The sequence below is a fragment of the Bacillus sp. ISL-77 genome, from assembly GCF_018613105.1.
Genome location: NZ_JAGGQY010000049.1, coordinates 1 through 56,439, shown reverse-complemented (window position 1 = coordinate 56,439; position 56,439 = coordinate 1). Strand labels below are relative to the sequence as shown.

General features: G+C 40.6%; 70 protein-coding genes, 1 rRNA gene, 1 pseudogene and 2 other annotated features (1 of these 74 only partly in view). Of the genes and pseudogenes, 3 read left to right on the top strand and 69 right to left on the bottom strand.

Annotation, left to right across the window (positions count from 1 at the left end; genetic code table 11):
* Positions 1-1,022, top strand: partial view of a GAF domain-containing sensor histidine kinase gene (locus J7E77_RS20285; protein WP_214716683.1) — the 3' portion only. 91 nt of this gene lie to the left of the window's left edge; only the last 1,022 of its 1,113 coding nucleotides appear in the window; its start codon lies off the left edge, out of view; the stop codon is at positions 1,020-1,022.
* Positions 1,023-1,035: 13 nt separating this feature from the next.
* Positions 1,036-1,677: a response regulator gene (locus J7E77_RS20280; RefSeq protein ID WP_308160715.1), complete on the top strand. Its 642-nt coding sequence runs from the start codon at positions 1,036-1,038 to the stop codon at positions 1,675-1,677.
* 10 nt (positions 1,678-1,687) lie between these two features.
* On the opposite strand, the pseudogene J7E77_RS20275 reads toward J7E77_RS20280, so the two are convergent.
* Positions 1,688-1,819 (bottom strand): annotated as a pseudogene (locus J7E77_RS20275) (lyase family protein); the annotation flags it as partial.
* Between the two features lie 77 nt (positions 1,820-1,896).
* Here J7E77_RS20275 and J7E77_RS20270 point away from each other — a divergent pair.
* Complete coding sequence (locus J7E77_RS20270; protein ID WP_214716682.1) at positions 1,897-2,331, top strand: CBS domain-containing protein; 435 nt, start codon at positions 1,897-1,899, stop codon at positions 2,329-2,331.
* A gap of 432 nt (positions 2,332-2,763) precedes the next feature.
* On the opposite strand, the gene rpsI is transcribed toward J7E77_RS20270, so the two are convergent.
* The 68 genes from rpsI to rrf all read right to left on the bottom strand — a co-directional run.
* Positions 2,764-3,156: a 30S ribosomal protein S9 gene (gene rpsI, locus J7E77_RS20265; protein ID WP_088085009.1), complete on the bottom strand. Its 393-nt coding sequence runs from the start codon at positions 3,154-3,156 to the stop codon at positions 2,764-2,766.
* 20 nt (positions 3,157-3,176) lie between these two features.
* The gene (gene rplM, locus J7E77_RS20260; RefSeq protein WP_088085008.1) at positions 3,177-3,614 is read right to left on the bottom strand and encodes a 50S ribosomal protein L13; all 438 of its coding nucleotides are present in this window, start codon (positions 3,612-3,614) and stop codon (positions 3,177-3,179) included.
* A 254-nt stretch (positions 3,615-3,868) separates the two neighbouring features.
* Positions 3,869-4,609: a tRNA pseudouridine(38-40) synthase TruA gene (gene truA, locus J7E77_RS20255; protein WP_214716681.1), complete on the bottom strand. Its 741-nt coding sequence runs from the start codon at positions 4,607-4,609 to the stop codon at positions 3,869-3,871.
* Positions 4,610-4,621: 12 nt separating this feature from the next.
* Positions 4,622-5,419: an energy-coupling factor transporter transmembrane component T family protein gene (locus J7E77_RS20250; RefSeq protein ID WP_214716680.1), complete on the bottom strand. Its 798-nt coding sequence runs from the start codon at positions 5,417-5,419 to the stop codon at positions 4,622-4,624.
* Complete coding sequence (locus J7E77_RS20245) at positions 5,416-6,285, bottom strand: energy-coupling factor ABC transporter ATP-binding protein (RefSeq protein ID WP_214716679.1); 870 nt, start codon at positions 6,283-6,285, stop codon at positions 5,416-5,418. The genes J7E77_RS20250 and J7E77_RS20245 overlap by 4 nt, the downstream gene beginning before the upstream one ends.
* The gene (locus J7E77_RS20240; RefSeq protein WP_214716678.1) at positions 6,261-7,100 is read right to left on the bottom strand and encodes an energy-coupling factor ABC transporter ATP-binding protein; all 840 of its coding nucleotides are present in this window, start codon (positions 7,098-7,100) and stop codon (positions 6,261-6,263) included. Before J7E77_RS20240 ends, J7E77_RS20245 begins: the two co-directional genes overlap by 25 nt.
* A 401-nt stretch (positions 7,101-7,501) precedes the next feature.
* The gene (gene rplQ / locus J7E77_RS20235) at positions 7,502-7,864 is read right to left on the bottom strand and encodes a 50S ribosomal protein L17 (protein WP_088085003.1); all 363 of its coding nucleotides are present in this window, start codon (positions 7,862-7,864) and stop codon (positions 7,502-7,504) included.
* 64 nt (positions 7,865-7,928) lie between these two features.
* On the bottom strand, positions 7,929-8,873 hold the full coding sequence (locus J7E77_RS20230) for a DNA-directed RNA polymerase subunit alpha (protein ID WP_214716677.1): 945 nt from the start codon (positions 8,871-8,873) through the stop codon (positions 7,929-7,931).
* 176 nt (positions 8,874-9,049) lie between these two features.
* On the bottom strand, positions 9,050-9,439 hold the full coding sequence (gene rpsK, locus J7E77_RS20225) for a 30S ribosomal protein S11 (RefSeq protein WP_075689916.1): 390 nt from the start codon (positions 9,437-9,439) through the stop codon (positions 9,050-9,052).
* 22 nt (positions 9,440-9,461) lie between these two features.
* A complete protein-coding gene (gene rpsM / locus J7E77_RS20220) occupies positions 9,462-9,827 on the bottom strand; it encodes a 30S ribosomal protein S13 (RefSeq protein WP_214716676.1) in 366 nt (121 codons plus the stop codon).
* Between the two features lie 24 nt (positions 9,828-9,851).
* Positions 9,852-9,965 carry a 50S ribosomal protein L36 gene (gene rpmJ, locus J7E77_RS20215; RefSeq protein WP_000868344.1) on the bottom strand — a complete coding sequence of 38 codons (114 nt, stop codon included), beginning with the start codon at positions 9,963-9,965 and terminating at the stop codon, positions 9,852-9,854.
* 38 nt (positions 9,966-10,003) lie between these two features.
* Positions 10,004-10,222, bottom strand: a complete 219-nt coding sequence (infA, locus tag J7E77_RS20210) for a translation initiation factor IF-1 (protein ID WP_007085268.1) — start codon at positions 10,220-10,222, stop codon at positions 10,004-10,006.
* A gap of 193 nt (positions 10,223-10,415) precedes the next feature.
* Positions 10,416-11,162 carry a type I methionyl aminopeptidase gene (gene map / locus J7E77_RS20205; protein ID WP_214716675.1) on the bottom strand — a complete coding sequence of 249 codons (747 nt, stop codon included), beginning with the start codon at positions 11,160-11,162 and terminating at the stop codon, positions 10,416-10,418.
* On the bottom strand, positions 11,162-11,809 hold the full coding sequence (locus J7E77_RS20200) for an adenylate kinase (protein WP_214716674.1): 648 nt from the start codon (positions 11,807-11,809) through the stop codon (positions 11,162-11,164). The genes map and J7E77_RS20200 overlap by 1 nt, the downstream gene beginning before the upstream one ends.
* 57 nt (positions 11,810-11,866) lie before the next feature.
* The gene (gene secY / locus J7E77_RS20195; protein WP_214716673.1) at positions 11,867-13,162 is read right to left on the bottom strand and encodes a preprotein translocase subunit SecY; all 1,296 of its coding nucleotides are present in this window, start codon (positions 13,160-13,162) and stop codon (positions 11,867-11,869) included.
* Positions 13,162-13,602, bottom strand: coding sequence for a 50S ribosomal protein L15 (gene rplO, locus J7E77_RS20190; RefSeq protein ID WP_168241509.1), 441 nt, complete (start codon positions 13,600-13,602; stop codon positions 13,162-13,164). The genes secY and rplO overlap by 1 nt, the downstream gene beginning before the upstream one ends.
* Positions 13,603-13,634: 32 nt before the next feature.
* The gene (rpmD, locus tag J7E77_RS20185) at positions 13,635-13,817 is read right to left on the bottom strand and encodes a 50S ribosomal protein L30 (RefSeq protein WP_088084997.1); all 183 of its coding nucleotides are present in this window, start codon (positions 13,815-13,817) and stop codon (positions 13,635-13,637) included.
* 1 nt (position 13,818) lies between these two features.
* The gene (gene rpsE / locus J7E77_RS20180) at positions 13,819-14,331 is read right to left on the bottom strand and encodes a 30S ribosomal protein S5 (RefSeq protein ID WP_088084996.1); all 513 of its coding nucleotides are present in this window, start codon (positions 14,329-14,331) and stop codon (positions 13,819-13,821) included.
* A gap of 24 nt (positions 14,332-14,355) precedes the next feature.
* Positions 14,356-14,718 carry a 50S ribosomal protein L18 gene (rplR, locus tag J7E77_RS20175; RefSeq protein ID WP_088084995.1) on the bottom strand — a complete coding sequence of 121 codons (363 nt, stop codon included), beginning with the start codon at positions 14,716-14,718 and terminating at the stop codon, positions 14,356-14,358.
* Positions 14,719-14,750: 32 nt separating this feature from the next.
* A complete protein-coding gene (gene rplF, locus J7E77_RS20170; protein ID WP_088084994.1) occupies positions 14,751-15,287 on the bottom strand; it encodes a 50S ribosomal protein L6 in 537 nt (178 codons plus the stop codon).
* Between the two features lie 31 nt (positions 15,288-15,318).
* On the bottom strand, positions 15,319-15,717 hold the full coding sequence (gene rpsH, locus J7E77_RS20165; RefSeq protein ID WP_168241507.1) for a 30S ribosomal protein S8: 399 nt from the start codon (positions 15,715-15,717) through the stop codon (positions 15,319-15,321).
* A gap of 29 nt (positions 15,718-15,746) precedes the next feature.
* Positions 15,747-15,932 (bottom strand): type Z 30S ribosomal protein S14, encoded by a 186-nt coding sequence (locus tag J7E77_RS20160; RefSeq protein ID WP_034676107.1) that lies wholly within the window; start codon positions 15,930-15,932, stop codon positions 15,747-15,749.
* Between the two features lie 24 nt (positions 15,933-15,956).
* Positions 15,957-16,496, bottom strand: a complete 540-nt coding sequence (rplE, locus tag J7E77_RS20155; protein ID WP_088084992.1) for a 50S ribosomal protein L5 — start codon at positions 16,494-16,496, stop codon at positions 15,957-15,959.
* A gap of 28 nt (positions 16,497-16,524) precedes the next feature.
* Positions 16,525-16,833: a 50S ribosomal protein L24 gene (gene rplX, locus J7E77_RS20150; protein ID WP_168245868.1), complete on the bottom strand. Its 309-nt coding sequence runs from the start codon at positions 16,831-16,833 to the stop codon at positions 16,525-16,527.
* Positions 16,834-16,868: 35 nt separating this feature from the next.
* Positions 16,869-17,237, bottom strand: a complete 369-nt coding sequence (gene rplN / locus J7E77_RS20145; RefSeq protein ID WP_026565532.1) for a 50S ribosomal protein L14 — start codon at positions 17,235-17,237, stop codon at positions 16,869-16,871.
* Positions 17,238-17,277: 40 nt separating this feature from the next.
* Positions 17,278-17,541 carry a 30S ribosomal protein S17 gene (gene rpsQ, locus J7E77_RS20140; protein ID WP_088084990.1) on the bottom strand — a complete coding sequence of 88 codons (264 nt, stop codon included), beginning with the start codon at positions 17,539-17,541 and terminating at the stop codon, positions 17,278-17,280.
* Between the two features lie 22 nt (positions 17,542-17,563).
* Positions 17,564-17,764, bottom strand: a complete 201-nt coding sequence (rpmC, locus tag J7E77_RS20135; protein ID WP_007085282.1) for a 50S ribosomal protein L29 — start codon at positions 17,762-17,764, stop codon at positions 17,564-17,566.
* Complete coding sequence (rplP, locus tag J7E77_RS20130) at positions 17,754-18,188, bottom strand: 50S ribosomal protein L16 (RefSeq protein WP_026565529.1); 435 nt, start codon at positions 18,186-18,188, stop codon at positions 17,754-17,756. The genes rpmC and rplP overlap by 11 nt, the downstream gene beginning before the upstream one ends.
* Positions 18,189-18,190: 2 nt before the next feature.
* Complete coding sequence (gene rpsC / locus J7E77_RS20125) at positions 18,191-18,847, bottom strand: 30S ribosomal protein S3 (RefSeq protein ID WP_214716672.1); 657 nt, start codon at positions 18,845-18,847, stop codon at positions 18,191-18,193.
* A gap of 3 nt (positions 18,848-18,850) precedes the next feature.
* A complete protein-coding gene (rplV, locus tag J7E77_RS20120) occupies positions 18,851-19,192 on the bottom strand; it encodes a 50S ribosomal protein L22 (RefSeq protein ID WP_088084987.1) in 342 nt (113 codons plus the stop codon).
* Between the two features lie 17 nt (positions 19,193-19,209).
* The gene (gene rpsS, locus J7E77_RS20115; RefSeq protein WP_026565526.1) at positions 19,210-19,488 is read right to left on the bottom strand and encodes a 30S ribosomal protein S19; all 279 of its coding nucleotides are present in this window, start codon (positions 19,486-19,488) and stop codon (positions 19,210-19,212) included.
* Between the two features lie 60 nt (positions 19,489-19,548).
* A complete protein-coding gene (gene rplB, locus J7E77_RS20110) occupies positions 19,549-20,379 on the bottom strand; it encodes a 50S ribosomal protein L2 (protein WP_088084986.1) in 831 nt (276 codons plus the stop codon).
* 29 nt (positions 20,380-20,408) lie between these two features.
* Positions 20,409-20,696, bottom strand: coding sequence for a 50S ribosomal protein L23 (gene rplW / locus J7E77_RS20105; protein ID WP_174523456.1), 288 nt, complete (start codon positions 20,694-20,696; stop codon positions 20,409-20,411).
* Positions 20,693-21,316: a 50S ribosomal protein L4 gene (gene rplD / locus J7E77_RS20100; RefSeq protein WP_168241503.1), complete on the bottom strand. Its 624-nt coding sequence runs from the start codon at positions 21,314-21,316 to the stop codon at positions 20,693-20,695. Before rplD ends, rplW begins: the two co-directional genes overlap by 4 nt.
* 29 nt (positions 21,317-21,345) lie before the next feature.
* Positions 21,346-21,972 carry a 50S ribosomal protein L3 gene (gene rplC, locus J7E77_RS20095; protein ID WP_098933839.1) on the bottom strand — a complete coding sequence of 209 codons (627 nt, stop codon included), beginning with the start codon at positions 21,970-21,972 and terminating at the stop codon, positions 21,346-21,348.
* 39 nt (positions 21,973-22,011) lie between these two features.
* Positions 22,012-22,320 carry a 30S ribosomal protein S10 gene (gene rpsJ / locus J7E77_RS20090; protein ID WP_066094693.1) on the bottom strand — a complete coding sequence of 103 codons (309 nt, stop codon included), beginning with the start codon at positions 22,318-22,320 and terminating at the stop codon, positions 22,012-22,014.
* A 568-nt stretch (positions 22,321-22,888) separates the two neighbouring features.
* On the bottom strand, positions 22,889-24,076 hold the full coding sequence (gene tuf, locus J7E77_RS20085; RefSeq protein ID WP_088084983.1) for an elongation factor Tu: 1,188 nt from the start codon (positions 24,074-24,076) through the stop codon (positions 22,889-22,891).
* A 130-nt stretch (positions 24,077-24,206) separates the two neighbouring features.
* Positions 24,207-26,285 carry an elongation factor G gene (gene fusA, locus J7E77_RS20080; RefSeq protein WP_214716671.1) on the bottom strand — a complete coding sequence of 693 codons (2,079 nt, stop codon included), beginning with the start codon at positions 26,283-26,285 and terminating at the stop codon, positions 24,207-24,209.
* 48 nt (positions 26,286-26,333) lie between these two features.
* A complete protein-coding gene (rpsG, locus tag J7E77_RS20075; protein ID WP_098933842.1) occupies positions 26,334-26,804 on the bottom strand; it encodes a 30S ribosomal protein S7 in 471 nt (156 codons plus the stop codon).
* A gap of 40 nt (positions 26,805-26,844) precedes the next feature.
* The gene (gene rpsL / locus J7E77_RS20070; protein WP_026565517.1) at positions 26,845-27,267 is read right to left on the bottom strand and encodes a 30S ribosomal protein S12; all 423 of its coding nucleotides are present in this window, start codon (positions 27,265-27,267) and stop codon (positions 26,845-26,847) included.
* 101 nt (positions 27,268-27,368) lie between these two features.
* On the bottom strand, positions 27,369-27,617 hold the full coding sequence (locus J7E77_RS20065; RefSeq protein ID WP_214716670.1) for a 50S ribosomal protein L7ae-like protein: 249 nt from the start codon (positions 27,615-27,617) through the stop codon (positions 27,369-27,371).
* 246 nt (positions 27,618-27,863) lie between these two features.
* Positions 27,864-31,463: a DNA-directed RNA polymerase subunit beta' gene (rpoC, locus tag J7E77_RS20060; RefSeq protein ID WP_214716669.1), complete on the bottom strand. Its 3,600-nt coding sequence runs from the start codon at positions 31,461-31,463 to the stop codon at positions 27,864-27,866.
* 90 nt (positions 31,464-31,553) lie between these two features.
* The gene (rpoB, locus tag J7E77_RS20055) at positions 31,554-35,111 is read right to left on the bottom strand and encodes a DNA-directed RNA polymerase subunit beta (protein ID WP_214716668.1); all 3,558 of its coding nucleotides are present in this window, start codon (positions 35,109-35,111) and stop codon (positions 31,554-31,556) included.
* A 252-nt stretch (positions 35,112-35,363) separates the two neighbouring features.
* Positions 35,364-35,966 (bottom strand): class I SAM-dependent methyltransferase, encoded by a 603-nt coding sequence (locus tag J7E77_RS20050; RefSeq protein ID WP_214716667.1) that lies wholly within the window; start codon positions 35,964-35,966, stop codon positions 35,364-35,366.
* Between the two features lie 105 nt (positions 35,967-36,071).
* Positions 36,072-36,431: a 50S ribosomal protein L7/L12 gene (gene rplL / locus J7E77_RS20045; RefSeq protein ID WP_214716666.1), complete on the bottom strand. Its 360-nt coding sequence runs from the start codon at positions 36,429-36,431 to the stop codon at positions 36,072-36,074.
* 58 nt (positions 36,432-36,489) lie between these two features.
* Complete coding sequence (gene rplJ, locus J7E77_RS20040; protein ID WP_088084975.1) at positions 36,490-36,990, bottom strand: 50S ribosomal protein L10; 501 nt, start codon at positions 36,988-36,990, stop codon at positions 36,490-36,492.
* A gap of 33 nt (positions 36,991-37,023) precedes the next feature.
* Positions 37,024-37,169 (bottom strand) — a sequence feature (ribosomal protein L10 leader region).
* 53 nt (positions 37,170-37,222) lie between these two features.
* A complete protein-coding gene (gene rplA / locus J7E77_RS20035; RefSeq protein WP_168241499.1) occupies positions 37,223-37,921 on the bottom strand; it encodes a 50S ribosomal protein L1 in 699 nt (232 codons plus the stop codon).
* Positions 37,922-38,023: 102 nt separating this feature from the next.
* On the bottom strand, positions 38,024-38,449 hold the full coding sequence (gene rplK, locus J7E77_RS20030; protein ID WP_007085303.1) for a 50S ribosomal protein L11: 426 nt from the start codon (positions 38,447-38,449) through the stop codon (positions 38,024-38,026).
* A 234-nt stretch (positions 38,450-38,683) separates the two neighbouring features.
* The gene (nusG, locus tag J7E77_RS20025; RefSeq protein ID WP_214716665.1) at positions 38,684-39,220 is read right to left on the bottom strand and encodes a transcription termination/antitermination protein NusG; all 537 of its coding nucleotides are present in this window, start codon (positions 39,218-39,220) and stop codon (positions 38,684-38,686) included.
* Positions 39,221-39,355: 135 nt separating this feature from the next.
* On the bottom strand, positions 39,356-39,538 hold the full coding sequence (secE, locus tag J7E77_RS20020) for a preprotein translocase subunit SecE (protein ID WP_088084972.1): 183 nt from the start codon (positions 39,536-39,538) through the stop codon (positions 39,356-39,358).
* Between the two features lie 47 nt (positions 39,539-39,585).
* The gene (rpmG, locus tag J7E77_RS20015; protein ID WP_214716664.1) at positions 39,586-39,732 is read right to left on the bottom strand and encodes a 50S ribosomal protein L33; all 147 of its coding nucleotides are present in this window, start codon (positions 39,730-39,732) and stop codon (positions 39,586-39,588) included.
* A 109-nt stretch (positions 39,733-39,841) separates the two neighbouring features.
* On the bottom strand, positions 39,842-40,519 hold the full coding sequence (sigH, locus tag J7E77_RS20010) for an RNA polymerase sporulation sigma factor SigH (protein ID WP_214716693.1): 678 nt from the start codon (positions 40,517-40,519) through the stop codon (positions 39,842-39,844).
* Positions 40,520-40,561: 42 nt separating this feature from the next.
* Positions 40,562-41,071 (bottom strand): NYN domain-containing protein, encoded by a 510-nt coding sequence (locus tag J7E77_RS20005; RefSeq protein ID WP_214716663.1) that lies wholly within the window; start codon positions 41,069-41,071, stop codon positions 40,562-40,564.
* 2 nt (positions 41,072-41,073) lie between these two features.
* Positions 41,074-41,820 carry a 23S rRNA (guanosine(2251)-2'-O)-methyltransferase RlmB gene (gene rlmB / locus J7E77_RS20000; RefSeq protein ID WP_088084968.1) on the bottom strand — a complete coding sequence of 249 codons (747 nt, stop codon included), beginning with the start codon at positions 41,818-41,820 and terminating at the stop codon, positions 41,074-41,076.
* 1 nt (position 41,821) lies between these two features.
* Complete coding sequence (locus J7E77_RS19995) at positions 41,822-42,241, bottom strand: Mini-ribonuclease 3 (RefSeq protein WP_214716662.1); 420 nt, start codon at positions 42,239-42,241, stop codon at positions 41,822-41,824.
* A gap of 3 nt (positions 42,242-42,244) precedes the next feature.
* On the bottom strand, positions 42,245-43,642 hold the full coding sequence (cysS, locus tag J7E77_RS19990) for a cysteine--tRNA ligase (protein ID WP_214716661.1): 1,398 nt from the start codon (positions 43,640-43,642) through the stop codon (positions 42,245-42,247).
* A complete protein-coding gene (gene cysE / locus J7E77_RS19985; protein WP_214716660.1) occupies positions 43,623-44,291 on the bottom strand; it encodes a serine O-acetyltransferase in 669 nt (222 codons plus the stop codon). Before cysE ends, cysS begins: the two co-directional genes overlap by 20 nt.
* Positions 44,292-44,519: 228 nt before the next feature.
* Positions 44,520-44,769 (bottom strand) — a binding site (T-box leader).
* A 46-nt stretch (positions 44,770-44,815) separates the two neighbouring features.
* Entirely contained in the window at positions 44,816-46,273 is a 1,458-nt protein-coding gene (gene gltX / locus J7E77_RS19980) for a glutamate--tRNA ligase (RefSeq protein WP_214716659.1), read from the bottom strand.
* A gap of 114 nt (positions 46,274-46,387) precedes the next feature.
* Positions 46,388-46,870: a 2-C-methyl-D-erythritol 2,4-cyclodiphosphate synthase gene (gene ispF / locus J7E77_RS19975; protein ID WP_214716692.1), complete on the bottom strand. Its 483-nt coding sequence runs from the start codon at positions 46,868-46,870 to the stop codon at positions 46,388-46,390.
* Between the two features lie 114 nt (positions 46,871-46,984).
* Positions 46,985-47,686: a 2-C-methyl-D-erythritol 4-phosphate cytidylyltransferase gene (gene ispD / locus J7E77_RS19970; protein WP_214716658.1), complete on the bottom strand. Its 702-nt coding sequence runs from the start codon at positions 47,684-47,686 to the stop codon at positions 46,985-46,987.
* Between the two features lie 25 nt (positions 47,687-47,711).
* Positions 47,712-48,800 (bottom strand): PIN/TRAM domain-containing protein, encoded by a 1,089-nt coding sequence (locus J7E77_RS19965; protein ID WP_214716657.1) that lies wholly within the window; start codon positions 48,798-48,800, stop codon positions 47,712-47,714.
* Between the two features lie 206 nt (positions 48,801-49,006).
* Positions 49,007-50,080 carry a DNA integrity scanning diadenylate cyclase DisA gene (gene disA, locus J7E77_RS19960; protein ID WP_214716656.1) on the bottom strand — a complete coding sequence of 358 codons (1,074 nt, stop codon included), beginning with the start codon at positions 50,078-50,080 and terminating at the stop codon, positions 49,007-49,009.
* A gap of 3 nt (positions 50,081-50,083) precedes the next feature.
* On the bottom strand, positions 50,084-51,466 hold the full coding sequence (gene radA, locus J7E77_RS19955) for a DNA repair protein RadA (RefSeq protein ID WP_214716655.1): 1,383 nt from the start codon (positions 51,464-51,466) through the stop codon (positions 50,084-50,086).
* Between the two features lie 107 nt (positions 51,467-51,573).
* Positions 51,574-54,015 (bottom strand): ATP-dependent Clp protease ATP-binding subunit, encoded by a 2,442-nt coding sequence (gene clpC / locus J7E77_RS19950; protein ID WP_214716654.1) that lies wholly within the window; start codon positions 54,013-54,015, stop codon positions 51,574-51,576.
* A gap of 17 nt (positions 54,016-54,032) precedes the next feature.
* Complete coding sequence (mcsB, locus tag J7E77_RS19945) at positions 54,033-55,103, bottom strand: protein-arginine kinase McsB (RefSeq protein ID WP_214716653.1); 1,071 nt, start codon at positions 55,101-55,103, stop codon at positions 54,033-54,035.
* Between the two features lies 1 nt (position 55,104).
* Complete coding sequence (gene mcsA / locus J7E77_RS19940) at positions 55,105-55,653, bottom strand: protein-arginine kinase activator protein McsA (protein WP_168241486.1); 549 nt, start codon at positions 55,651-55,653, stop codon at positions 55,105-55,107.
* A 27-nt stretch (positions 55,654-55,680) separates the two neighbouring features.
* The gene (locus tag J7E77_RS19935; protein WP_214716652.1) at positions 55,681-56,142 is read right to left on the bottom strand and encodes a CtsR family transcriptional regulator; all 462 of its coding nucleotides are present in this window, start codon (positions 56,140-56,142) and stop codon (positions 55,681-55,683) included.
* Between the two features lie 189 nt (positions 56,143-56,331).
* A 5S ribosomal RNA gene (gene rrf, locus J7E77_RS19930) occupies positions 56,332-56,439 on the bottom strand; the annotation flags it as partial.

Below are 56,439 nucleotides of genomic sequence, written 5' to 3'. Positions count from 1 at the left end.
TGTTGAAAAGGCTTCTTCAAGTGACGGGACTTCAAACAGGCTGGATATTTTTATTGGATGAACATGGAACGCATCATCTTGCAGCCGACGAAGCCCTGCCGCCTGCTTTGGCGAATAACGATAATCAGAGGATGTGTCAGGGTGGATGCTGGTGCGTCAATAAATACAACACTAAGAGATTGAACAAAGCCACCAATATTATGGAATGTAAACGGATTGAAGATGCCCTAGAAGATCAGGCTGGTGAAACATGCGGTCTCACCCATCATGCCACTGTCCCGCTCGGAGCTGGAAATGAACGATTCGGGATCTTAAATGTAGGTTCGCCCTACAAAACCCATTTTCAAAAGAAGGAACTCGCATTACTGGAAGCCGTTGCGTATCAAATCGGCACGGCGCTGAAACGGATCAAACTTACCCAGCGGGAACAAGTAACAGCACTGGTCGCTGAGCGGAATCGGCTTGCAAGAGATCTTCATGATTCTGTTAATCAGCTGTTATTTTCCTTAAGCCTTACAGCGAGGGCTGGAGTGGAAATGACAGAGCAGGATGAAGTGAAACAAACGTTTGGCTATATACAGGATTTAGCGCAGGAAGCGCTTGGCGAAATGAGAGCATTAATCTGGCAGCTGCGACCGCTTGGATTGGAGAATGGAGTAGTAAGTGCCCTGAAAAGTTATGCAGAAATGCTCGGACTGTCCATTGAAGCAAACATCACAGGAGCTGCTAGCATTCCAGGAACGGTCGAGGAAGCATTGTGGCGCATCGGCCAAGAGGCTCTGGCCAATTGTAAAAAGCACTCCCAGACCACAGAAACCAGCCTCACCTTTCATGCTGCCAAAGATGAGGTTGTCATGTCCATCAAGGATCACGGCTGCGGCTTCCACTTTGGAGAAAATCTCGAGATCCCCTCATTGGGATTACAAAGCATGAGAACACGGACAGAGGCATTAAATGGCCAATTTCATTTAAAAAGCAAACCAGGAAGCGGGACAGAAATAGAAATTCATATACCGTATTAAGGAGGAGAACTCAGTGAGTATCCGCGTACTAATCGCCGATGACCATCACGTCGTCAGAAGAGGTCTAGTCTTTTTTCTTCGGACCCAAAAAGAACTTGAAATTATCGGGGAAGCCGCCAATGGCAAGGAAGCGGTTGATCAGGCAAAATTACTGAAGCCAGATATTATTTTAATGGATCTGGTGATGCCGGAAATGGACGGAATCCAAGCCACAAAGATTATTAAAAAAGAACAGCCAGACATCAAAATCATGATGTTGACGAGCTTTTCCGACCAGGATCATGTCATTCCAGCGCTCGAAGCCGGTGCTTCAGGGTTCCAGTTAAAAGATATCCAGCCCGATGAACTGGTCACATCCATTAAAAAAATCATTGGCGGAGAAAACCAGCTCCACCCAAAGGCTACCTCTCATTTACTTGCCAATTTGTCCAATAAAAACAAGCAAGAAAAGAATTTACTAGCGGAATTAACGAAAAGAGAGTTGGATGTTTTAAAAGAAATTGCCAACGGAAAAAGCAATAAAGAAATTGCAGCCTCGTTATTCATCACCGAAAAAACAGTAAAAACCCATGTATCAAACCTTTTGGCGAAACTCGAATTGGCTGACCGGACACAAGCCGCCTTATATGCAGTAAAAAACCAATTAGTAGACTAAAACCCCGTCATAATGAAGAACCAGGCTGACGTGCAGGTAATGTTATCTCGCCGAGTCCTATGCGAGGACCGGAAGCCATCAATCTCAAATCATTGGCAATCTTGGACATGTCCATTATTCATATTTTAAGTGCAGCTGATATATAGAAAAAAGTTACCATTAATAATATCGCCAATGTTACCCATCCTATAAAGGAAAAACATATTTGGAGGTAATTTCATGGCACAATTAAGAGATATCATGACATCAAATGTTCTTACAGTTAACGAAACACAGACCGTACAGGAAGCTGCAGCATTAATGAGCGAATATAATATCGGAGCTATCCCAGTAATCAATAACAGCAGACAAATGGTTGGAATTGTAACGGATCGTGATATTACCCTTCGTACTACAGCACAAGGAGAAGATCCACAAACACCAGTATCTCAAGTCATGACTGCACAGCAGATCGTACAAGGTACACCTGATATGGATGTCCATCAAGCAGCAAATTTGATGGCACAGCAGCAAATTCGCCGATTGCCGGTAATCGAAAATGGACAAATAGTAGGAATGGTTGCTTTAGGTGATCTAGCAGTACAAAATCAATATGCAAACGAGGCAGAACAGGCATTACAAAGTATTTCAACTCCTTCCGCACCTCAACAATAGTAAGGGGTTACCTTTATTGTCATAAAATAATTATTAGCACAGATCAGCCCTTGATCTGTGCTAACATTTTTTTAAGTAAATAAATTAGATGTAGCCGTTAATAACGCTGCACTAACTCCAGATGACAAACCGGCTGCTGAATTTGATGAAAATTATTAGAATCGTTTAATCTCAGTTGATTTAACTGGCACAGCACTTTGCTTAAAATATGAATTGCAGCAAATGTTAAAACAAGGACATAGTGGAAAAAAACGAAGATTTACCTCTTCGTTTTTTTAATTTGTTACTCACCGCTTAAAAGTTTCAAAAGTATATTGAGCCATGATATGTGGTCAAAAAAATTTTTCGTGATCAAAATGTGGTCAAAAGCACTTTTTAGGCATAAAAAAGACCCCCAACCAAATTGGTTGAGAGCCTTTGAAACGCCAAAAATTAACGTTTTGAGAACTGAGGCGCACGACGAGCACCTTTAAGACCGTATTTTTTACGTTCTTTCATACGTGCATCACGAGTTAATAATCCAGCGCGCTTTAATGTTGGACGGAATTCAGGGTCAGCTTGAAGTAATGCGCGAGCAATACCGTGGCGGATTGCGCCAGCTTGACCAGTGTATCCACCGCCGCTTACGTTTACAAGAACATCATAGCTTCCAACTGTTTCAGTAGCTACTAATGGTTGTCTTACAACAACACGTAATGCTTCAAATGGGATATAATCTTCAATTTCACGACTATTTACAATAATTTTACCTGTGCCTGGTACTAAACGTACGCGTGCAACAGAACTTTTACGGCGACCTGTACCGATATATTGAACTTGTGCCAAGTTAATTCCCTCCCTCTTTATTAACCGCGAAGTTCGTAAACTTCAGGTTGTTGTGCTTGGTGCGGATGTTCGCTGCCAGCATATACATGTAATTTTTTAAACATTTGACGGCCAAGAGAATTCTTTGGAAGCATACCTTTAACAGCAAGCTCGATCATTTTCTCAGCATAGTTAGTACGCATTTCTAGAGCAGTTCTTGTTTTTAAACCACCTGGATGCATTGTGTGACGGTAGTAAATCTTGTCAGTTAATTTCTTTCCAGTAAGTTCTACTTTTGAAGCATTAAGAATAATTACATTATCACCAGTGTCAACATGTGGTGTAAAAGTTGGTTTGTTTTTACCACGTAAAATTGATGCTACTTCAGAAGCAAGACGTCCAAGAGTTTTGCCCTCAGCATCAATTACGTACCATTTACGCTCGATAGTGTTGGCATTTGCCATAAACGTTGTACGCATGAGTTTCCCTCCTAATTTAAATCCATAAAAGATTATTGTTTTCGCACTTTCAAAGCAATTAGAGTTCGATTCTGTTCCGGGAATCAACTTCTAATACCCTTGTGCGGTTAAGTTTGTATTCATATATTTTCAATCACGATGAAGACTTTCCGGGGCTTTATCGTGGGATTAAAAACACGCACATCTAATATAATAAAACCTGCAGGTCAATATGTCAAGAAAATGTTACACCAGGTGAAGTTGTTTAGCTCATTTTATTCATAAAAGACTTCCCAAAGATATAAACCATGACCTGGAGCTGTCTTTCCCGATAGCCTCCGGTCTTTATGGGCTAATATTATCGGAATATCCTCAGGGCTGCGTTCACCCGATCCGACCTCTAATAAAGTTCCAACCAAAATACGCACCATATTATACAAAAAGCCATTTCCAACAAAACGGATTGTCAGTGACTCATCCTTACGTGTAAAGTCAATCGATTCAATCGTTCGAACTTTATCAACTACTTCCGTCTTTGCCGCACAAAAACTAGTAAAGTCATGTGTACCAAGGAAAAGTTTACTTGCCTGCTCCATCGCCTGTAAATTTAAACGGTATGGATATTGATAAGCAAATTTCCGCTGAAAGGGATCTCTTTTTTGAGATAAATGAAGAACATAGCGATATTCCTTCCCTTTCGCGTCGAAGCGGGCATGAAAGGACTCGGTGACAGGAACAACCTTTAGAACGGAAATATCTTCAGGCAGCATGGAATTCAATGCTTTCTCCCACTTGTCAGCTGGAATTAGTAGTGGTGAATCAAAATGAATGACTTGTCCTTTTGCGTGAACACCGGCATCCGTTCGACCTGAGCCGACGACTTTCACCATATCACCCTTATGCATTTTTGATAAAACATCTTCTAATACAGACTGTACGGTTCGCTTATTTGGTTGGACCTGGTAGCCGGAAAAGCCCGACCCGTCATAGGAAATAATACATTTATACCTTGCCATGGTTTCGCTCCATTATGAACGTAATAAAAATAGTAGGATCGATAGAAGGACTAATAGCCCCATCTGTAAGGAATCAGCAATTTTCCAGGATAATTCCCGGTATTTTGTTCTTCCTTCCCCGCCTTGATATCCTCTAGCCTCCATCGCGATCGCTAATTCCTCCGCTCGTTTAAAGGAACTGACAAACAATGGGATAAGCAGTGGAATGACGGCTTTGATGCGTTCCTTAAAAGGACCGCTAGCAAACTCAACGCCACGGGCTATTTGCGCCTTCATTATTTTATCCGTTTCCTGCATAAGTGTTGGAATGAACCTTAAGGAAATAGACATCATTAATGCCATTTCGTGAACAGGGAAACGGACCTTTTTTAAAGGATCTAACAGCGTTTCAAGGCCATCGGTAATCTCAATTGGGGTGGTGGTTAACGTCAACAGTGACGTCATTAATATTAAGAAAAAGAATCGTAAGGAAATAAAAATCCCCTGCCTGACCCCTTCCTCATAAATTTTTACAGGACCTAGTTCAAATAAAAGGGTACCCTCTTTTGTGAAAAACAGTTGCAGCACTAAGGTAAAAAGAACGAGCCAGATGACTGGTTTAAGACCGCCATATAAAAAGCGAACCGGGACCCGCGACAATCCAAGCATTAAAAAAGTATAGATTCCAATAAGTGCATAGGTTACGACATTGTTTGCTAAAAAAATAACACAAACAAAAAGAAAGATGATCATTAATTTTGAACGAGGGTCCATTTTATGAATAATAGAATCTGACGGGACATAGCGTCCAAAAATCATTTTTTCCATCATGAGTGAACACCTCTACTTATTACCTTAGTAACAGCAGTAGACAACTCATCAATGGTTAGAAAAATTTTCTCTAATTTCATGCCAAGTTTCTCCTCAAGCTTAAGTTGAAACCGAACCACTTCAGGAACATCAAGTCCCATTTCAACCAGCTCAGTCGGCGCAGAGAATATCTCCTCTGGTGTTCCTTTTTTGACAACCTTCCCTTGCTGCATAATCACAATTTGGTCTGCGTATCTAGCAGCATCCTCCATACTATGTGTAACAAGAATGGTAGAGAGCTTTCTTTCCTTATGGAGAGAAAAGAACATATCCATAACTTCTTTTCGGCCTCTTGGGTCTAATCCAGCAGTAGGCTCGTCCAGGACAATAACATCGGGCTCCATTGCAAGTACTCCTGCAATTGCGACGCGGCGCATTTGTCCACCAGAGAGGTCAAACGGTGATTTATTTAGTATATCTTCCTCTAGACCCACTTGTTTTAAAGCAACCCGTGCCCTTTCCTTTGCTGCTGTTTCAGAAACCCCAAAATTCAACGGCCCAAAAATAATATCTTTTTCCACCGTCTCTTCAAATAATTGGTGTTCAGGAAATTGAAAGACGATGCCAACTTTTTGCCGGACTTTTTTTAAGTTCTTATTTTTTTGCAAAGCTTTAATTTCATGTTCACCAATTGCTACTGTTCCTTTTGTTGGTTGAAGGAGAGCGTTTAAATGCTGCAGGACTGTTGATTTCCCTGAACCGGTATGACCAATAATCGCCATATACACACCTGAAGGAATATCAATAGACACATCCTCAATGGCCAGTCGTTCAAAAGGAGTATTGACTTGATAACGATAATCTACATGTTTGAGCGAGATGTCCATAACTCTTTCACCAACTCTTCTTCCGATAAATAGTGCCTAGATAGATCGATTCCATGATTCCTTAATGCTTTCGTCATTTTCACTGAAAAAGGAATATCTAACCCTAACTGAACCAATTGTTCATCCATAGAGAAAATCTCTTCAGGTGTACCCTCCCGGAAGACCTCCCCTTTGTTCATGACGATGATTCGATCCGCCTTAGCCGCCTCTTCTAAATCATGTGTAATCGAGATAACGGTCAATGATTTCTCTTCTTTTAATAATCGGACGGTCTCTAATACCTCTTCGCGTCCTCTTGGATCAAGCATGGAAGTTGCCTCATCAAGTATGATGATCGATGGCCGTAAAGCTAGCACACCAGCTATTGCCACACGTTGCTTTTGTCCGCCTGATAGATGGTGGGGCTCTTGATATAGAAACTTATCCATCTTAACTCTCTTTAACGAATCCGCGACTCTTTGAACCATTTCGTCTCTAGGAATGCCGTTATTTTCTAGACCAAAAGCCACATCATCCTGTACTGTCGTTCCAACAAACTGATTGTCAGGGTTTTGAAAGACCATCCCTAATTTTTTACGGATATCCCAAATTGACTCTTCATCCAACTTTATACCGCAAACTGTAATCTCACCAGTTTGTGGAAATTGCAGCCCATTTAGGAGTTTTGCCATCGTGGATTTGCCTGACCCATTATGACCGACAATCGCAAGCCATTCCCCCTCATATATATCAAAAGAGACATTATTTAGTGCATAACGATCTTGTGCGTCATATTGAAAAGATACTCCATTAAGAGATACAATTGAATTTTTCACAGATAATTCCTCCTCTCAGCTAAACTATTCTCCGCTCATTATTTCTTTTACATATAAAAAAAAGCCTGCACCTCGTCCCTATGCAGTTTCTCTGTAAACTGCAGTTTAAGGAATTTCTATAAAAGAAATGAGAGGAGGTGCATGAGCTAGACGAGACGTATTTAATTCAATCTGCACAACAATAGCGCGAGATGATAAAAGATACAAGAAATCAAGTCACATAAAAAGTTACAAGATATCAAGTAGGACTTTTAGATTTTCTCCAATGAATTGGAGTTACGCTCATCGTAACACTCTTTTTGGCTTGGGTCATCTTGATATAAGATTCACTTACAGAAAAAGGGCAAAGAACAAGTTTGTTTGTAAACTGTCCAGCGCCCTTGTTGTCTGTTAAAGATATATTAAACTAACTCGATAATAACCATTGGTGCACCGTCACCGCGGCGTGGTCCAAGTTTCATAATACGAGTGTATCCACCTTGACGCTCTTGATAACGCGGAGCGATATCAGCGAAAAGTTTTTGTACTGCACTTGTATTATTTTCAGCATCAGCAACTTCGTTACGAACATATGAAGCAGCTTGACGACGAGCGTGTAAATCACCACGTTTACCTAAAGTGATCATTTTTTCAACAGTCACACGAATTTCCTTCGCACGAGTTTCTGTTGTTTCAATGCGCTCATTGATAATTAAATCTGTAGTTAAATCACGTAGCATAGCTTTACGCTGTGCACTTGTGCGTCCTAACTTTCTGTATGCCATGAAGGGTTCCCTCCTTTGTTGAAGTCATTAAACGGATTAACGCATGTGTATTACGATATACAAATCAGTCGTCTTTACGCAAGCCTAATCCAAGCTCTTCTAGTTTTGCCTTCACTTCTTCAAGTGATTTACGGCCTAAGTTACGAACTTTCATCATATCTTCTTCAGTCTTATTCGCTAATTCCTGAACAGTGTTGATTCCAGCACGCTTTAAGCAATTATAAGAACGAACAGAAAGATCTAGTTCTTCAATAGTCATTTCAAGGACTTTTTCTTTTTGGTCTTCTTCTTTTTCAATCATGATTTCAGCATTTTGAGCTTCATCAGTTAAACCAACGAAGATATTCAAATGCTCGGTCAAAATTTTGGATCCAAGAGCGATCGCTTCTTTTGGCCCAGTGCTTCCATCTGTCCAAACATCAAGTGTGAGCTTGTCGAAATTAGACATTTGACCAACACGTGTGTTTTCTACTTGAAATTGTACGCGAGAAACTGGCGTGAAAATAGAATCAATTGGAATAACACCTATCGGTTGATCTTCTCTTTTGTTTTGAACAGCCGGTGTATATCCACGTCCACGTCTAGCAGACAAACGCATGCGAAGATGACCATTTGCAGCTAATGTTGCAATATGAAGCTCAGGATTTAAAACCTCAACATCACTATCATGAGTAATATTGCCAGCTAAAACTGGACCCTCACCTTGTACATCAAACTCAAGCGTCTTCTCTTCATCAGAGTAGATTTTTAAAGCTAATTTTTTAATGTTTAAAATGATGGATGTTACATCCTCTACGACGCCTTCAATTGTTGAGAACTCATGAAGTACCCCATCGATTTGAATCGATGTAACCGCGGCACCTGGGAGTGAAGATAATAGGATACGACGTAAGGAGTTACCCAAAGTGGTACCATATCCACGCTCAAGTGGCTCTACGATGAATTTGCCATACTTAGCATCATCGTTGATCTCAATCGTTTCGATTTTTGGTTTTTCTATTTCGATCATCAAATAACCCTCCTTCAAAACGTCGAAACTCTAAATCAGCATATTTGCTAATTAAAAGTCCCCATGTATACGTTCCCGTTTTGTGCACAACAACTGGAATAAATCTTCTGTAAGAGTGCAAAAAATTAGTATCATATCCCATTATAGACGCATGATACAAAATCTATACAGAAAAATTAAACACGACGACGTTTTGGTGGACGGCATCCATTATGAGGAACAGGTGTAACGTCTTTAATTGCAGTTACTTCTAGACCAGCAGCTTGAAGAGCACGGATTGCAGCTTCACGTCCTGCACCAGGTCCTTTAACAGTAACTTCTAAAGTTTTCATACCATGTTCAATGGAAGTCTTAGCTGCTGTTTCAGCCGCCATTTGTGCAGCAAATGGTGTAGATTTACGAGAACCTCTAAATCCAAGAGCACCAGCACTTGACCATGAAATTGCATTACCATGTACATCAGTAATTGTTACAATCGTATTGTTAAATGTTGAACGGATATGAGCGATACCAGCTTCAATATTCTTTTTAACACGACGTTTACGTGTATTCGTTTTACGTGCCATTTAAATTAACCTCCTTTACCGATTACTTCTTCTTGTTCGCTACAGTCTTACGAGGACCTTTGCGTGTACGAGCGTTGTTTTTCGTATTTTGTCCACGAACTGGTAAACCACGACGATGACGTAATCCGCGGTAGCAGCCGATTTCCATTAAACGCTTAATGTTAAGAGAAATTTCACGGCGAAGGTCACCTTCAACTTTTAATTTGTCGATGATGTCACGGATTTTGTTTAATTCGTCTTCTGTTAAATCACGTACACGTGTATCTACAGAAACACCAGCTTCTGCTAGTACTTTTTGTGCAGTATTTTTACCAATTCCATAAATGTAAGTTAAAGAGATAACTACACGTTTTTCACGTGGAATATCTACACCAGCAATACGTGCCATAGAAAATGCGCACCTCCTTCAAAATTAACCTTGTTTTTGTTTATGTTTAGGGTTTTCACAGATAACCATAACTTTTCCGCGTCTACGGATAACTTTACATTTTTCGCAGATCGGTTTAACAGATGGTCTTACTTTCATTATTATCCTAACCTCCTTAGTAGTACGGAGTGCAAGCATTATTTAAAGCGGTAAGTAATTCTTCCGCGTGTTAAGTCATATGGAGAAAGCTCAACAGTCACTTTGTCACCCGGAAGGATCCGAATGAAATGCATTCGTATTTTACCAGAAACATGCGCTAGCACGGTATGACCGTTTTCTAATTCTACCTTAAACATTGCATTTGGCAATGTTTCAATGACTTTACCTTCAATTTCAATTACATCATCCTTGGCCATCGATCTCGTCTCCCTTCTATTTTCAGGATTGCGTTTATTCAAACTAGGTAGAGCAAGCAAAGCTATTCGCTCGTATGTCGTCCTGCAACCTTTCAATTCTAACATATTGAGCAGCATTCTGTCCTCAGTAAATATTACAAATTACCTAAAAACGGATCAGAATTGATAACAACTATTGAAATCCACACAAAACTTATAATTTGGTTAGGATTTCAAATCCTGCATCAGTGATCGCAACCGTATGCTCGAAATGCGCACAACGCCTGCCGTCAACAGTTACAACTGTCCAATTGTCAGTCAATGTTCTCACATATCGGCTTCCGGCATTTACCATCGGTTCAATAGCAAGTACCATTCCAGGCATAAGACGCGGACCATTGTTTGGTGGACCAAAATGTGGAATATGAGGTTCCTCATGTAAGTCTTGCCCTACTCCGTGTCCTACATACTCGCGTACAATAGAAAAGCCATTTGCTTCCACATACGTTTGAATCGCATGGGAGATGTTCGAGAGTCGCTCGCCCGGTTTTGCTTCGTTTATGCCTAGATAAAGAGATTCCTCTGTTACCTTCAGCAAATGCTGGGAATTATCATCAATCTCTCCTACAGCATAGGTCCAAGCTGAATCACCATGATAACCTTCATACTTAGCACCGATATCGATGCTAATAATGTCTCCTTCATTGAGAACACGATTACCAGGAATTCCATGAACAAGTTCTTCGTTCACACTTGTACAAATGCTGCCGCGAAAACCATTATACCCTTTAAACGAAGGAAATGCATCTTGTGAGAGAATAAATTCTTCAGCAATCATGTCTAATTCCTTTGTGGTAATCCCAGGAGCTACATGTTTTTGTAACTCTTGGTGGGTAAGGGCCACAATCCGCCCGGCCGCGCGCATGATTTCAATTTCCCTAGGGGTTTTGCAAATGATCATTATAAGCCCCCAAGTAATTGCTCGATATCAGCGAATACCTTGTTAATATCCTGCTGACCATCAATCGTGCGAAGATAACCTTTTGTTTCATAAAAAGTTAATAATGGTTCTTGTTGTTTGATATTTACGTCTAAACGATTTTGAACAGTTTCTACATTATCATCCGCTCTTTGGTATAACTCACCGCCGCAACGATCGCATACGTCCTCTTGTTTTGGAGGATTAAAAACTAAATGATACGTAGAACCACATTCTTTACAAATACGACGCCCTGTCAAACGTTCCATTAATAAATCCTTATCCACATTAATATTAATTACATAGTTAATTTTTTTATTTAAATCAACTAAAAGATTTTCCAACGCCTCTGCTTGAGGTACAGTTCTAGGAAAGCCATCTAAAAGGAATCCTTTTTGACAATCTTCCTTGCTTAATCGTTCACGAACAATTCCGATTGTTACTTCATCAGGAACAAGTTCGCCCTTATCCATGAATGATTTCGCTTGTAAACCTAGTTCTGTTCCTTCTTTCATCGCTGCACGGAACATATCTCCAGTAGAGATATGAGGGATGCCGTAATTTTCGACGATTCTTTCAGCTTGAGTACCTTTTCCGGCACCTGGAAGCCCCATTAATACTAAATTCACACGTGTTCCCCCCTCGTGCTATAAATTGGTTTTAGGGAGCAGTGGCCCCCAAAACCTTTACTTTATAAACCCTTTATAGTGACGTTTAACTAATTGTGCTTCAAGTTGTTTCATCGTATCTAATGCTACACCGACAACGATTAGCAAACTTGTTCCACCAATTTGAGCCGATTGCGGCAGATTGGCTAAATTAATAAATAACATAGGCAATACAGCAATCACTGCTAGGAAGAGTGCACCAACGAAAGTTAAACGATATAAGACGCGTGTTAAGTATTCTTGCGTACTCTTTCCTGGACGGATCCCTGGAATATAGCCGCTTTGCTTTTGCAAGTTTTCCGCTGCTTGTTCAGGGTTAACTTGGATAAATGCATAGAAATAAGTAAACGCGATAATTAACGCAGCATATAACGTCATCCCGATTGGATGAGAATAATCAAATACTTTTGTAATCCAAAGTGTTACATCATTAGTTGGGAAAAATGATGCGACCGTTCTTGGTGTTACAATGAATGAAACCGCAAAGATTACAGGAATTACACCCGCCGCATTAACTTTTAATGGCATGTGGGTGGATTGTCCTCCAACAGGATTACGTCCAGCAACCACACGTTTAGCATATTGAATAGGTATCTTACGATTTGCTTGTTGGATAAAAATAACTCCAACTACAATTGCCACAACAGCAAGTGCTATTAAAACTACAGTAACAATACGTAAGAATAATGCCTCTCCTGCATTCTCAAATTGCTGTACATAAATTTGATTAATAGTTGATGGCATTCCAGCAACGATACCGGCAAAGATGATAATTGAAATTCCATTACCAACACCTTTTTCAGTAATTTGCTCCCCTAACCACATTAAAAATGCTGTACCTGCAGTTAAGACAACTGCAATAAGAAGATACGTAGCAATTCCAGGATTTTCAATCAATTGACCGCTGGCTAAATTATTAAAGCCATAGGACATACCTAATGCTTGGATAAAACCAAGCACTATTGTGAAATATCGGGTGATTTGAGCAATCTTACGACGACCTGATTCCCCTTGCTTAGACCATTCCGTAAATTTAGGAACAACATCCATTTGCAGGAGCTGTATAATGATCGAAGCAGTGATATATGGCATAATCCCCATTGCAAAGATGGAGAATTGTTTTAAAGCTCCACCGCCAAAAGTATTTAAAATACCGAAAACACTAAGCTTATCTTGATTTGCAAGTACATCTGCATTTACATTGGGTACTGGGATAAATGTACCTAATCGAAATACGACTAACATTAAAAGGGTGAATATGATCTTCTGTCTTATCTCACCCACGCGCATAAAATTGGAGATTGTCTGGAACATTAGATCACCTCAGTGTTTCCACCAGCAGCTTCGATCGCTTCCTTAGCAGCAGAGGAGAATTTGTGAGCTTTGACAGTCAACTTTTTCTCTACGTTCCCTTTTGCAAGAATTTTGATTCCTGCTTTTTCGTTACTTACTACACCTGATTCGATAAGAAGTTCTGGAGTAACTTCTGTACCTTCAGCAAAGCGGTTTAAAGCATCAAGATTTACAACTGCATATTCCTTACGGCTGAAGTTTGTAAATCCGCGTTTTGGTAAACGACGGTATAAAGGTGTTTGACCACCTTCAAAACCTAGACGTACACCGCCACCCGAACGAGCGTTTTGACCTTTATGACCTTTACCGGCAGTTTTTCCTTGACCAGAACCGATACCGCGTCCTAGACGCTTACGATCTTTACGAGAACCCTCAGCAGGTTTTAGTTCATGAAGTTTCATATTGGCACCTCCTTATGAAAGAAAACAATAAATTATTGTTCTTTAACTGTTACAAGGTGAGCAACTTTGGTAATCATACCGCGAATAGCAGCGTTATCTTGATGCTCAACCGTTTGATTCAATTTACGTAATCCTAAAGCTTTAACTGTTTCACGTTGATCGCCAGGACGGCCAATTACGCTGCGAGTGAGGGTAACTAATAGTTTATTCGCCATTTTATTTCCCCCCGTATCCTAACAGTTCTTCTACTGATTTACCACGTAGTTTAGCTACGTCTTCAGCACGTTTTAATTGTTTTAAACCATCAATTGTTGCACGAACCATGTTAATAGGAGTATTTGTTCCTAATGACTTAGAAAGGATATCAGCTACTCCGCCTAACTCTAGTACAGCACGAACTGGTCCACCAGCGATAACTCCTGTACCTTCTGAAGCAGGTTTTAGAAGAATTTCACCAGCACCAAAACGTCCGATTACTTGGTGAGGAATGGTTGTTCCAACCATAGCTACTTCTATTAAGTTTTTCTTTGCATCTTCGATGGCTTTACGAATAGCATCAGGTACTTCTTGAGCTTTACCAGTACCGAAACCAACGTGACCGTTTTTGTCGCCTACAACAACAAGGGCTGTGAAGCGGAAACGACGTCCACCTTTAACAACTTTCGCAACACGGTTAACCGTGACTACGCGTTCTTCTAGTTCAAGTTTGTTTGGATCAATACGACGCATCTTTTTGTGTCCCTCCTTTGTCTTTTAGAATTGTAAGCCGTTTTCACGGGCAGCATCAGCTAATACTTGAATACGTCCATGGTATAGGTATCCGCCACGATCAAAGACAATAGAAGTGATACCTTTTTCTACCGCACGTTTAGCAACTAACTCACCGATCATTTTAGCAGCTTCAACATTATTAGTTGATTCTAAAGTAAAGTCTTTATCTAAAGTAGAAGCACTTGCTAAAGTTACTCCATTAATGTCATCAATTATTTGAGCATAAATATGTTTGTTAGAACGAAACACATTTAGACGTGGACGAGCTGAAGTTCCGCTAAGTTTCGCACGAACACGAGCATGTCTTTTCTTGCGAGTAGCGTTTTTATCAAGCTTCGTAATCATTTACGTCACTCCTTTCGTTTACCTATGAGGCATTACTTACCAGTTTTACCTTCTTTACGACGAACAAATTCACCTTCGTAACGAATTCCTTTACCTTTATAAGGCTCAGGAGGACGAACTCCGCGAATATTCGCTGCTAATGCACCAACACGTTCTTTGTCAGTACCTTTGATAACGATTTTTGTATTAGCAGGCACCTCGATTTCAAGGCCCTCTTCAGGTTCGATCTCAACTGGATGAGAGTATCCAACGTTTAATACAAGCTTGGTACCTTGCTTTTGAGCACGATAACCAACCCCGATTAACTCTAAGCCTCTAGTGAAGCCAGTGGATACACCTTCAATCATGTTCGCAAGCACGGCACGAGTAGTTCCGTGTAATGCGCGGTGTTCTTTTACATCAGAAGGACGAGTGATTGTTACAAGATTCTCTTCCACGTTGATAGTAATATCAGGATGGAAAGTACGAGTAAGTTCACCTTTAGGTCCTTTAACTGTAGCAGTACTATTATTTAAAGTAACTGTAACTCCTGCTGGAATAACAATTGGTTTTTTTCCTACGCGAGACATTTAGTGCACCTCCATTCATTCAAAAGCTCAATTACCAAACGTAAGCTAATACTTCTCCGCCGACTTGTTTTGCACGAGCTTCTTTATCTGTAATAACACCTTGTGATGTTGATACTAATGCGATACCAAGACCGTTAAGAACGCGTGGTACCTCAGTTGATTTTGCGTAAACTCTAAGTCCAGGCTTGCTTATGCGCTTAAGACCAGTAATAACACGTTCATTACTAGCACCGTATTTTAGGAAGATACGGATGATACCTTGTTTGTTGTCTTCGATAAATTCGACGTCACGTACGAAACCTTCGCGCTTTAAAATTTCAGCAATTTCTTTTTTCATATTAGAAGCAGGCACTTCTAACTTTTCGTGACGCACCATATTCGCATTACGAATGCGAGTAAGCATATCAGCAATTGGATCTGTCATGACCATTATTTTTACCTCCTTCCCAGACTTGGGTTTTACCAGCTAGCTTTTTTAACACCAGGAATTTGTCCTTTGTACGCTAATTCGCGGAAACAAATACGACAAAGCTTAAATTTACGGTATACAGAGTGTGGACGGCCACAACGTTCGCAGCGTGTATACTCTTGTACTGCATATTTAGGCGTGCGCTTTTGTTTCGCAATCATTGACTTTTTAGCCACGTTTTCGCCTCCATTATTTAACGATTACTTTTGGAATGGCATTCCAAATTGAGTTAAAAGTTCACGAGATTCTTCATCAGTTTTAGCAGTCGTTACGATAACGATATCCATACCACGAACCTTGCTTACTTTATCGTAATCAATTTCAGGGAAAATTAATTGTTCTTTAATTCCCAATGTATAGTTACCGCGACCGTCGAATGCTTTTTTAGAAATACCACGGAAGTCACGTACACGAGGTAAAGAAACAGAAACTAATTTATCCAAGAATTCGTACATGCGCTCACCGCGAAGTGTAACTTTTGCACCGATTGGCATACCTTCACGAAGGCGGAAGCCAGCGATAGATTTTTTCGCACGTGTCACGACTGGTTTTTGACCTGTGATCGTTGAAAGTTCTTCAACTGCATTATCAAGTGCCTTTGCATTTGCAACTGCGTCACCAACGCCCATATTCACGACGATTTTATCAAGTTTAGGAACTTCCATAACTGATTTATAGTTGAACTTGCTCATAAGAGCAGGAGTAACTTCTTTAACAAATTTTTCTTTTAGGCGGTTCACTTATTGTACCTCCCTTCTTAATTTTGAACTATTTATCTAAAATTTCACCGGATTTTGCTACGCGTACTTTTTTGCCATCTACCGTAGTGGAACCTACACGAGTCGGGTTACCAGACTTAGGATCGATAGGCATTACGTTCGATACATGAATTGGAGCCTCAAAGCTGATGATACCGCCTTGTGGATTCACTTGAGAAGGTTTTGAGTGTTTCTTTGCAATGTTCACACCTTCTACTAGTACACGGCTATCTTTAGGATAAGCAGCAAGGACTACTCCTGTTTTGCCTTTATCCTTTCCAGAGATGACTCTTACGTTGTCACCTTTTTTCACATGCATCATTAAGCACCTCCTTAAAGGCATTTGAATTTAAATTATAGTACTTCTGGAGCTAGAGAAACGATTTTCATAAAGTTGTTGTCGCGAAGTTCACGGGCAACTGGTCCGAAGATACGAGTACCGCGTGGGCTCTTATCATCTTTGATAATTACACATGCGTTTTCATCAAAACGAATGTATGAACCGTCAGGTCGACGAGCACCGCTCTTTGTACGAACAATAACTGCTTTAACAACGTCACCTTTTTTAACAACGCCACCTGGTGTTGCTTGTTTTACTGTACAGACGATAACATCACCAATACCAGCAAACTTGCGACCTGAACCACCAAGAACTTTAATCGTTAGTACCTCACGAGCACCAGAGTTGTCAGCAACTTTTAAACGTGATTCTTGTTGAATCATGTGTGTAACCTCCCTTCGGAATGAAGCTTAATCCGAACAATTAAATAATAACTGCTTTTTCTACAACTTCAACTAAACGGAAACGCTTAGTAGCTGAAAGCGGACGAGTTTCCATGATACGTACTACATCGCCGATTTTTGCTTCGTTTTGCTCATCATGAGCTTTATACTTTTTAGAGTACTTAACGCGTTTACCATATAAAGGATGCTTTTTTTGTGTTTCAACAAGAACCGTTACTGTTTTATCCATCTTGTCAGAAACAACGCGTCCTGTGTAAACTTTACGTTGGTTACGTTCACTCATTGTGTGAACCTCCCTTCAATAATCACTTGTTAACGCTGATTTCTCTTTCACGAACAACTGTTTTCATACGAGCAATCGCTTTGCGTACTTCACGAATGCGAGCAGTGTTTTCAAGTTGTCCTGTCGCCAATTGAAAGCGAAGGTTGAAAAGTTCTTCTTTTAAAGATTTTACTTTTTGTTCAATTTCAGCAGTGGTTAGGTCACGAAGTTCATTAGCTTTCATTTGATTCACCACCAATTTCTTCTCGTTTAACAAACTTACACTTAACAGGAAGTTTGTGCATTGCAAGTCGAAGTGCTTCACGAGCGATCTCTTCAGAAACGCCAGCAATTTCGAACATGATTTTTCCAGGCTTAACAACAGCTACCCAGCCTTCAGGTGCACCTTTACCGGAACCCATCCGTACTTCTAGAGGTTTAGCAGTGTAAGGCTTGTGTGGGAAGATTTTAATCCAAACTTTACCGCCACGTTTCATGTAACGTGTCATCGCAATACGTGCTGCTTCGATTTGGCGATTCGTGATCCATGAAGCTTCTAATGCTTGTAGGCCGAATTCACCGAATGTTACTTCAGTACCGCCTTTTGCGTTACCACGCATGTTACCACGGTGTTGACGGCGATATTTTACGCGTTTTGGCAATAACATGATTATTTGCCTCCTTCCGCATTTTTCTTCTTAGTAGGAAGGACTTCTCCCTTATAGATCCATACTTTTACGCCTAGCTTACCATAAGTAGTATCGGCTTCTGCAGTAGCATAGTCGATATCTGCACGAAGTGTATGAAGTGGAACAGTTCCTTCGCTGTAATGTTCAGCACGAGCGATATCTGCACCGCCAAGACGACCAGATACTTGTGTTTTAATACCTTTCGAACCAGCACGCATAGCACGTTGAATAGCTTGCTTTTGTGCACGACGGAAAGATACACGGTTTTCTAATTGACGAGCAATATTTTCAGCAACAAGTTTCGCATCAAGGTCAGCTCTCTTGATTTCAAGGATATTGATGTGAACACGTTTGCCAGTTAATTGATTTAGTGCTTTACGAAGTGCTTCAACTTCCGTACCGCCTTTACCAATAACCATACCAGGCTTAGCTGTATGCACTGTTACGTTTACACGGTTTGCAGCACGTTCGATTTCTACTTTGGAAACAGAAGCATCTTTTAAACGCTTCGTGATGTATTCACGAATTTTAAGGTCTTCGTGTAAAAGAGTAGCGAAGTCTTTGCCTGCGTACCATTTAGATTCCCAATCACGGATGATTCCAATACGCAAACCGACAGGATTTACTTTTTGACCCACAGCTTATCCCTCCTTCTTTTCTGATAATACGATTGTGATGTGGCTAGTGCGCTTTAAGATCTGGCTTGCACGGCCCATTGCGCGAGGACGGAAACGTTTCAACGTTGGTCCTTCGTCAACAAATGCTTGTGCAACAACTAGGTTGTTAACGTCCATCTCATAGTTGTGCTCAGCGTTTGCCATAGCTGATTTTAATACTTTTTCAACAATTGGAGAAGCAGCCTTAGGTGTGAGATTTAAAATCGCCACAGCTTCACCAATTTGCTTTCCTCGAATTAAATCTACGACTAAACGTGCTTTACGAGGAGCAATACGAACTGTTCTTGCAACAGCTTTAGCTTGCATTTGGATGCCCTCCTCTCTTAACGTCTTGTTTTCTTGTCATCATTACCATGGCCCTTGTAAGCACGAGTTGGAGCAAATTCTCCAAGCTTGTGTCCTACCATGTCTTCAGTAACATATACAGGCACGTGTTTGCGACCATCATATACAGCGATAGTGTGGCCAATAAATTGTGGGAAGATTGTAGAACGGCGTGACCAAGTTTTAATAACTTGTTTGCTTTCAGTCTCGTTCAACTTTTCTACCTTAACCATTAAATGATCATCAACAAATGGTCCTTTTTTTAAGCTGCGACCCATGAAGGAACCTCCCTTCGTGACTGTTCTACGGTTCTTTCTTTGAACCGTAGGATAATCACGTTATTTTTTACGACGACGTACGATAAACTTATCTGATTTGTTTTTCTTTTTACGAGTTTTGTAACCAAGAGTTGGTTTACCCCATGGAGACATTGGTGACTTACGTCCGATTGGTGAACGTCCTTCACCACCACCGTGTGGGTGATCGTTAGGGTTCATAACAGATCCACGTACAGTTGGGCGCTTGCCTAACCAACGATTACGTCCTGCTTTACCAATGTTAATTAATTCGTGTTGTTCGTTACCTACTTGACCGATTGTTGCACGGCATTCAGCAAGAATCATACGAACTTCACCAGAATTTAAACGTACTAGTACGTATTTTCCTTCTTTACCAAGTACTTGTGCGCTTGTTCCAGCAGAACGAACTAACTGGCCGCCTTTTCCTGGTTTTAACTCGATGTTGTGTACTACTGTACCAACAGGAATGTTTGTTAGTGGAAGTGCGTTACCCACTTTAATATCAGCCTCAGGGCCAGACATTACTTCCAATCCAACTACTAGGTTTTTAGGAGCTAAGATATAACGCTTTTCTCCATCCACATAGTTGATTAACGCGATATTTGCAGAACGGTTTGGATCGTATTCGATCGTAGCAACGCGTCCAGGTATGCCATCTTTGTTACGTTTAAAGTCAATTAAACGGTATTGACGTTTATGACCGCCACCTTGATGACGAACAGTTAACTTACCTTGGTTATTACGGCCGCCTTTTCTCTTTACAGGTGCTAATAGAGATTTTTCTGGAGTGCTAGTTGTGATTTCTGCGAAATCAGAAGTAGTCATTCCGCGACGACCATTGGAGGTAGGTTTGTACTTTTTAATCGCCATTTTTTTTCCCTCCTCTTCTTGATAGGTTCTTATGCTTCAAAGAATTCGATTTCTTTGCTATCAGTAGTTAATTTTACAATTGCTTTACGACGTTTATTTGTGTAACCACCGAATTTTCCCATACGCTTAAATTTACCTTTGTAGTTCATGATGTTTACTTTCTCAACATCAACGCTAAAGATTTCTTCGATTGCATCTTTAACTTGTGTTTTGTTAGCTCTCACATCAACTTCAAATGTATATTTCTTTTCAGCCATTAGGTCAGTAGTACGTTCAGTGATAACGGGGCGCTTAATGATATCGCGTGCATCCATTATGCAAGCACCTCCTCTACTTTTTCAACCGCTGCTTTAGTCATGATTAACTTCTCATGATTAACAACATCTAATACGTTAATTCCATCTGCTGTTACTACTGTGATACCAGGAATGTTACGAGCAGAAAGTGCTACATTTTCATCAAGGTCAGCTGTAACGATTAATGCTTTTTTCTCAACAGAAAGACCGTTTAATACTGTTTTGAAATCTTTCGTTTTCGGAGTATCGATAGCTAAGATATCTAACACTAAAATGTTTTCTTCTAACACTTTAGAAGAAAGCGCAGATTTGATTGCTAAACGACGAACCTTTTTCGGTAATTTATAGCTGTAGCTGCGTGGTGTTGGACCGAATACAGTACCACCTCCGCGCCATTGTGGAGAACGGATTGACCCTTGACGAGCGCGTCCAGTTCCTTTTTGACGCCATGGCTTACGACCACCGCCGCGTACTTCAGAACGAATTTTAGTTTTATGAGTTCCTTGACGTAATGAAGCTCTTTGCATAACAATTGCTTCAAATAATACGTGCTGGTTAGGCTCAATACCAAATACAGAATCATTAAGTTCGATATCACCAACTTGTGATCCAGTTTGGTTTAATAATGCTACTTTAGGCATTCCTTTGTTCCTCCTTTCTTAAAAAGTGACTATGCTTTAATCGCACCTTTAATTTTTAATAAAGCTTTTTTAGCGCCAGGTACATTACCTTTGATTAAAAGTAAGTTACGCTCTGTATCAACCTTTACGATTTCAAGATTTTGTACAGTGATTTGTTCTCCACCCATACGGCCAGGTAATAATTTACCTTTGAATACGCGGTTTGGAGCAACTGGTCCCATTGAACCAGGACGACGGTGGTAACGTGAACCGTGAGCCATTGGGCCGCGTGATTGTCCGTGGCGCTTAATTACACCTTGGAAACCTTTACCCTTTGAGATTCCTGTTACATCTACGATATCGCCAGCAGCGAAAATATCAACCTTGACTTCTTGACCAACTTCATAGCTTGCTAAGTCATCTCCGCGGAATTCGCGAACGAAGCGCTTAGGAGCAGTGTTTGCTTTAGCAACATGGCCTTTTTCTGGTTTGTTAGCTAACTTTTCACGTTTATCTTCAAAACCAACTTGAACTGCAACATATCCATCGCTGTCAACTGATTTCTTTTGAAGAACTACGTTTGGAGCTACCTCAACTACAGTTACAGGAATTAAGTTACCGTTACTAGCAAATACTTGAGTCATACCAATCTTTCTTCCTAAGATTCCTTTGGTCATTTAAGTCACACCTCCTAGATTATTTATCATTTATTTTGATTAAAGTTTAATTTCGATATCAACACCAGATGGTAAATCTAAACGCATTAACGCATCAACTGTTTGTGGAGTTGGGTTAACGATGTCGATTAGACGCTTATGTGTCCGTTGTTCGAATTGCTCACGTGAATCTTTGTACTTATGAACCGCACGCAGAATCGTGTAAATAGTTTTTTCAGTCGGTAGCGGAATTGGACCAGATACAGCCGCACCAGAACGTTTTGCTGTTTCAACGATTTTTTCTGCAGATTGATCAAGGATTCTGTGATCATACGCTTTTAAACGGATACGAATTTTTTGTTTTGCCATTATTTTCCCTCCTTTATTCGCCTATTTTCTAAATAGACATTCTCAGTGAAAATTTCCCTCACACACTCGCCATGGCAAAGCGGCCGGGTGTGTCAGCAACCTTCCACATCATCGCAGTCAAAGACCAACATTGTCTATTATACATAAAACATAAAACAAACGCAACACTTATTACGATTTTTTTTTATGCTTCTGTTTCGAACACTTTTCCTATTATAGCGGCTGATATACACTTTATCAACTATTATTATCAATCTCCAGAAATATCCTAATTAGAAAAGCGGAAGCGACCGTTTAGCGGCGTATGGACTGGAGCGCTTCGACTGAGATAAAGGAAACACGAAGTGCGTTAGCGATTCGATGTTGACTTATCGTAGGGAGAAGAGCGAAGTCCACTAGCCGCTGGGAGCTGAAGCTAGACAATTAAGAAAGTTCATATATTTATATAGAAGAAACTCGATCTAAAACCCTTTTTAAAACAACAAAAAAAGCAGATGGATCGTCATCCATCTGCTCTTTATATGTTTAATAATTATCCACTCAGCACCAAAGGAGCTGCAGTTTCTAATTACTCAGTGATTGTAGTGATTGAACCTGAACCTACTGTACGTCCACCTTCACGAATAGAGAACTTAGTTCCTTCTTCGATAGCGATTGGAGCGATAAGTTCAACAGTCATTTCGATGTGGTCGCCAGGCATAACCATTTCAGTACCTTCTGGAAGCATACAGATACCTGTAATATCAGAAGTACGGAAATAGAATTGTGGACGGTAGTTTGAGAAGAATGGAGTGTGACGTCCACCTTCTTCTTTTGATAATACATAAACTTGTGCTTTGAACTTTGTGTGTGGAGTGATTGACTTTGGTTTAGCCAATACTTGACCACGTTCGATATCTTCACGTGCTACACCACGAAGAAGGGCACCGATGTTGTCACCAGCTTCAGCGAAATCAAGAAGCTTACGGAACATTTCTACACCTGTTACAGTAGTAGATTTTGGCTCTTCAGTGAAACCTACGATTTCAACTACATCCCCAACTTTAACTACTCCACGCTCAACACGTCCAGTAGCAACTGTTCCACGACCAGTGATTGAGAATACATCCTCAACTGGCATCATGAAAGGTTTGTCAGTGTCACGAGTTGGTGTTGGAATCCACTCATCAACCGCAGTCATAAGTTCATTGATTTTTTCTTCCCACGCAGCTTCGCCTTCTAATGCTTTAAGTGCAGAACCTTTGATAACTGGAGTGTCATCGCCAGGGAAGTCGTATTCTGATAATAGATCACGAATTTCCATTTCTACTAATTCAAGAAGCTCTTCATCGTCAACCATGTCACACTTGTTCATGAATACAACAAGGTATGGTACACCTACTTGACGTGAAAGAAGGATGTGTTCACGAGTTTGTGGCATTGGGCCGTCAGTTGCAGATACAACTAGGATACCGCCGTCCATTTGCGCAGCACCAGTGATCATGTTTTTAACATAGTCAGCGTGTCCTGGGCAGTCTACGTGTGCATAGTGACGAGCATCTGTTTCATATTCTACGTGTGCAGTAGAGATTGTGATACCACGTTCTTTTTCTTCTGGTGCACCATCGATTTGATCGTATGCACGTGCTTCTGCTTTACCTGATTTAGCAAGAACAGAAGTGATTGCAGCTGTTAAAGTTGTTTTACCATGGTCAACGTGTCCGATTGTACCAATGTTAACGTGTGGCTTTGAACGGTCGAATTTAGCTTTACCCATTAGGAAATCCTCCTCTAAATTATAAAAATTTAAGTTTAGTTTTTTATGTAAGCCGTGAATAGGGTTGCCCAAATTCACGGCTTCCACTGCTTACAATTGTAGTTATACTTTATCAAAAGGTGAAAATCAATTATTCACCTTTACTTTTTTTAATAATTTCTTCCGAAATTGATTTTGGTACTTCTTCATAGTGATCAAAGTGCATAGAGAATACTCCACGACCTTGTGTACTTGAACGAAGAGATGTAGCATAACCAAACATTTCAGATAGCGGAACCATTGAACGAACTACTTGAGCGTTACCTCGTGCGTCCATTCCTTCAACACGACCACGACGGGCTGTGATTTGCCCCATGATATCACCTAAATATTCTTCAGGGATAATAACTTCAACCTTCATGATAGGTTCAAGTATTACTGGACTACATTTAGAAGCAGCATTTTTTAATGCCATTGAAGCAGCAATTTTAAAAGCCATTTCAGATGAGTCAACATCATGGTATGATCCATCAAATAGTCTTGCTTTAATATCCACTAAAGGATATCCAGCAAGAACACCGCGATCAAGTGAATCTTCAAGACCAGCTTGTACTGCAGGGATGTATTCACGAGGAACAACACCACCAACAATACCGTTTACAAACTCGAATCCTTTACCTTCATCATTAGGTGAGAATTCAATCCAAACGTGTCCATACTGTCCACGTCCACCAGATTGACGTGCGAACTTGCCTTCAACTGATGCAGAAGAACGGAAAGTTTCACGATATGCAACCTGCGGAGCACCTACATTAGCTTCAACCTTAAATTCACGACGCATACGGTCAACGATAATATCTAGGTGAAGTTCACCCATACCAGCAATAATGGTTTGTCCAGTTTCCTGGTCAGTATGTGCACGGAAAGATGGGTCTTCTTCTTGTAGTTTTTGCAGTGCATTAGACATTTTATCTTGGTCTGCTTTTGATTTTGGTTCAACTGAAAGTTGGATTACAGGCTCTGGGAATACCATTGACTCAAGGATAACAAGGTTTTTGTCATCACAAAGTGTATCACCAGTAGTCGTATCTTTCAAACCAACAGCAGCAGCAATATCTCCAGCATAAACTTTTGAAATTTCCTGACGGCTGTTTGCATGCATTTGTAGGATACGTCCAACACGCTCACGCTTGCCTTTAGTCGAGTTTTGAACATATGATCCAGACTCTAAAGTACCAGAGTAAACACGGAAGAATGTTAATTTACCAACATAAGGATCAGTCATAACTTTAAATGCAAGTGCAGAGAATGGCTCTTCGTCACTTGAGTGACGCTCAATTTCTTCATCCGTATCTGGTAGAGTACCCTTAATAGCTGGTACATCTAATGGAGATGGAAGATAATCAATTACTGCATCAAGCATTAACTGAACACCCTTGTTTTTGAAAGCTGACCCGCAAATGACTGGGTAGAATTCAACATTAACAGTACCTTTACGAATCGCTGCTTTTAGCTCTTCTTTAGTGATTTCTTCGCCACCAAGGTATTTTTCCATTAATTCTTCATCTAACTCTGCCACAGCTTCAACTAACTTTTCACGGTATTCATCAGCTTGAGCACGATATTCTTCAGGAATTTCACGTACTTCAATGTTTTCACCTAAGTCGTCTGCGTAGAATACAGCATTCATTTCCACAAGGTCAATGATTGCTTCAAACTGATCTTCAGCGCCGATAGGTAATTGTACCGGATGTGCATTTGCACCAAGACGTTCATGTAATGTCTTTACAGAATATAAGAAATCTGCTCCGATTTTGTCCATCTTGTTAACAAAAACTACACGTGGTACACCGTAAGTGGTTGCTTGACGCCAAACTGTTTCAGTTTGCGGTTCAACACCTGATTGTGCATCTAGTACAGCTACCGCACCATCGAGTACACGAAGTGAACGTTCAACTTCGATGGTGAAGTCTACGTGTCCTGGTGTATCGATAATGTTTACACGATGGCCATGCCATTGTGCTGTTGTTGCAGCGGAAGTGATTGTAATTCCGCGTTCTTGTTCTTGCTCCATCCAGTCCATCTGAGATGCACCTTCATGTGTTTCACCAATCTTATGGATACGACCAGTGTAATAAAGAACACGCTCAGTGGTAGTCGTTTTACCGGCATCAATGTGAGCCATGATACCGATATTACGAGTGTTTGCTAAGGAGAACTCTCTTGCCATTGGGTCTTTCTCCTTCCTAGTTTGAAAGTTTTTATATTGAAGGTTAGATTACCAACGATAGTGAGCAAACGCTTTGTTTGCTTCTGCCATTTTGTGTGTATCTTCACGCTTTTTAACAGATGCACCTGTGTTGTTTGCTGCATCCATGATTTCATTAGCTAAACGCTCTTCCATCGTTTTTTCTCCACGGTTACGTGAATAATTCACTAACCAACGAAGACCTAGAGTTGAACGGCGGTCAGGACGCACCTCAACTGGAACTTGGTAGTTAGCACCACCTACACGGCGAGCTTTTACTTCAAGTACAGGCATGATGTTTTTAAGAGCTGCTTCAAAAACTTCCATCGGCTCTTTGCCAGTACGTTCGCGAATTGTATCGAACGCTGAGTAAAGAATTTCTTGTGACTTACCTCTTTTACCGTCAACCATCATTTTGTTGATTAAACGAGTAACTAATTTAGAGTTATAAAGTGGATCTGGTAACACGTCTCTTTTTGCTACAGGACCTTTACGTGGCATTATATTTCCTCCTTTCAAAGAAGCTTCTATTTAAGTTGTTTTATTTCTTAGCTGCTTTTGGTCTCTTAGTACCGTATTTAGAACGTCCTTGCATACGGTTGTTTACACCAGCTGTATCAAGTGCTCCACGTACGATGTGATAACGTACCCCTGGTAAATCCTTTACACGTCCTCCACGGATAAGAACAACGCTGTGCTCTTGAAGATTGTGTCCAATACCAGGAATGTATGCTGTCACCTCAATACCATTAGTCAAACGTACACGCGCATATTTACGTAACGCTGAGTTTGGTTTCTTTGGAGTCATTGTACCAACACGAGTACATACACCGCGTTTTTGTGGTGATGATACATTCGTTTGTGATTTTTTGAAGCTGTTATAACCTTTATTTAACGCAGGTGATTTTGACTTTTCCTCTTTAGATTGACGAGGCTTGCGCACTAATTGGTTAATAGTAGGCATTTGTGTTTCCTCCCTTCATTAATTGTAAGCCCACACATCCAGGTGGTTCATTTTTTCGCAAAAACAAAGTTTTTGCAGACTTGCTATCTACAAAAACGCTTTTAGCTGATAATTGCAACAGTTGAAGCACCAACTTCAATCCCACATGCCTTCCCGAGTTTTTTCATCGAGTCAACATAGAGGATAGGAACATTTATATCAAGAGCTTCTTTAACAACTGCTGCTGTTACTTTCGCATCAGCATCACTTGCTATAATCAACTCTCGCACATTACCATCTTTAAGTGCTTTGACTGTTTGTTTTGTTCCTATAACGAACTTTCGTGCCTGCAATACTTTTTCATAAGACATAATTCATATCCTCCAAAGTATCAGGTGAATAGGAGCACCTTTGATATAGTACCATCTTTGCAAATGGATGTCAACACGACTTTAGATAATTTCTTAAAATAAGGAATATCGAAAAGCGCAAGCGCCTTGATCAGGGGCGACAAGCATAAGACGAGCCGACGGGAAGGTTGCTTTATAACCTTCCCGACGGATTGGCTTATGACCTCGAGCCCCTAGGCGCTGGAGCTAGACATTAACCATATTTTATTAATCAATAGTAACTGTTTCTTCAGAAGTGGTATCACGGAGTACAGGCTCAGCTTTACGATAACGCGGCATCCCTGTTCCAGCCGGAATCAGCTTTCCTATAATAACATTTTCTTTTAGACCTAGTAATTCATCACGTTTACCTTTGATAGCTGCATCGGTAAGAACTCTTGTTGTTTCTTGGAACGATGCTGCAGATAGGAATGAATCAGTTTCAAGCGACGCTTTGGTAATACCAAGTAATACTGGACGACCTGTAGCCGGTAATTTGCCAGCTAACAATGCCTTTTCATTCGCATCAGTAAACTGATGGATATCAAGAAGCGTTCCTGGAAGAACATCTGTTTCACCAGCATCCCCCACACGAACCTTGCGCAGCATTTGACGGACCATTACTTCAACGTGCTTATCACCAATTTCTACCCCTTGCATACGGTAAACCTTTTGTACTTCTTTTAATAGGTACTCTTGAACAGAGGTAACATCTTTTACTCTGATTAACTCTTTCGGATCAATCGAACCTTCAGTTAGTTCTTCACCACGAGCGACATGATCATTTACTGCCACTTTCAAGCGTGCTGTATATGGAGCATTGTAGGTGCGTGATTCAACTTCACCTTGAACAACAATTTCATGTTGGCGATCACGGCCTTCATTAATTCCAACAACAACACCTTCAATTTCAGTGATAACTGCTTGACCTTTAGGGTTACGAGCTTCAAAAATCTCTTGGATACGCGGTAAACCTTGAGTAATATCGTCTCCCGCAACACCACCTGTATGGAAAGTACGCATTGTTAACTGTGTACCCGGCTCACCGATGGATTGCGCTGCAATAATACCTACAGATTCACCAACCTCAACCTCTTGACCAGTTGCCAAGTTGCGGCCATAACACTTCTTACATACACCATGACGGGTATTACATGTAAACGCAGACCGGATTTTTACTTGTTCAATACCTGATTCGACAATAATTTCTGCTAAATCCTCAGTAATCAAGCCATTTTCAGGAACAAGTACTTCCTTGGTTTCTGGATGTCTAATCGCAGTTCGTGCATGACGGCCAATTAGACGTTCATCCAATCCTTCGATAATTTCAGTTCCATCTTTTAATGCACTGATTATAAAGCCACGGTCTGTTCCACAATCATCATCACGGACAATAACATCCTGTGCAACGTCAACAAGACGACGTGTTAAGTAACCAGAGTCAGCCGTTTTAAGGGCAGTATCAGCAAGACCTTTACGCGCACCATGAGTGGAGATAAAGTACTCTAATACGGTTAATCCTTCACGGAAACTTGATTTAATCGGTAATTCAATAATTCGCCCAGCCGGGTTGGCCATTAGACCACGCATACCAGCTAACTGGGTAAAGTTAGATGCGTTACCACGGGCACCGGAATCACTCATCATAAAGATTGGATTCGATTTATTCAGGGATTTCATTAGTTTACCTTGAATGGTGTCTTTTGCGGCACTCCAGATCGCAATAACACGATCGTAACGCTCATCTTCAGTAATTAGACCACGTCTGAACTGCTTCAAAACGTTATCTACTTTACCTTGTGCTTCTTTAAGAATTTCCTGCTTTTCAGGAAGTACGACAATGTCAGCTACACCAACCGTAAGTCCTGCTTTCGTTGAATGCTTAAAGCCCAAGTCCTTCATGCGGTCAAGCATTTTTGACGTTTCGGTAATTTTGAAACGCTTGAATACTTCAGCAATGATATTTCCAAGGATTTTCTTTTTGAACGGATCAATTAATGGCATTTCTTGAATTTTCGCCCTAATGTCTTCGCCTTTTTCAACAAAATATTTTACAGGTGTTTCTACTTCCAAATTCTGTCTAGTTGGTTCATTAATATACGGGAATGATTTTGGCAGAATTTCATTGAAAATAAGTTTACCAACCGTTGTGATTAATAACTTATTATTTTGTTCTTCTGTGAATGTTTCATTTCCTAATGAGCCCGCATGGACAGCTACACGTGTATGCATGTGAACATAGCCGTTTTGATAAGCAAGTACTGCTTCGTTCGTGTCTTTAAAAATCATTCCCTCACCGACAGCGCCATCTCTTTCCAAGGTTAAGTAATAGTTACCTAAAACCATGTCTTGAGAAGGAGTAACAACAGGCTTACCATCTTTAGGGTTTAAGATATTTTGTGCTGCAAGCATTAATAATCGTGCTTCTGCTTGTGCCTCTGATGAAAGCGGCACGTGAACAGCCATTTGGTCACCATCAAAATCCGCATTGTATGCTGTACATACAAGAGGATGAAGACGAATCGCACGGCCTTCAACAAGTGTTGGTTCAAATGCTTGAATCCCTAATCTATGCAATGTAGGGGCACGGTTTAATAATACCGGATGCTCTCTGATTACATCTTCAAGTACATCCCACACATCTGGAGATACTCTTTCTATTTTACGTTTTGCAGATTTGATGTTATGCGCTAAGCCCTTTTCAACGAGTTCCTTCATAACAAATGGCTTAAATAGTTCTAACGCCATTTCTTTAGGAAGTCCGCACTGATACATTTTTAAGTTCGGTCCTACAACGATAACGGAACGTCCAGAATAATCTACACGTTTTCCAAGCAAGTTTTGACGGAAACGGCCTTGCTTTCCTTTTAGCATATGGGAAAGTGACTTCAATGGACGGTTACCTGGTCCTGTAACTGGACGCCCGCGGCGGCCGTTATCAATCAAGGCATCAACAGCTTCTTGAAGCATCCGTTTTTCATTCTGAACAATAATGCTTGGAGCACCTAAATCTAACAAACGCTTTAAGCGGTTATTACGGTTTATTACACGACGATAAAGATCGTTTAAGTCAGATGTCGCAAATCTCCCCCCATCCAATTGAACCATTGGACGAAGTTCAGGAGGTATAACTGGAAGAACGTCAAGAATCATCCATGAAGGCTCATTTCCAGAACCACGGAATGCTTCCAGCACTTCAAGGCGTTTAATCGCACGCGTACGACGCTGACCTTGCGCACTTTTTAATTCCTCTTTTAAGGCGTCTACTTCCTTGTTTAAATCGATATCAAAAAGAAGTTTTTTAATTGCTTCTGCACCCATGGCAGCTTGGAATTTGTTTCCGTACTTTTCACGGTATGCCCGATATTCTTTTTCAGATAATAGCTGCTTTTTATCAAGAGCTGTATCACCGGATTCCGTCACTACATAAGAAGCAAAGTAGATGATTTCCTCCAAAGCCCTTGGTGACATGTCTAAAACAAGTCCCATTCGGCTTGGAATTCCTTTAAAGTACCATATATGTGAAACTGGTGCAGCAAGCTCGATGTGCCCCATTCGTTCACGACGAACTTTAGCACGAGTTACTTCCACACCACAGCGGTCACATACAACGCCTTTATAACGGACACGCTTGTACTTCCCGCAATGACATTCCCAGTCCTTCGTTGGACCGAAAATTCGTTCACAGAATAAACCATCCTTTTCAGGCTTTAATGTACGATAGTTAATCGTTTCTGGTTTTTTGACTTCTCCGAAAGACCATGAACGGATTTTGTCCGGTGAAGCAAGACCAATCTTCATATACTCAAAATTATTAACATCCAGCAAGGGGCCTACCTCCCTTTTGATATCTCCAGGTTTTACCCTTATTGCCCAATAAAGTTGGAGTGCAGATTGCACTCCAACTAGCATATATTATTACTCTTTTGAACCGACTTTTTCAGATTCAAATGCTTGCTCAGGAACGATGTTTAACGTATCGACTTGTTGTAAGTCATCATCATCTTCCGTATCGCGCATTTCGATTTCTTCTTCATCACCAGAAAGAATTTTTACATCCATTCCAAGACTCTGAAGTTCTTTAATTAATACTTTGAATGATTCAGGAACACCAGGTTCTGGAACATTTTCGCCTTTAACAATCGCTTCATATGTTTTCACACGACCAACAACGTCATCTGATTTAACAGTAAGAATTTCTTGAAGTGTGTATGCTGCTCCGTATGCTTCTAGTGCCCAAACTTCCATCTCACCAAAGCGCTGTCCGCCAAATTGAGCTTTACCGCCCAATGGCTGCTGCGTAACAAGTGAGTAAGGACCAGTTGAACGGGCATGGAGTTTATCATCGACCATGTGTGCGAGTTTAATCATATACATGACACCCACAGAGACACGGTTATCAAATGGTTCCCCAGAACGGCCATCATAAAGGACCGTTTTCGCATCACGAGCCATTCCTGCTTCTTCAATCGTTCCCCAAACATCTTCTTCACGCGCTCCATCAAATACAGGAGAAGCGACATGAATACCTAGGTAGCGAGCTGCCATCCCAAGGTGAAGTTCAAGCACCTGTCCAATGTTCATACGTGAAGGTACGCCCAGTGGATTCAACATGATATCAACAGGTGTACCATCTGGTAAAAACGGCATATCTTCTTCCGGTAAAATACGAGAGATTACCCCTTTGTTACCATGACGTCCCGCCATTTTATCTCCCTCAGAAATCTTACGCTTCTGAACGATATAAACACGGACCAGTTGATTCACACCTGGTGGCAGTTCATCGCCATCTTCACGATTAAAGACTTTTACATCAAGAACAATTCCGCCGCCGCCATGTGGAACTCGTAGTGACGTATCACGAACTTCACGTGCCTTTTCACCAAAGATCGCGTGTAAAAGACGTTCTTCTGCCGTTAATTCTGTAACTCCTTTTGGCGTAACTTTACCAACTAGGAGATCTCCGTCTTTAACTTCAGCACCGGTACGGATAATTCCACGCTCATCCAAGTTGCGAAGGGCATCTTCACCCACGTTTGGAATATCACGTGTAATTTCTTCAGGTCCAAGCTTTGTATCCCGAGATTCTGACTCGTATTCTTCGATATGGATAGATGTGTATACATCATCTTTAACAAGACGTTGACTCATAATAATCGCATCTTCATAGTTATAGCCATCCCATGTCATAAAGGCAACAAGGACGTTGCGTCCAAGAGCTAATTCACCAAGTTCCATTGATGGACCATCAGCAAGAATCTCGCCTTTTGTTACGCGGTTGCCCACAGCAACGATTGGACGTTGGTTATAACATGTTCCTTGATTGGAACGGATGAATTTTAACATACGGTACTTATCAAGATTACCTTTAACCTCTTGACCATCAACAACATTAATGCGACGCACCCATACTTCACGTGCTTCTACATGCTCAACAATACCTTCGTGCTTACAGATAACCGCAGCACCTGAGTCTTTACCGGATACGTATTCCATACCCGTTCCAACTCTAGGAGCTTCTGGCTGCATAAGCGGTACTGCTTGACGCTGCATGTTCGCACCCATAAGGGCACGGTTGGAGTCATCGTTTTCAAGGAATGGGATACACGCTGTTGCCGCAGACACAACCTGCTTTGGCGATACATCCATATAATCAATTCGTTCACGTTTAACTACCGTGTTTTCACCACGGAAACGAGCAACAACATCTTCATCGACGAATGAACCATCATCACTTAGACGAGAATTCGCTTGGGCTGTAACATAGTTATCTTCTTCATCAGCAGTTAAGTAATCAATCCGACTCGTTACTTTCCCTGTATCAGGGTCGACACGACGGTAAGGTGTTTCAATAAACCCAAAACGGTTTACTTTTGCATAAGATGATAACGAGTTTATTAGACCAATGTTCGGACCCTCTGGTGTCTCAATCGGACACATACGGCCATAGTGAGAGTAGTGAACGTCACGAACTTCGAATCCAGCACGCTCACGCGTTAAACCACCTGGTCCTAATGCAGATAGACGACGCTTGTGTGTTAATTCAGCAAGCGGGTTGGTTTGATCCATGAACTGCGATAATTGCGAGCTTCCGAAGAACTCTTTAATCGAAGCAATAACCGGACGAATATTAATTAATTGCTGTGGTGTGATTGTTGCTGTATCTTGGATTGACATTCTTTCGCGAACTACACGTTCCATACGGGATAATCCGATTCGGAACTGATTTTGTAGGAGTTCTCCTACAGAGCGAAGACGTCTGTTTCCTAGATGGTCAATATCATCTGTATCGCCTACTCCATGCAATAAATTGAAGAAGTAGCTAATCGACGCAATGATATCAGCTGGTGTAATATTTTTAATTGGTTCGGCCACATAGGCGTTACCTAAGACATTAATTACTTTTTCATTCTCATCGCCAGGAGCATAAATCTTAATGTCCTGAAGAGTAATTTCCTCATCGACTACGCCGCCATAAGGATTGAAGCCTTTGAAATTAATATTCTTTTCCAAGGCTGGTAAGACTCTATCCAGGTTTCTCCTGTCTAGAACTGTTCCCTTTTCAGCGATAATTTCGCCCGTTTCAGGATCCGCAAGGGATTCTGCTAAGCGCTGGTTGAATAAGCGGTTTTTAATATGAAGCTTTTTATTAATTTTATAACGACCTACATTCGCAAGATCATATCGCTTTGGATCGAAGAAACGCGAAATTAATAGACTCTTTGCGTTTTCAACAGTAGGGGGTTCACCCGGACGAAGTCGCTCGTAAATTTCTAGAAGCGCTTTGTCAACACCTTCTGTATTGTCCTTCTCTAATGTGTTACGGATGTACTCGTTATCACCGATCAATTCGATGATTTCTTGATCAGAACCGAAGCCAAGTGCACGCAAAAGAACCGTAACGGGCAGTTTCCGAGTACGATCTATTCTCACATATACGACATCTTTGGCGTCTGTTTCATATTCCAGCCAAGCGCCGCGGTTCGGAATGACAGTAGCCGAGTAGCCACGTTTTCCATTTTTATCGAGTTTCCCACTAAAGTAAACGCTCGGAGAACGCACTAATTGTGAAACGATAACACGTTCTGCCCCGTTAATGACAAACGTACCCGTTTCAGTCATAAGTGGAAAATCACCCATAAAAACATCTTGATCTTTTACTTCGCCTGTTTCTTTGTTTACAAGACGTACTTTTACACGTAATGGAGCAGAATATGTAACGTCCCGTTCTTTTGATTCTTCAACAGAATACTTTGGATCGCCAAGGCTGTAATCAATAAATTCTAGTGATAGGTTACCAGTAAAATCTTCTATTGGTGAAATATCCTGGAACATTTCACGCAAACCCTCATCAAGAAACCATTGATAGGAAGTGGTTTGGATTTCAATAAGATTTGGTAATTCTAAAACTTCACTGATTCGTGCGTAACTTCTTCGTTGGCGGTGTCGTCCATACTGAACTAGTTGACCTGTCAACTGATTCACCCCTCAAATCAAGCGTTATTATTAAAATCTATAAGCGTTTATGGATCAGAACTTTACTTCCTTTCCAATAAACAAAAAGAAAAAGGGTTTTTTACTAAAAACCACATTTTCACATTTTGACTATTATTTTGTCATCATTTCCTTAATATCCCTTTTTTATACGCTGAAATTAAGTATTTAAAGGAATAATTCGGAAATTATTATGATGGCATTTTATAATGCTATCATAGTGACATTTTCAAGTCAACTTTTTTGTGCCTTTATGACAAAATAACCTTTGGATTTGTCAATAGTTTCGACGTGGTTAAATAAATTATTTAATTTTTCAATTGCGGATGGTGCTCCTTGTTTCTTTTGAATGACAACCCAGAGCTCACCCTGAGATGTAAGATGCTCGAAGCTTTGTTCAAAAATATCATGAACCGTTTTTTTCCCCGCTCTAATCGGTGGATTTGTTAAAATAGCAGCAAACGTGTTTTCTTTTACATTCAGCAAACGATCACTTTCATATATCTCAACGTTCTGTATCTCATTAAGTTCTGCATTTTCCTTCGCCAAAGCAATTGCCCGTTCATTAACATCAATCATATGTATCATACGATCATGGTAAGATTTCGCAATCGAAAGACCAATTGGTCCATAGCCGCAGCCTACATCCAGGAGTAATCCATCTGCATTCGGCATTTCAAAAGACTCAATTAATAAACGTGAGCCGAAATCTACTTCTCTTTTTGAAAAAACACCGTTATCCGTTTTAAAACGGAACTGGTTATCTTTTAAAGTGTAATCCCAAAATTTTGGGTCACTTTCAACCTTCTGCATTCGAGAATAGTAGTGTTCAGACAACTGACTCACCTCCGAGGAATATTAATAATTGAAGATAAACGAGGACTAAAAATTTAGTTAAGGCAAAAAAAGCCCGCTTATACAGCGAGCTTTTTTATAAGATTATTACTTAACTTCAACGTTTGCTCCAACTTCAGCAAGTTTAGCTTTAACTTCTTCAGCTTCTTCTTTAGAAACGCCTTCTTTAACAGCTTTTGGTGTGTTGTCAACAAGGTCTTTTGCTTCTTTAAGTCCAAGACCAGTGATTTCACGAACAGCTTTGATAACCTTGATTTTTTGATCGCCAGCGCTAGCTAGGATAACATCAAATTCAGTTTGTTCTTCAACAGCCGCTACAGCTGCGCCACCCATTGCAACAGGAGCTGCAGCAGTTACGCCGAATTCTTCTTCGATTGCTTTTACTAGATCGTTAAGTTCTAAAACAGTCATAGTTTTAACTGCTTCAATGATTTGTTCTTTAGTCATGATAAATTTCCTCCTTAGTTTTCGTTCAAATTTATTTGATGTGCGTATTCAGGCTAACTTACGCGCCTTGTTCTTCTTTTTGTTCTGCAACTGCTTTTGTAACAAGAGCAAGGTTGCGGATTGGAGCTTGTAGTACGCTGAGTAACATAGATAGTAAACCTTCGCGTGATGGTAGGTCAGCAAGAGCTTTAATTTCTTCAGCTGTTGCAACGTTTCCTTCAATTACACCTGCTTTAAGTTCAAGTGCTTCATGTTTTTTCGCAAAGTCATTCAAGATTTTAGCTGGTGCTACTACATCTTCAGTACTGAACGCGATTGCGTTAGGACCTGTTAATGCAGCGTTTAAACCAGCAAGTTCAGCAGCTTCAGCCGCACGGCGAACCATTGAGTTTTTGTAAACTTTAAATTCAACGCCTGCTTCGCGAAGTTGTTTACGAAGTTCAGTTACTTCTGCAACTGAAAGACCACGATAATCAACAACAACTGTTGATACACTGTTCTTTAACTTATCAGTAATTTCGTTAACGATTAGTTGCTTTTGTTCGATTACACTGCTCATCTTTACACCTCCTGTAGATTGTCTACATTCATACTAGGCAAATAAAAGCCTCCATATCAATCGGTGACATGGAGGCAGCATACAACAGCTGAATAATTCAGCCAATTCTATCGCATTACCTCGGCAGGAAATTAAGCTGCTAGAGCACCTGCTGTCTTCAGTACAAATGTTATTATTTTAAACAACAAAATAGATTATATAAAATCTATTCTAGATTGTCAATTGGTAAAATTTATTTAACTGCTACAGATGAAGGATCAACTTTAACGCCAGGTCCCATTGTTGAAGCAACAGTTACGTTCTTCATGTAAGTACCTTTTGCTGCAGATGGTTTCACTTTTAGCATAGTTTCAAAGATAGTGTTGAAGTTTTCAACAAGCTTCTCGTTTTCGAAAGATGCTTTACCGATTGGCACGTGAATGTTACCAGACTTGTCAACGCGGTATTCAACTTTACCAGCTTTAATTTCATTAATCGCACGAGTCACATCAAATGTTACTGTACCTGTTTTAGGGTTTGGCATTAAACCTTTAGGTCCTAATACACGACCAAGTTTACCAACTTCACCCATCATGTCAGGAGTTGCTACGATTACATCAAATTCAAACCAACCTTGTTGGATTTTGTTGATGTACTCTGCATCACCTACATAATCAGCACCAGCTGCTTCTGCCTCTTTTACTTTTTCACCCTTAGCGAAAACTAGAACGCGTTGCGTTTTACCAGTTCCGTTTGGAAGTACAACTGCACCACGGATTTGTTGGTCAGCTTTCTTAGGGTCAACACCTAAACGGAATGCTACTTCTAGAGTTGCATCAAATTTAGTGAAGTTTGTTTTTTTAGCAAGATCAATTGCTTCTGCAATTGGATATGCCTTTAGGCGATCTACAAGCTTTGAAGCTTCTAAATACTTCTTACCTTTTTTAGCCATTTTTATTTCCTCCTAGATTGTGGTTTTAGCGAATTATTCTCCCACGAATAAAGGTTGCGCAGAAACGCAACCCCACTCATTCAACACGAACAGTTACATGAATTAGTCTTCGATGACGATACCCATGCTGCGCGCAGTACCTTCGACCATGCGCATTGCTGCTTCAACGCTAGCTGCGTTTAGGTCAGGCATTTTTTGTTCCGCAATCTCGCGTACTGTATCACGCTTTACTGTTGCTACTTTATTACGGTTAGGTTCACCAGAACCTGACTGAATTCCAGCTGCTACTTTTAAAAGAACGGCAGCAGGAGGAGTTTTCGTAATAAATGTAAATGAACGGTCTTCAAATACCGTGATTTCAACAGGAATGATCAAACCAGCTTGATCTGCTGTACGAGCGTTAAATTCTTTACAGAATCCCATGATATTAACACCGGCTTGACCTAGTGCAGGACCAACTGGCGGCGCTGGATTAGCTTTCCCAGCAGGAATTTGTAATTTAACGACTTTAATTACTTTTTTAGCCACGAGACACACCTCCTTAAAGTCCGTGATGTGGTAATAGGAATCCGTTAGGAATCCTCCCACTCAGGCATCTGTCTTTATCTATTGATCATAAAGAACTTAACATAAGTCTTGTCTCACAGTGGAGACATACTGACCTATGAAATATTACCACTTTTTAAAAATGATTTCAAGTTTTTTTACAATATAACATTATTTTCTTTGAATATCGCCGCAATTGAGGCGCTTCTGCTTGTCTTAATCTAGCTTCTCGATTTGTGTGAAATCCAGTTCTACCGGGGTATCACGGCCAAACATATTGACAAGAACCTTCAGTTTTGCGCGATCCTTATCCATTTCTTCCACAGACCCAGTAAAGTTCGCAAATGGACCTTCCTTCACTCGAACCGTTTCACCAATCTCATAATTAGCATCGACGCGATTTTCGGAAACCCCCATGCGTTTTAAAATAACGACAACTTCTTCCGGAAGCAATGGAGTAGGCTTCGATCCACCACCAGATGAACCAACAAAGCCGGTTACACCCGGGGTATTCCGAACCACATACCAAGAATCATCAGTCATCACAATTTCAACTAATACATAACCAGGGAACACTTTGCGCTTTACTACTTTTGTCTTGCCATTTTTGATCTCAGTCTCTTCTTCTTCAGGGACAACCACTCTGAAAATCTTATCTGTCATACCCATCGATTCGACTCGTTTTTCTAAATTCGCTTTTACCTTATTTTCATAACCTGAGTAAGTATGTAAAACATACCAATTTTTTTCCATTTAAGAGGACTTGAACGTCCGTCCCTCCCTATTTCTTATTCAAAGACTATTTTTTGAACAAACAAAAAACCCGTGAAACGGGCTTTAGATAAAAATTCCTTTATTAATCACCATTATACCATGAAAGTGGATTTATTATTCAAGAATTAAGCGAATCAATTTTGAAATCCCTAAATCTAGAACCGCAAAGAACGCTGCAAAAAAAACAACGGTCGATAGAACAGTAAGCGTTGAGCGAGTTAGTTCCCCACGTTTTGGCCAGCTAACTTTTCTCATCTCACGGAAAATATCACTGAAGAATTTAGTTATGCGCTGCATTTCTGTAACCCCCAAAATCTAAAAATAACTGCAAAAATCTATGATCATTATTTCGTTTCTCTATGAATGGTATGGGTGGTGCAGGTTTTGCAGAATTTTTTCAATTCTAATCTCTCTGTTTGTGTCTGCTTGCTGATCGTCGAATAATTTCGCGAGCCGCAAACAGCACAGGAAAGGATTACTTTTTTACTCATAGTCGACACCTTTACCCAATTTTCTATTATATCCTTAAAAATGTAGCATGAGTCCTAATTATTGTCAATAACCCTTGGAAACGGTTCAATTTTATGACATATTTAATCATCAAAGTGAAAATTCACGAAGTTCTAAATATCTTTCCAGCTTTCTTTTGACACGCTGCAGAGCATTATCAATTGATTTCACATGGCGGTTTAGCTCTTCAGAAATCTCTTGGTATGATTGACCATCTAAGTAGAGAGCCAATACCTTCCTTTCTAAATCACTTAATAATTCAGTCATTTTCACTTCGATATGGTCAAATTCTTCCTGATTAATAATCAGTTCCTCTGGGTCAAGAACCTTTGTTCCTGACAAAACATCCATTAATGTTCGGTCCGATTCTTCATCGTAGATTGGCTTGTCCAATGAAACGTATGAATTTAACGGGATATGCTTCTGCCTTGTGGCGGTTTTGATTGCTGTAATGATTTGACGAGTTATACAAAGCTCTGCAAATGCCTTGAAGGAGGTAAGCTTGTCCTCCCGAAAGTCACGAATTGCCTTATACAGTCCAATCAAACCTTCTTGGACAATATCTTCCTTATCTGCACCGATTAAAAAATAGGACCTTGCTTTTGCACGTACAAAATTACGATACTTATGGATTAAATAATCCAATGCTTCACTATCACCTTGGTGCACTAAATCAACAATTCCTTCGTCTTCCATTATCAGGAACTGCTGGTTGATCTTTGTTCCGAAGTCCGTACTCAAAGTAGATCCCCTCCACCGAACAAGCATAGATAGTAATAGTATACATGACAATTTTTTATTAGTCCACGTTCACTTTTGTCCTCTGCGCCACTTTTCGAAAATTTCTGCCATTTCCGCACTCATCTTTATTTTAGAAACGGGTCTTTTTTCTTGAATGGTTTTCACTTTCTTTTCGATGCCTCTTTCAATCGAAGACATTTCAATGAGCAATTCACGTGCAGACTTCCTTAATGCCCCTTGTCCAAAAATAGCCCATTGCTCTGTAAAGTCGGAAGTCGCTACATGAATTTGTGTTCTTCGATTACTTAAACTAATGGCCATTTTTTCAATCCGCTCATCTGCCGTCTCATTTTCTTTCGTAAAGATAACTTCTATTTTATGATTTTTATACTTCTTTTCCGTCCCTTGTACATAATAGGCATCGAATACCACAATTACACGGAAGCCTGAATAGGCTTGGTATTCAGCCATTCTTTCCACTAAGCGGTCCCGTGCAGCAGGTAAATCATGATCCTTTAAAGCTCTTAGTTCAGGCCAGGCTCCGATGATGTTGTAACCGTCCACAAGCAGGATATCCATTACTATCCCTCAAGTGTGTGTCGTTTTCGATATACCTCATACATCAGTAAAGCCGCCGCAACAGAAGCATTTAACGAAGTTACTTTACCAACCATTGGCAAATGGATGAGAAAATCACATTTATCGCGGATCAGTCTTCCCATTCCTTTTCCTTCACTGCCAATCACCAAGCCTAGTGGCAGCGTCCCGTCTAATCTTCGGTAATCATCTTTGCCTTTTGCATCTGTTCCGGCAATCCAAATACCTCGTTCCTTAAGTTCATCGATGGTTCGCGCCATATTAGTGACACGGACCACTGGGATATATTCAATCGCACCTGTCGAAGCTTTGGCAACTGTTGCTGTTAGGCCAACAGCCCGCCGCTTTGGAATAATGATGCCATGAGCACCGACTGAATCGGCTGTTCTCATGATCGACCCAAGGTTATGAGGATCCTCAATTTCGTCCAGCAATAAAAAGAATGGCGGTTCATTTTTCTTTTCTGCTGCTGCAAACAAATCATCCATTTCCGCATATTGATAGGCAGCAACATAAGCAAGAACTCCTTGATGATTTTCATCCGCGATTTGGTCAATTTTTTTCTTAGGAACAAATTGAACAATCACATTTGCTTCTTTGGCTAATTGCGTAATTTGCTGCATTTGGCCACGCTGCGATCCTTCGGCAATTAATATTTTATTAATATCCCTTTCTGATTTAAGCGCTTCGATGACTGGATTTTTGCCAACAATATATTCTTGTTGTTCCATCCTAGCGTTCCTCCTTTCTTTGCTCCACATATGAAAATGCCCTGCTAATAAGCTCTTCTAAACGTTCTTTTTTACCCGTTAGATACAGGTAACCCATCAATGCTTCAAATGCTGTACTATAGTGATAAGTTTGGACATCTGTATTTTTTGGAACAGTGCCTGATTTTGCATTTCTACCGCGCATAACCACCGCTAATTCTTCTTCATCAAGCAGTTTATGATCCATCATTTGAAAAAGAATTTGGCTTTGTGCCTTTGCCGAGACGTAACTGGTCCCGGTGCGGTGTAACTGATTCGGTCTTACCTTACCGCTATAGAGGAGGTGGCGCCTTACATAGGTTTCATAAATCGCGTCACCCATGTAGGCAAGAGCGAGACTATTCAATTGTTTAACATCCACTGTATTTTCATATTTAAGCATGAATTAGCCTCTTTTCCACCTTGTACCCTGCGGTGTATCTTCTAAAATAATATTCATTTCCTTTAGCTGATCTCTTATTTGGTCAGACAATTGGAAATTACGGTCTTTTCGAGCTTGGATTCGCTTTTCAATCAGCGCATCGATTTCTTCGTCAAGCATTTCTTCTTTTTCAAATGTCAGCCCTAAGACATGGAATAACTTTTCAAATTGTTTTGTAAAGGCATCAATGACTTCTACAGCTGTATTTTTCTCTAAAAGATAATAATTAGCCAGTTTTGAAAGGTCGAATAAAACGGAAATCGCTTTAGCTGTATTGAAATCATCATCCATTGCCTCAATAAATTCTTCTTGCCTTTTTGCAATACTTTCAAGCCATACCTGATTCGAATCTGTTAAGTCAGTACTCGCTTCTTTCCGATGCTTTAAGTTTTGATAAGAGGTGGTTATGCGTTCAAATGCGGCTTTCGTACTCTCCAGTAATTCCTCGCTGTAATTAATCGGATTGCGGTAATGAACGGATAACATAAAAAACCGTAACACTTGCGGATTATGTTTTTTAATAATGTCATGGACAAGGACAAAGTTTCCTAATGATTTAGACATTTTTTCATTATCAATATTGATATAGCCATTGTGCATCCAGTAACGAGAAAATAATTTTCCTGACAGTGCTTCTGATTGGGCAATTTCATTTTCATGATGCGGGAAGGTTAAATCCTGTCCACCCGCATGAATATCAATGGTTTCGCCAAGATACTTTTTCGCCATTGCCGAGCACTCGATATGCCAGCCCGGCCGGCCAAGCCCCCACGGACTCTCCCAGAAGATTTCTCCTTCTTTGGCCGTTTTCCATAGGGCAAAGTCTAAGTCGTCTTGTTTCCTATCGCCGACTTCAATTCTTGCACCTACTTGCAGGTCATCAATGGATTGATGCGATAGCTTACCATATTCATCGAATTTTCTTGTCCGGAAATAAACATCACCTGCAGATTCATAAGCGTAGCCCTTTTCGACTAATTGACTAATAAAATCAATGATAATGTCCATGTTTTCCATTACCCGAGGATGAACATCTGCCTTTTGGCAGCCTAATGCCGTCACATCTTCAAAATAGGCATTGATAAATCGGTCCGCAATCGCCGGAACACTTTCTCCTAACTGATTAGCTGCCCGAATCAATTTGTCATCGACATCGGTAAAATTGGAAACATATTGAACATCATAGCCGCGATATTCCAAATAGCGCCGAACGGTATCAAAGACGATTGCCGGACGTGCATTACCGATATGAATATAATTATAGACCGTCGGACCGCAAACATACATTTTGACTTTCCCTTCTTCGAGCGGTACGAAGGTTTCCTTTTTACGAGTTAGTGTATTATAAAGTTGAATGGCCATTGACTTTTATCCTTTCTCCTTTTAATTCTTCGAGTTCGTGCATTAATTTATCCAGATCATTTTGCATTTCTCTTAAGCGGTCTGCTACAGGGTCTGGTAAGTCACAGTGGTTCAAATCCCTTGTAATTCTTCTTCCATCCTGGATCACCACTCTCCCTGGAATCCCAACTACCGTTGAGTTAGGGGGTACTTCTATCAATACAACCGAGCCGCCGCCAATTTTGGAATTTTCTCCAACGGTTATCGAACCAAGCACCTTTGCACCTGTGGCAATCAGGACATTATCCTTAATCGTCGGATGCCGCTTTCCTTTCTCTTTACCCGTTCCACCAAGTGTTACCCCTTGATATATAGTTACATTATCCCCAATTTCGCACGTTTCCCCTATAACAACGCCCATACCATGGTCAATAAAAAATCTTCTGCCTATTTTTGCCCCAGGATGAATTTCAATTCCGGTAAAAAAGCGGCTTACTTGTGAAATAACCCTGGCTAGAAAATAGAATTTCCGATTAAAGAGTGCATGCGCGAGTCGATGTGACCAAATGGCATGCAAGCCTGAATACGTCAAGATGACTTCTAAATGACTTCTTGCTGCAGGATCTTGTTCAAAAACAACCTCAACGTCCTCCCTCAACTTCTTGAACATTACCATTCTCCCCCTTTTTATAAAGCGTAAGCCGCCCGTTTAGCGGCGTATGGACTAGAGCCCTTTGACTGAGATAAAGGAAACACGGAGAGCGGTAAGCGATCCGATGTTGACTTATCGTAGGGAAAAGGGCGAAGTACACTAGCCGCTGGGCCGCTTGCGCTAGACTGTTATCTAAGTTCAAAGTTATATATCTTCTTAGAAACAAAAAAGCGCCTCTGTCTTAACGACAGAGACGCTTATGCGCGGTTCCACTCTGATTAGACCGAAAAGCTTGTTTTGGAAAAAGAAAGCTTAATATGGGTCTCACTCTACCTGTTAACGGATAGGTTCCGCCCATTTCTACTAGAAGTTGACTCTTTTCGAAACAGGGCTCAGAGGTGCATTTCAAAAAACGAGAGGCTTAAACCACTTTCAGCCGGTGATGGTTTTCTCTTTAAAGCATCCTTTTTTTACTTATCCTCTTCTACACTTTAGTAACTATATAATTGTTTACTCTACTATATTACATTTCTTCCCCAATGTTAACTAATAATTTTATTAATTCTCGTTTGAACCTTATCTTTACCTAAGAGTTCAATTGCCATTGGGAGGTCTGGTCCATGTGTTTGGCCTGTTACCGCCGCTCGAATTGGCATAAATAGATTTTTCCCCTTTTGACCGGTCGACTTTTGAACTGCCTTCATGGCTGCCTTTATACCATCAGCCCGGAAGCTTTCCAGTTGGTCAAGTTCATGTGAAAATGCCCTTAACACTTCTGGAACAGTTTCCCCGGTTAATATTTCCTTTGCATCTTCTTCATAGATGGCATCCACTTGAAAGAACATATCTGATAATTCCACGACTTCAGCACCAAAGCTCATTTTTTCCTGTAAAAGAGCTACAAGTCCTTGGAGCCATTGATACTGTTCATCTGTCATGCTTTCACTTATTCGGCCTGCCTTAATTAAGTGAGGCATAGCCAGATCAACTACACGGTTCATCTCAATTTTTTTCATATATTGATTATTCATCCACAACAGCTTTTGCTTATCAAATAATGCTGGCGATTTGGATAGGCGATTCGCGTCAAATATTTCAATAAACTCGTTCTTAGAGTAAATTTCTTCTTCACCTGTCGGCGACCAGCCGAGTAGTGTAATAAAGTTAAATAATGCTTCTGGAATATAACCCAATTCTTCATATTGTTCAATAAACTGAATGATGGACTCATCACGCTTACTTAACTTTTTGCGGCTTTCATTGACAATCAAAGTCATGTGTCCAAAAATTGGCGGCTCCCAGCCTAATGCTTCATAGACCATCAATTGCTTTGGCGTGTTAGAAATATGATCATCGCCACGGAGCACATGAGAGATTTTCATTAAATAATCATCAATCGTTACAGCAAAGTTATAGGTTGGGGTGCCATCCTTTTTAATGATGACCCAATCACCCATCCCTTCCGATTCAAACGAAACACTGCCCTTGACCATATCATCAAACGTATAGGTTTTCCCTTCAGGTACGAGGATGCGGATGCTTGGCTGACGGCCTTCGCTTTCAAATTGACGGCGCTGTTCATCGGTTAAATGGCGGCATTTACCGGAATAATGAGGTGTTTCTCCTCTTTCGCTCTGGGCCTCCCGCTCTGCTTCGATTTCAGCTTCTGTACAATAACATTTATAAGCATGGCCATTTGCCAATAATTGGTTGTAGTAGGCTTCATAAAGATCATTACGCTCCGATTGGCGATAGGGACCGTATTCACCGCCAACGTCGACACCCTCGTCCCAATCCATCCCAAGCCATTTTAAATATTTTAACTGGCTTTCTTCTCCGCCTTCAATATTCCGCTTTTTATCGGTATCTTCAATTCGGATAATAAATTTCCCGCCATGATGGCGTGCAAATAAATAATTAAATAATGCAGTACGGGCGTTTCCAATATGTAAATGTCCCGTTGGACTTGGAGCATATCTTACACGAACTTCGTTTGACATAACTATAATGCCTCCATTCTCGAAAAGCAAAAGCCCCTAGGTGCTGGAGCTAGACAGCTTTACCATATGTTTTTATCTGATTTATTGTATCATTGTGCCCTTCACTGTAAAAGGTTAATTGTTAACCTTTTTTAACAATACAACCACCTGGGAAGCAATGCCTTCCCCTCTGCCGGTGAAACCTAGCTTTTCTGTTGTTGTCGCCTTTACATTGACTTGTTCAGGTGCTGCCTCTAGTAATTCCGCAATCCTACCGCGCATTTGCTCAATATAGGGTGCCATTTTTGGCTGTTGAGCAATAATTGTACAATCGGCATTCACAAGCTCGTACCCTTTATTTTTCACCAATTGCCATACATGCTCCATCAGCTTCGCGGAGTCAGCATCTTTAAAATCTGGATCGGTATCCGGAAAGTGTTTGCCAATATCGCCTTCCCCAATCGCACCAAGGCAGGCATCGGAAACCGTATGTAATAACACATCAGCATCCGAATGACCTAGCAAACCCCTTTCATAAGGGATTGTAATCCCACCAATGATTAGCGGGCGCCCTTCTGTTAATTGATGAACATCAAAGCCCTGACCAATTCGAAACATCATTAAAAACTCCTTTTTTCTATTGTCTAGCTACACAAGAATAAGCTTCGGAAGCAAAGCATCGCACGAAGGAAAAGCGATAGCTTTTTCGAGGAGCGCCTAGGAAAAAAGGAACTACTTTTTTCTCTGGTCAAGGCGCTTCCGCTTTTCTATTATCGCTTCAGCAAAGAACAAATCTTCTGGTGTCGTTAGTTTTATATTATCGTAATCGCCTTCTACCACCTCAACAGGATAGGGAAGCCGCTCAACCAAACTAGCATCATCGGTTCCCAGAAAGTGATCCTTTTCGGCCTTTTCGTACGCTTCCTTAAGCAGCAAAATACGAAAAGCTTGTGGGGTTTGAACAGCCCACAAGCTTGAACGTTCGACAGTTTCAACGACCACACCATCATTTATCTTTTTCATGGTGTCTTTTGCCGGCACTCCCAAAATGGCTGCACCTGTTTCTTCAGCCATTTCAGTTAAACGGTGGATATGTCCTTTTAAGATAAAAGGACGCGCCGCATCATGCACAAGAATAATCCCGTCGGTTTCGACTGATTTAAGAGCATTATAAATGCTATCCTGACGTTCATTTCCACCCGGTACTAAGTTGATAACCTTCGTCACATGATACCGATCGAGTAACACTTGAAATTCTGGTTTATCCTGTGGGTGTATGGCTAAAATAATCCCGCTGCAAGCTTCATCCTGTTCAAACACCCTTAATGTATGGATTAGAACAGGAATACCGTTTAGTTCCAATAAAAGCTTATTTTTCCCTGCTCCCATTCTTTTTCCCTGGCCCGCTGCCGGGAGAATGACTTGGTAGGTCATATCATTACCCCACTCTATCTTCTATCTACAGTGCTTTTTCTAATAATTTGGGCTTGGCAAATATCATTCGTCCTGCAGATGTCTGGAGAACACTCGTTACGAGAACCTCGATTCTTTTCCCGATATATTCTCTACCTTCCTCAACCACAATCATCGTTCCGTCATCTAAATAAGCAACGCCTTGATGATATTCTTTTCCATCCTTAATGACTTGAACGGTTAATTCCTCACCAGGAAGGACAACAGGCTTAACTGCATTGGCTAAATCATTGATGTTTAACACAGATACATTTTGCAATTCACAGACTTTATTCAGATTAAAATCATTCGTGACCAAGATGCCATTGGTTATTTTAGCTAATTTAACGAGCTTTGAGTCCACTTCACTAATTTCCTCAAAATCGCCCTCATAAATTTCTACCTTTATAGCGAGTTCCTTTTGAATTCGGTTTAATATATCCAAGCCTCTGCGGCCGCGATTTCGTTTCAGCACATCGGAAGAATCGGCAATATGCTGTAATTCCTCAAGGACGAACTGTGGAATGACAATCGTTCCTTCTAAAAATCCGGTCTGACAAATATCAGCAACGCGCCCATCAATGATAACGCTCGTATCTAATATTTTCAAAGGATGATTAACTTCCTTATCATTCTCTTCCTCACTGGTTTTTTTCTTGTTACCGCGGTTTCCAAAAAGACCTAATAATTCATCTCTCTTCTTGAAGCCTACCTGAAAGCCGAGATAACCAAACAAAATGGTCAGTAATATCGGAGCCACAGCATTTAATATTGGGACTTGCACAGCATTCAGGGCAAAGCCGATTAAAAACGCAACCAACAATCCAAAGATTAGACCTACACTACCAAAAAGGACATCTGTTACAGGAACTTTCACTAAAGAATCTTCAGCCCATTTAATAAAGTTAAAAACATAATCTACTGCCCAAAAGGTAATAAGATAAAAAATAATAGCACCTATAATAGCAGTGATATACGAGTTGTTAATTAAGGGAATGTCATTGATATGAAGTAAATTGAACAATTCCGGTAATAACAAAATACCAAGCGTACCACCTATAATGAGGAAGCAAGCCTGCACAATACGTTTTAACATTCCTTCACCTCCTCTATTCATTATAAACATATTCATGGAAATGAAACCTTAATTTATAGATTATTTTTCGATTACAAAAACGTATTAAATTTAATTTGTTAGTGAAAATTAATAGGTTGAAGATTCTCCCCTAGGGTAGCATTGGAAAATTTTCGTGTCAAACAATTGGATTTTTTTAACTTTTAGGAACCTAGATATAATTGCTTTTATAGATGGCGATCGGTGTATAACCGCTCTTTTATCAATTTAAAGCCTTCCTTAATCTTTTTGGCACGAACTTCCCCGATTCCTTCCACATCATCAAGTTCTTCCACTGTTGCAGTTATTATTTTTGAAAGCTCACCAAAACTGCTGATGAGATTTTCAATAATGATGGATGGAAGTCTTGGAATTTTATTAAGAATTCTGTAGCCGCGCGGACTTTTATTTTCATCAAGGTGCACATAGCCAAGGTATCCCATCAATTTTAATAAGACCATATCCTCAATGGTACCGCTCGTAGCCATAGCCTGCATCCGTCCAATCACTTCTCTGGGCTTGATGTCCCTGTCGAAGGCATAATCTTTAATAATAAGCATGGTCTCGTCTTCGAGATCTGTTAATATTTCATTCAATTGTAAACGAATGAGACGGCCTTCTGTTCCTAACTCATGTAAATAGGTTAGAAGTTCATTCTTAATCTTTAAGACCATTTCAAAACGGTGGAGAACAAGTAAAAAATCGTTATAGGTTACGGACTCCTCGAACTCTAGAATACTCAAATTGCTGATACTTTGTTCCAAAACCGTTTTATACTTCTCAAGCGTCTGAATGGCTTGATTGGCTTTTGTTAAAATTACCGCAATATCTTTTAATGCATAGCGAAAATTCCCTTGATACAGGGTAATGACATTTCTTCTTTGGGAAATGGCAATCACTAGGGCTTTTGTTTGTTTCGCTACCCTTTCTGCTGTGCGGTGCCGCATCCCTGTTTCAGAAGAAGGTATATCGGAATCAGGGGCTAACTGGGCATTGGCAAAGAGAATTTTATTTCCTAATTCATTAAGGATAATGGCCCCGTCCATTTTCGCTAATTCATATAAAAAGCTGGGCGAAAATGGGCAGTTGATTTCAAAGCCGCCGTCAACGATACTTTTTACCTTTTCGTTAAAACCAATGACAATAAGGCCGCCTGTGTTCGCACGGAGCACATTGTCGATTCCCTCGCGAATGGGTGTACCAGGTGCAAGGAACTGTAAAACTTCACTTACGGTATGCTCACCAAGTTTTTTACTCTCCATCTGCTACCCTCCTAGCGCTGCTTTTAATGCTTCGCTCACTGACTTCACACCAATGAGTTCAACTCCGTTTGGGCCCTTCCAGCCGCTAAGATTATTAGCAGGGAGAATGACACGCTCAAATCCTAGCTTGGCCGCTTCCTGGACACGCTGCTCAATCCTTGAAACCCTTCTTACTTCACCGGTTAACCCGACTTCTCCGATAATACAATCGGTTGGTCTTGTGGGTTTATCTCTAAAGCTGGAAGCAATACTGACAGCCACTGCTAAATCAATTGCTGGTTCATCCAGTTTTACGCCACCAGCAACTTTTAGGTATGCATCCTGATTCTGAAGGAGCATCCCAACCCGCTTTTCTAATACTGCCATCAAAAGTGGCACACGGTTATGATCAATTCCCGTTGCCATTCTTCTTGGGTTCCCAAAGCTAGTGGGGGAAATTAACGCTTGAATTTCAACGAGGACCGGTCTTGTCCCTTCCATCGATGCGACCACCGTTGAGCCAGCAGCACCTCGTGAGCGCTCTTCTAAAAATATCTCGGAGGGATTTGCCACTTCTTCAAGACCAAATTCTTTCATTTCAAAAATTCCCATTTCATTGGTTGAACCAAAACGGTTTTTAACTGCCCGTAAAATCCGATAGGTATGATGTCTTTCTCCTTCAAAATAGAGGACGGTATCCACCATATGCTCTAACAGCCTAGGACCGGCTATCGATCCTTCTTTGGTTACGTGTCCAACAATAAAGATCGCAATCCCTTTGGTTTTCCCAATTCTCATTAATTCCGAGGTACACTCACGCACCTGTGAGACACTCCCAGGTGCGCTTGTTACATCTGGGTGAAATACCGTTTGGATAGAATCAATGATGACAAAGCTTGGATTTGTACTATCGATGGTCCGGTTAATTTCCTCAAGATTCGTTTCAGAGTAAACGAGGAGATTTTCAGAGGATATTCCTAATCGCTCCGCACGAAGCTTTGTTTGCCGTAATGATTCCTCACCAGATATGTATAAAACCTTATTTCCTTTATTAGCTAATTGTGATGATACCTGTAACAGAAGCGTTGATTTACCGATTCCAGGGTCTCCGCCAATCAGCACTAAGGATCCCTTGACCACACCCCCGCCAAGTACCCGGTTTAATTCATTTAAGTCCGTTTGAATCCTTGGTTCATTCTCCATTTCAATGGAATTGATCGGCATTGGTTTGGTTAATAGTCCTGATCCGCCTTGGGAATGGGCGAATGCCCCTCTTCTTGTTGCACCAGTTACTTCAACTTCCTCGACCATCTTATTCCATTCACCGCAGCCAGGGCATTTCCCCATCCACTTTGGAGATTCATACCCGCACTCCTGACACATAAACTTTGTCTTTCGTTTTGCCATTCTACTTCGATCCTCTCTTGCGCACAAATAAATGAAAAAAGAGGCACACGGTTTAGCTTTATTAACGTGTACCTCTCATGGTATAGCAACACTAATTGATTACATTTCTATTTTACCAAACTTGTTTTCTCTTCCATTCGAACAATAAATTCTCCATTATCAACATCGATCACCGCATGCTGACCTGTTAACAAGGTTCCTTTTAATAATTCTTCTGAAAGTCGGTCTTCAATATGCTTTTGAATCGCACGGCGTAATGGTCTTGCCCCATACTCAGGGTCATAACCTTCCTGAGAAATTTTTCCCTTCGCTGCTAAAGTTAATTCTAAAGAAATATTTTGCTCTTTTAAGCGTTTAATTAACTGCTCTGAAAGTAAAGTTACAATCTCTTCAAGATGCTTTCTCTCCAACGCATGGAAAACAATAATTTCATCAATACGGTTCAGGAATTCAGGGCGGAAGGCTTTCTTTAATTCGCCCATTACTTTCCCCTTCATGTCTTTATAATCCTGATCGCCATCCTGAATATTAAAGCCGACATACTTGTTCCGTTTTAAGGCTTCAGCACCCACATTGGATGTCATAATCAAGACGGTATTACGGAAATCTACTGTTCTTCCTTTTGAATCAGTCAAACGGCCATCCTCTAGAACCTGCAAAAGGATATTAAATACATCTGGATGTGCCTTTTCTATTTCATCAAGTAAAACAACGGAATATGGCTTTCTGCGAACCTTCTCTGTTAATTGTCCGCCTTCCTCATAGCCTACATATCCTGGCGGAGAGCCAACTAGACGAGAGGTAGAATGCTTCTCCATATACTCGGACATGTCAATCCGAATCATCGCATCCTCGTCACCAAACATGGCTTCAGCAAGGGCACGGGCTAATTCTGTTTTCCCTACACCAGTAGGTCCTAAGAAAACGAAGGAACCAATTGGCCGTTTTGGATCTTTTAATCCTGCTCTGGCACGACGGACTGCCTTAGATACTGCCTTAACAGCCTCCTCCTGGCCAATGACACGAGAATGGAGAACTTCCTCTAAATTAAGCAGCTTCGTCATCTCTGTTTGAGCTAGCTTGGAAACAGGGACACCGGTCCAACTTGAAACAACACTTGCAATATCTTCAACTGTTACTTCATTGTTTTCTTTCCCTTGCTTTTCCTTCCAGCTCTTCTTTGTTTCCTCGAGTTGTTCACGCAAACGCTGCTCCGTATCCCGTAAAGAAGCCGCTTTTTCAAATTCTTGACTTTGGACTGCAGAATCCTTTTCTTTTCGTACTTCCTCAAGCTTCACTTCTAATTCTTTTAAATTAGGTGGGGTGGTAAAGGAACGAAGACGTACCTTGGAACCTGCTTCATCGATTAGATCAATCGCTTTATCTGGCAGGAAGCGATCAGAGATATAGCGGTCTGATAGTTTAACAGCTGCCTTAATCGCTTCATCTGTAATGGAGACACGATGATGGGCTTCATAGCGGTCACGTAAACCTTCTAAAATCTGGATCGATTCTTCCGCTGTTGGTTCATCGACACGAATTGGCTGGAAACGTCGTTCTAAAGCGGCATCTTTTTCGATATATTTTCGATATTCATCAAGTGTGGTTGCTCCAATACATTGGAGTTCTCCACGAGCAAGCGATGGCTTTAAAATATTGGAAGCATCAATAGCCCCTTCTGCACCACCCGCACCAATCAATGTATGCAACTCATCAATGAAAAGAATAATATTTCCTGCTTGGCGAATTTCATCCATGACTTTTTTCAAACGATCTTCAAATTCACCACGGTATTTTGTCCCTGCTACGACTGTCCCCATATCAAGCGTCATTACTCGTTTATCACGCAGTATTTCCGGGACTTCATTATTGACAATTTGTTGGGCGAGTCCTTCTGCTATGGCTGTTTTACCTACACCAGGCTCTCCAATTAATACCGGATTATTTTTTGTCCGACGGCTTAACACTTCAATCACACGTTGAATTTCCTTACCGCGTCCAATAACAGGATCCAGGCTTCCTTCGCGGGCAATTGACGTTAGATCCCGTGCAAGGCTATCTAGCGTCGGCGTGTTAGCACTTGCTGATGCCCCGCCTTGATGCCCGCCAGACTCATTACTTCCTAATAGTTGAAGCACTTGCTGTCTTGCCTTATTTAAACTAACTCCCAAATTATTAAGTACTCGGGCAGCAACCCCTTCTCCTTCTCGGATTAAGCCAAGGAGAATATGCTCAGTCCCTACATAGGAATGTCCTAATTTTCGTGCTTCATCCATCGATAATTCAATGACCTTTTTAGCTCTTGGAGTATAGTGAATGGTTTGAGAAGCATCCTGTCCTTTTCCAATTAAATTTTCTACTTCTTTTTGGATTTTTTCAGAACCTAAACCAAGTCCATAAAGGGCTTTCGCAGCAATCCCTTCACCTTCCCGAGTTAACCCCAATAAAATGTGCTCTGTTCCAATATTGTTATGACCAAGACGAATCGCTTCCTCTTGTGCTAAAGCTAGAACTTTCTGCGCTCTTTCAGTAAAACGGCCGAACATCATATTCTCTTCCTCCCCACCTATTTTTCTTGCTCCATTTTTATTCGTTCCCTAATTAATGCTGCCCGTCTGATGTCTCTTTCATGTGGTCTTAATGAACCCCCAGCATATTGCTGTAAGAATCCTGGCTGGGTCAGTATCATTAATTCATTTAAGATTGTCTTAGGCATTTTATCAATATAACCCATATCTATTCCAAGCCGAACATCGGATAAACATCTAGCTGCTTCTTTCGATTCAATAATTCGGCTATTAGATAACACACCTAATGATCTGAATACTCTGTCTTCTAATTGTATGTTTGAAGTTTTTCGTAATGCTTCACGGGCCGACCTTTCTTGTGAAATGAGTTGACTTACAACCCCTTTTAGGTCACGGCCAATGTCCTCTTCTGATTTACCAAGTGTGATTTGATTAGAAATTTGAAATATATTACCTAATGCTTCGCTGCCTTCACCATAAATTCCTCTAACAACAAGACCTAATTGGTGAATTGCAGGAATAATTTTATTAATTTGCTGTGTTAACATTAACCCTGGCAAGTGCATCATGACCGAAGCACGGAGACCTGTTCCAACGTTTGTAGGACAACTGGTTAAATAGCCGTGTTTTTCATCAAATGCGTATTGAATATTACTTTCAAGCCAATCATCGATTTCATTCGCAGCATCCAACGCTTCAGATAATTGCAAACCTGGATACAAGCATTGAATCCGGATATGATCCTCTTCATTAATCATAATACTTACTTCTTCGTTTTCGGTTAATAGAACCGCCCCATATGGTGAATCTTCAGCTAGATGAGGGCTTATTAAATGTTTTTCAACCAATACTCTTTTTTGGAGCGGCTGTAATTCTTCAATTTTCAACAATTCCATTTGGCCAAACTTTTGAATAGGAGACTGTTTTAAAATTTCTTCCATATTTTCAATAATCAATTTTGCTTCTTCATGTGAAAAAAGGGTTGGAAATTTATAAGCATCAAAGTTACGAGCCAAACGAATCCGGGAGCTAAGGACAATATCTGAATCCGGTCCTTCCGCACTCATCCAGGAGCTGACAGCTTGATTTAGAAATCGTTCAAGCGACATGTTATTCCCCTCCCTCGTGGCTGGCTGCTAAATTTTTCTCCAACTTTCGTATTTCATCACGAATCTCTGCCGCCTTTTCAAATTCTTCATTTTGGATTGATTCCTTTAGATTACTTTTCAATTCTTCAATTTGTTTACGAAGATGGATTCCTCCGCCAATTCTCTTCGGTATTTTCCCATTATGTGTCCAGTTCCCGCTATGAAGTCGTCTTAAAACTGGTATAAGTTGTTCTTTAAACGCTTCGTAACAATGGGAACATCCAAAGCGGCCTACCTTTAAAAACTGTGGAAATGTCATTGAACAAGAATCGCATTGAAGAATCTCCTCCTGGTGGAAGGGACTTTGGCTAGGCTTTTGAAAGTTTGGATCAATATTTAATAATCCTGCTAATAAATTATTAAAAGCAAAACCAGATTCCCCATTAAAAATGAACATTTCTCCCTTTTCCTGAGCACACTTTTCACAAAGATGCACTTCAGTCTTTTCACCATTAATGATTTTTGTAAAATGAAGCGCTGCAGGTCTCTGATTACATTCTTGGCAAATCATACTTTCACCTCTTACTCAGAAAAAAATTTATTTATATTTTAAAGATGTTAACATCGCTTTTAGCATTCTTGCTCTTAATTCATCTCGGTATGGAAGATCAATATAAAGAACGGAACGATCGATTACACTTAACATAATTTTCGCTTCCCGCTGTGAAATAATTTCTTCTTGTACGAGCCTTAAAATGACATCCTCTGCACTTGTTTGACTAACCATTCCTTGTATAAGTGAGAGCAATTGATCAATTAAATGGGCCAAGTCATGGGATTGAACCTTCATAATCCTTATATACCCGCCACCGCCCCGTTTACTCTCCACAATATATCCTCTTTCGATTGTAAAACGGGTATTAATCACATAATTTATTTGAGATGGTACACATTGAAATTTATCAGCGATTTCACTTCGTTTAATTTCAACAAGATCCTTTTCACTTAATTCCAATACTTGTTTAAGATATTTTTCAATGATATCAGAGATGTTTCTCATCTTCCCACCCCCATTCTCTGACTTTGACTATATTTGACTAAATTATACTGAATTTTTTATGTAGATGCAACGATTCACTACTAATGATTTTCTCCAAAACCCGCCATTGTGAAACGTACATTAGTTAAAATATGTAGGGGTGAGATTGAGAACACAAAAAAGACAACCATTTCTGGTTGTCTTAGATTTGCCTGGCAACGTCCTACTCTCACAGGGACGCGTGTCCCAACTACCATCGGCGCTGAGAAGCTTAACTTCCGTGTTCGGTATGGGAACGGGTGTGACCTTCTCGCCATT

Excerpts from the sequence above, each read along its gene's own strand:
- J7E77_RS19995 (WP_214716662.1), bottom strand. The coding sequence starts at position 42,241 with ATGCTTAAATATGAAAATACAGTGGATGTTAAACAATTGAATAGTCTC.
- cysE (WP_214716660.1), bottom strand. The coding sequence starts at position 44,291 with ATGTTCAAGAAGTTGAGGGAGGACGTTGAGGTTGTTTTTGAACAAGAT.
- truA (WP_214716681.1), bottom strand. The coding sequence starts at position 4,609 with ATGGCAAGGTATAAATGTATTATTTCCTATGACGGGTCGGGCTTTTCC.
- secY (WP_214716673.1), bottom strand. The coding sequence starts at position 13,162 with ATGTTCCAGACAATCTCCAATTTTATGCGCGTGGGTGAGATAAGACAG.
- rplC (WP_098933839.1), bottom strand. The coding sequence starts at position 21,972 with ATGACCAAAGGAATCTTAGGAAGAAAGATTGGTATGACTCAAGTATTT.
- map (WP_214716675.1), bottom strand. The coding sequence starts at position 11,162 with ATGATCATTTGCAAAACCCCTAGGGAAATTGAAATCATGCGCGCGGCC.
- rpsJ (WP_066094693.1), bottom strand. The coding sequence starts at position 22,320 with ATGGCAAAACAAAAAATTCGTATCCGTTTAAAAGCGTATGATCACAGA.
- rpmD (WP_088084997.1), bottom strand. The coding sequence starts at position 13,817 with ATGGCGAATAAACTATTAGTTACCCTCACTCGCAGCGTAATTGGCCGT.
- rplR (WP_088084995.1), bottom strand. The coding sequence starts at position 14,718 with ATGATTACGAAGCTTGATAAAAACGCTACTCGCAAGAAAAGACATGCT.
- mcsB (WP_214716653.1), bottom strand. The coding sequence starts at position 55,103 with ATGTCGCTTGAACGATTTCTAAATCAAGCTGTCAGCTCCTGGATGAGT.
- radA (WP_214716655.1), bottom strand. The coding sequence starts at position 51,466 with ATGGCAAAACGAAAGACAAAGTTTATGTGTCAGGAGTGCGGGTATGAA.
- rpsQ (WP_088084990.1), bottom strand. The coding sequence starts at position 17,541 with ATGAGTGAACGTAACCAACGTAAAGTTTACACAGGACGCGTTGTTTCT.
- rlmB (WP_088084968.1), bottom strand. The coding sequence starts at position 41,820 with ATGGAACAACAAGAATATATTGTTGGCAAAAATCCAGTCATCGAAGCG.
- fusA (WP_214716671.1), bottom strand. The coding sequence starts at position 26,285 with ATGGCAAGAGAGTTCTCCTTAGCAAACACTCGTAATATCGGTATCATG.
- rpsG (WP_098933842.1), bottom strand. The coding sequence starts at position 26,804 with ATGCCACGTAAAGGTCCTGTAGCAAAAAGAGACGTGTTACCAGATCCA.
- J7E77_RS20065 (WP_214716670.1), bottom strand. The coding sequence starts at position 27,617 with ATGTCTTATGAAAAAGTATTGCAGGCACGAAAGTTCGTTATAGGAACA.
- rplA (WP_168241499.1), bottom strand. The coding sequence starts at position 37,921 with ATGGCTAAAAAAGGTAAGAAGTATTTAGAAGCTTCAAAGCTTGTAGAT.
- rplV (WP_088084987.1), bottom strand. The coding sequence starts at position 19,192 with ATGCAAGCTAAAGCTGTTGCAAGAACAGTTCGTATTGCTCCTCGTAAA.
- gltX (WP_214716659.1), bottom strand. The coding sequence starts at position 46,273 with ATGTCAAACGAAGTTCGTGTAAGATATGCTCCAAGTCCAACGGGACAT.
- clpC (WP_214716654.1), bottom strand. The coding sequence starts at position 54,015 with ATGATGTTCGGCCGTTTTACTGAAAGAGCGCAGAAAGTTCTAGCTTTA.
- rpsM (WP_214716676.1), bottom strand. The coding sequence starts at position 9,827 with ATGGCACGTATTGCTGGTGTAGATATTCCACGTGAAAAACGTGTAGTT.
- disA (WP_214716656.1), bottom strand. The coding sequence starts at position 50,080 with ATGGAGAGTAAAAAACTTGGTGAGCATACCGTAAGTGAAGTTTTACAG.
- ispD (WP_214716658.1), bottom strand. The coding sequence starts at position 47,686 with ATGACCTACCAAGTCATTCTCCCGGCAGCGGGCCAGGGAAAAAGAATG.
- rpmG (WP_214716664.1), bottom strand. The coding sequence starts at position 39,732 with ATGAGTAAAAAAGTAATCCTTTCCTGTGCTGTTTGCGGCTCGCGAAAT.
- ispF (WP_214716692.1), bottom strand. The coding sequence starts at position 46,870 with ATGTTTCGAATTGGTCAGGGCTTTGATGTTCATCAATTAACAGAAGGG.
- rplQ (WP_088085003.1), bottom strand. The coding sequence starts at position 7,864 with ATGGCATACAGAAAGTTAGGACGCACAAGTGCACAGCGTAAAGCTATG.
- rplD (WP_168241503.1), bottom strand. The coding sequence starts at position 21,316 with ATGCCTAAAGTAGCATTATTAAACCAAACTGGATCACAAGTTGGTGAT.
- J7E77_RS20250 (WP_214716680.1), bottom strand. The coding sequence starts at position 5,419 with ATGATGGAAAAAATGATTTTTGGACGCTATGTCCCGTCAGATTCTATT.
- cysS (WP_214716661.1), bottom strand. The coding sequence starts at position 43,642 with ATGGCCATTCAACTTTATAATACACTAACTCGTAAAAAGGAAACCTTC.
- tuf (WP_088084983.1), bottom strand. The coding sequence starts at position 24,076 with ATGGGTAAAGCTAAATTCGACCGTTCAAAGCCACACGTTAACATTGGT.
- rpsK (WP_075689916.1), bottom strand. The coding sequence starts at position 9,439 with ATGGCACGTAAAACGAATACACGTAAACGTCGTGTTAAAAAGAATATT.
- J7E77_RS20270 (WP_214716682.1), top strand. The coding sequence starts at position 1,897 with ATGGCACAATTAAGAGATATCATGACATCAAATGTTCTTACAGTTAAC.
- J7E77_RS19935 (WP_214716652.1), bottom strand. The coding sequence starts at position 56,142 with ATGAGAAACATCTCTGATATCATTGAAAAATATCTTAAACAAGTATTG.
- J7E77_RS20245 (WP_214716679.1), bottom strand. The coding sequence starts at position 6,285 with ATGGACATCTCGCTCAAACATGTAGATTATCGTTATCAAGTCAATACT.
- rpsS (WP_026565526.1), bottom strand. The coding sequence starts at position 19,488 with ATGGGTCGCAGCTTAAAAAAAGGACCATTTGTTGATGATCATTTAATG.
- rplL (WP_214716666.1), bottom strand. The coding sequence starts at position 36,431 with ATGACTAAAGAACAAATCATTGAAGCAGTTAAAACTATGACTGTTTTA.
- rplB (WP_088084986.1), bottom strand. The coding sequence starts at position 20,379 with ATGGCGATTAAAAAGTACAAACCTACCTCCAATGGTCGTCGCGGAATG.
- J7E77_RS20005 (WP_214716663.1), bottom strand. The coding sequence starts at position 41,071 with ATGGATATCCTGCTTGTGGACGGTTACAACATCATCGGAGCCTGGCCT.
- rplX (WP_168245868.1), bottom strand. The coding sequence starts at position 16,833 with ATGCATGTGAAAAAAGGTGACAACGTAAGAGTCATCTCTGGAAAGGAT.
- rplP (WP_026565529.1), bottom strand. The coding sequence starts at position 18,188 with ATGTTATTGCCAAAACGCGTAAAATATCGCCGTCAACACCGTGGTAAC.
- rpsH (WP_168241507.1), bottom strand. The coding sequence starts at position 15,717 with ATGGTCATGACAGATCCAATTGCTGATATGCTTACTCGCATTCGTAAT.
- mcsA (WP_168241486.1), bottom strand. The coding sequence starts at position 55,653 with ATGATTTGCCAAGAATGTAATCAGAGACCTGCAGCGCTTCATTTTACA.
- rplO (WP_168241509.1), bottom strand. The coding sequence starts at position 13,602 with ATGAAACTTCATGAACTAAAACCTGCTGAGGGTTCTCGTAAAGATCGT.
- rpsL (WP_026565517.1), bottom strand. The coding sequence starts at position 27,267 with ATGCCTACTATTAACCAATTAGTGCGCAAGCCTCGTCAATCTAAAGAG.
- J7E77_RS20230 (WP_214716677.1), bottom strand. The coding sequence starts at position 8,873 with ATGATCGAAATAGAAAAACCAAAAATCGAAACGATTGAGATCAACGAT.
- rplF (WP_088084994.1), bottom strand. The coding sequence starts at position 15,287 with ATGTCTCGCGTAGGAAAAAAACCAATTGTTATTCCAGCAGGAGTTACA.
- sigH (WP_214716693.1), bottom strand. The coding sequence starts at position 40,519 with ATGCTTGTTCGGTGGAGGGGATCTACTTTGAGTACGGACTTCGGAACA.
- rpmC (WP_007085282.1), bottom strand. The coding sequence starts at position 17,764 with ATGAAAGCTAATGAACTTCGTGACCTAACCACTGCTGAAATTGAACAA.
- J7E77_RS19965 (WP_214716657.1), bottom strand. The coding sequence starts at position 48,800 with ATGTTAAAACGTATTGTGCAGGCTTGCTTCCTCATTATAGGTGGTACG.
- nusG (WP_214716665.1), bottom strand. The coding sequence starts at position 39,220 with ATGGAAAAAAATTGGTATGTTTTACATACTTACTCAGGTTATGAAAAT.
- secE (WP_088084972.1), bottom strand. The coding sequence starts at position 39,538 with ATGCAGCGCATAACTAAATTCTTCAGTGATATTTTCCGTGAGATGAGA.
- rplM (WP_088085008.1), bottom strand. The coding sequence starts at position 3,614 with ATGCGTACAACGTTTATGGCAAATGCCAACACTATCGAGCGTAAATGG.
- rpsE (WP_088084996.1), bottom strand. The coding sequence starts at position 14,331 with ATGCGTCGTATTGATCCAAACAAACTTGAACTAGAAGAACGCGTAGTC.
- infA (WP_007085268.1), bottom strand. The coding sequence starts at position 10,222 with ATGGCCAAGGATGATGTAATTGAAATTGAAGGTAAAGTCATTGAAACA.
- rplN (WP_026565532.1), bottom strand. The coding sequence starts at position 17,237 with ATGATTCAACAAGAATCACGTTTAAAAGTTGCTGACAACTCTGGTGCT.
- rplJ (WP_088084975.1), bottom strand. The coding sequence starts at position 36,990 with ATGAGCAGTGTAATCGAACAAAAGCAACTAATCGTTAACGAAATTACT.
- rpmJ (WP_000868344.1), bottom strand. The coding sequence starts at position 9,965 with ATGAAAGTAAGACCATCTGTTAAACCGATCTGCGAAAAATGTAAAGTT.